This is a genomic window from Palleniella muris (assembly GCF_004792655.1).
GTDB classification, from domain to species: domain Bacteria; phylum Bacteroidota; class Bacteroidia; order Bacteroidales; family Bacteroidaceae; genus Prevotella; species Prevotella muris_A.
On the sequence record NZ_SRZC01000008.1, the window covers coordinates 57,672 to 115,342 of the forward strand.

Sequence of the window (57,671 nt, forward strand, 5' to 3'; positions counted from 1 at the left end):
GGAGGCGGTCAGGATGAGCCTTGTACAGTTTGCTGACAGCAACATATATCTGGAAGCACTCATTTATCTCATCTTCGCCCTCACGGGGACTGCAGATGATACGCACGGCAAGTATGTCATATATCTCGTCAAACGTGACATGCTTGTTGCGCATCTTGTTCCAAATGGAGTACGGACTTTTGACTCTTGCCTTAATCTCATACTGCATTCCCATTTTGTCAAGAGCAGCACGTATCGGTGAGGTGAACTCATCAAAGAGCATGTCACGCTGTTCCTGCGTGGATTTGAGTTTCCTGCAGATGTTCTCATACTCTTCCGGATGCTCATAGCGGAAACTCAGGTCTTCAAGTTCCGTCTTTATCTTGTTAAGACCCAGGCGATTCGCCAACGGAGCATAGATGTACAGCGTCTCACCGGCAATCTTATATTGCTTGTTTGCAGGCTGAGATGCAAGTGTTCGCATATTGTGAAGACGGTCACATATTTTTATAAGTATGACACGGATGTCATCACTCATGGTCAACAGCAGCTTCTTGAAGTTCTCTGCCTGTGCAGATGCTTTGTCACCGAATATGCCACCGGAAATCTTTGTCAGTCCGTTGACAATCGTGGCTATCTTCGAACCGAAAATGCTTTCAATATCATCAATGGTGTAATCCGTGTCCTCCACAACATCATGCAGCAATGCAGCACAGATACTTGTAGAGCCGAGCCCCATTTCCTTACAGGCAATATAAGCCACAGCAAGTGGATGCATGATGTACGGCTCGCCCGATAGACGACGTACACCACGATGCGCCTGGCGTGCGAAATTGAACGCCTGCGTTATGATGTCCACTTTCTGACGATGGGATGATTGCATATAGCAGTCCAGTAATTTACGGAAAGCTGCATCAACCATGCTCTCGTCATCCGTTCTCTTGAGAATATCTTCTGCCATAGACTGTATTGTACTATATGAAATTCAGATTTCCAAAGATGATTCAATCAGACACGTCACCTCACCCTAAGTTTCTTGCCGGCACGGATATTAGTTCCGGAGATGCGGTTCAGTTTCTTCAGTTTGGCTACAGTAGTGTTGTTTTTGCGAGCTATTTCGGACAATGTCTGACCGCTCTTTATTGTCACACTTTTTGCTCCACGTCCTCTTCTGCTCCGTTTGCTGCCCCGCCCTTTAGAACGTTTGTATGAAACAGACTCTCGGCGTGTGGACATCACCACATCGGCAACCTCCACTTCCGTACGCTTTTGCAGCAACTCATCAGCGCGGTAAGCATAAATGGAATCCTCCCTGTCTATAAACATGTTGACGTACGACAATGGGAGGCGGATAGGTGACGGTTCCGCAGAGCCCGGGACAATGTTATGCCTGTACTGAGGATTTATGGCACAAAGTTCATCCATGTCTATATCCAAGACTTTGGCAACCTGCTCCAAATGAACATCACGAGTGACCATTACCGTGTCCGTCTTGACCGGCAATGTTGTCACCATTGGACAGATATTGTGCTCGCAATAATAATTCATGATATAGTTTGCGGCAATGAACGCCGGAACATATCCTCTTGTCTCTTTGGGGAGATAAGGATAAATCTTCCAATAGTCCTTCACCCCACCGGCACGATGAATTGCCCTGTTGATAGACTCCGGTCCGGCATTGTAAGCAGCAATCACGAGATTCCAGTCTCCGAAAATACGATAAAGGTCACGCAAGTAATGTGCTGCGGCATAGGAAGCCTTCTCCGGGTCACGGCGTTCGTCAACCAAGGTGTTCACTTTCAGACCATACTGCTTTCCTGTTGTAAGCATGAACTGCCAAAGTCCGGTAGCTCCGACACGGGAGACTGCCCTTGGATTCAATGCAGACTCTATGACAGGAAGATACTTCAACTCCAATGGCATACCATACGTCTCCAATGCCTGCTCAAATATCGGCATATAGAAATTATTGGCACCGAGCATAAGACTTACGGAACGGCGCAATTTTGTGGCATAACGCTCTATGAATTTCTGCACGACCTCATTATACGGCATTTCCATAAGGGTCGGCAATCTGCGTAGACGCTCACGGTAAACATCCGGTTCAAAATACGGATTAACATCACGCATGTTGCAATCTTCATCCTGTTTCAGATAAGTCTGAACGTGATAAGAATTCAAAAGTGAGTCAAGGTCCTGCATCATCGCTTCAGGAACCTCTATCTTCTCTTCGTCACCATTATCGTCCGTAACAACTACATCATTGTCCTCATCTTCAACGTAAACAACCTGTGCCGTGGCTGTCCCCCAGACGCCACCTGCCAACAAAGCTGCCACTGTAATGTATTTCTTTATATTCATAGTCATTTTTAAAAGTTCAACTTGCAACGCACTCCCACACCATTATTCTGCAGGCTGTTGCGCGACGCCACCATTTTCTGTCCCCTTCCGTCAATAAATGCAGGGGATACCTTCATCGTCAAATCATCACTTATGTCAAACTCGGAGAGAGAGGCATCAACATACGCGTCGACAATGGACAACGCATACACACCTATCATGCAGAATATGCTCAAGTCACGCCACCTGCGGAACTTATCCCTTCGGGACTTGAATACAGGTTTGTATCTCTCAACAATCTGTTCCTGAGTCATTTCCGTGTTTCCAAGATGTATGAACTTCATGTAACTGTCCGTAGCCGGGTCACCGTCAATCATATCACGGTAAGCCCTGTCGTAATCGGAATACATCTGTCCATTCCATCGCAAAGCATAAGCACAGCCTACAAATCCTCCATAGACGATCGGGAGCTTCCAGTATTTACGGTTATAAATCTGACCTCCTCCGGGAATAACAATAGCCATCCACATCGCCTTTTTCACATTCGGCTTCCATGTGTTCCAATCCTTTGCCTGCTTTTCAGCCTTTGCTTCCACCGCCTTCTCGTCGTTTGAAGAAGGCAACAGTATGCTTTCCATATCCTTGCCAACAACAGAATCCTGCACTATCTCCATTTTCTTGAAGGTAGTGTCAGCAACTTCCTGTGCAGCCACATCAGCATTGGCAACAATCAGCACAAGCAATATGTTCAGTATAAATTTAATACTTTCCTCAGAATTTATCAAAACAACATTTCACTCTATACATTAATATTAATAGAGTATTCTTATCTCGTCAGAACACAAAGGTTTTGCTTCATGCTCACTGCCCATCAATTCAACGTGTCCAGAATCCTCAGCAGTTCCTCTTCATTGGCAAAAGGGATTGTTATTTTTCCTTTTCCGTTATTGCCACAAGAAAGCTGGACCTTCTGACCTATTCTTTCTGCAAGATGTCTGCGGACAGCCTCAAGAGGTTCTGGCAAAGCTGAAGTTCCCTTCACTTTCTTCTTGCCAAGCTCCACATCCTCCCCATTCTTCAACTGCTGTACAAGTTCCTCCACCTTGCGCACTGAGAGACTGTTCTTTATTATATCCTTGAACAGTTTTATCTGCATCTTCGGGTCATCAAGCGAAAGCAATGCACGCGCGTGTCCCATATCAATATCCCTCTTCTGCAATGCCATCTGCACCTGTGCCGGAAGTTTCAGCAATCGCAGGAAATTTGCGACTGTCGTACGCTTCTTTCCCACACGCTCGGCAAGTCTTTCCTGGGTCATGCCCGTATTATCAATGAGATGCTGGTAGCCCAACGCTATTTCAATGGCATTGAGGTCCTCACGCTGGATATTCTCCACGAGAGCCATCTCCATGACATTCTCGTCATTGATGGTGCGGATATATGCCGGCAATGATGACAACCCTGCCAGTTGGGAAGCACGCCATCGGCGTTCACCGGCGATTATCTGGTAACGGTTTTCGGACAGCTGCCTGAGGGTTATTGGCTGGACTATGCCTATCTCTCGGATGCTGCCGGCAAGCTCCATAAGTGCCTCTTGGTCAAAGTCACGGCGTGGCTGGTCAGGATTCCGTTCAATCTGTGTGATAGGAATCTCATTAATCATTGACGAGCCGCCTGTCTGCACATCATTAGTGGAAATCAATGCTCCCAATCCTTTTCCCGGAGCGGATATATCATCAAGTCCACGTCCAAGCGTGGTGAATTTCTTTCTTACTGCCATTTGTTATTTCTTGTTGATAATCTCCTTAGCAAGAGCTATATGGTTTTTAGCTCCATTAGAGTCCGCATCGTAAAGGATGACAGGGATTCCATGGCTTGGAGCCTCGGATAGTTTCACATTTCTCTGGATTACAGTCTTGAACACGAGTTCCTGGAAATGGCGTTTCACCTCGTCATATATCTGGTTTGCCAATCTCAGGCGGCTGTCATACATCGTCAGCAGGAAGCCCTCTATCTCCAAAGCCGGGTTCAGTCGTGTCTTTATAATCTTTATTGTGTTCAGCAGTTTTGTAATACCCTCCAGCGCAAAGTATTCACACTGCACAGGAATGACGACTGAGTTGGCTGCCGTCAGACAGTTGACCGTGATAAGACCGAGCGATGGTGAACAGTCTATCAGGATATAGTCATATTCGTTTGCCACCGGTGCAAGCATTGTCTTTATTATCATCTCACGCTTGTCAACGTTAAGCATCTCCACCTCTGCACCTACAAGATTGATATGGCTTGGCACAATATCCAGTCCCTCAATGTCTGTCGTGTATATCGCCTCGCGGATGTCCGCATGGTTGATTATGCACTCGTATATGGAGCATTCCACATCCTGGATGTCAACACCAAGACCACTGGACGCATTCGCCTGTGGGTCAGCATCAATGACAAGTACAGACTTCTCCAGTGTTGCCAATGAGGCAGCAAGGTTAATCGTAGTCGTAGTCTTACCCACACCACCTTTCTGATTAGCGATAGCTATTATCTTTGCCATAATATGAAATATTATCTTTTTTCATTGTCCCCGGCTCAAAGTGCCGGATATTTGGGTACAAAGTTAATGATTTTATTTGAGAAATTAGCATATTAGCCCAAAAATTAGTAATTTTGCATGGTTATTTAAGTTACATTGATAGTTACAAGCACCATGCGACGCATGCACCATTGCTTTGCTACACTTGCCGGACCGCATGGAAAATGCTTTTAAAAAGAAACGAAAAGATTATGGAAAAACCACTTATTTTAATATCCAACGACGACGGATACCGTGCAAAAGGAATACGCGAACTCGCAAAAATAGCGATGCAGTTCGGAGAAGTTCTCGTCTGTGCCCCTGAGGGTGCACAGTCAGGAAAGTCAAGGGCGTTCACAATGAACGACATCACTCTCCACAAAGCCAACAGCATTGAGGCTGGCTACCCTGAGGACGTTGATGTATGGTTCTGCACCGGCACGCCTGTGGACTGCGTGAAAATGGCGTACGGAACATTATGCAAACGCAAGCCGAAACTTATCCTCGGAGGCATAAACCATGGTGACAACGCATCTACAAACGCACATTACAGCGGAACGATAGGCGTGGCTTTCGAAGGCTGCATGAAAGGGATTCCGTCCATAGCGTTTTCTCTCTGTGACTTCGAGCCTGACGCCAACTTCGAGCCAATGCGCCCTGTAGTGGAGAAAGTCATCAAGAAGGTGTTTGCCGAAGGTCTGCCACACTTCACCTGCCTGAATGTAAACGTGCCCAAGACTGCTTCATACGAAGAGCTGAAAGGCATCCGCGCATGCCGTATGGCTGACGGCTACTGGCGCAATGAGGTGTCTCCTCAGGACAGAACCGACAGGCAAGGGAACCAGATGTACCTGCTTGAGGGATACTATAAGAGCAACGAGCCTGACGCAGAGGACACTGATGCGTGGGCAATACGCAACGGATATGCTGCCGTAACTCCTTGCACCATAGATATTACGGATTACAGTCTTCTCAAATCACTTGAACTCTAACCAACAGAAAACCGGCAGAAAATGAAATACTATCTTATCGTCGGAGAGGCTTCCGGTGACCTTCATGCAGCGCATCTAATGACAGCCTTGAAGCGTCATGACCCGGAAGCGGAATTCCGCTTCATAGGAGGAGACAACATGCGCACCACCGGCGGCACCATGCTGCGCCACTACAAGGAAATCGCATACATGGGATTCATACCGGTGCTTATGCACTTGCGCACGATTTTCAGCAGTATGGCACTGTGCAAAAAGGACATTCTTGCATGGCAGCCCGACGTTGTCATACCTGTTGACTATGCCGGATTCAACCTCAATATATGCAAATGGCTCAGGAAAATCAAGGCTGAGAAGAAACCGAAAGTGTTCTACTACATCGCCCCGAAGATATGGGCGTGGAAGGAATACCGCATAAAGAAGTTCAAGAGGGATGTCGACGAAATGTTCTGCATCCTGCCTTTTGAGGTGGATTTCTTCCAGGGAAAGCACAACTACCCTGTACATTATGTGGGTAATCCGACAGCCGACGAGGTAAGAAAGTTCAAGAGTAAATACACCGAGACAAAGGAGGAGTTCTGCAAAAAGCATCAACTTGTCCCGCAGAAACCTATCGTCGCATTGCTCCCCGGCAGCAGGAAACAGGAAATAAAAGACAATCTCAGTACAATGCTCGAAGTCGCTGACATACTACCGGGCTGCCAATATGTTGTAGCCAAAGCCCCTTCTGTGGAAATCAACGACATAGATGTGCCCATGGTGGATAATGCAACCTACGAACTGCTATCCCACTCTGACGCCGCATTGGTGACAAGCGGAACAGCAACATTGGAGACGGCTCTGTTCGATGTGCCGCAAGTGGTATGCTACAAGACTCCCGTTCCGAAAATAACACGATGGGCTTTCGACCATATCATACAATGCAAATTCATCTCGCTGGTGAATCTCATTGCCGACAAAGAGATTGTTCCGGAACTTTTTGCCGACAGATTTTCCGCCGAAAGCATCAGTTCCTGCCTAGTGGGCATTCTTCCCGGCGGAAAAAAGCGCAAGCAAATGCTGGACGAATATAAAGATGTGCATGCACGACTCGGCAACGAGTCCGCACCGGAGAATGCGGCAAAGATAATGATGGCATTGCTGAAATAATTTTATTCATCAAAACAGCCACAACGGGCCGTTTCCTTTGCCTATGCTGAGTAAGCGGCCTTGTTTTATACCCTTATCAATCAGCTCTTTTGCTCCGCAGGCAGCATCCTGCAGGTTCTTTCCTTCTGCCAGCAAAGCTGCCACAGCGCTTGACAATGTGCAACCTGTGCCATGAAGGTTTGTAGTGGCTATGCGTGGTGATATGTATTCACAAACGCTTCCGTCAACACAATACAAGTGGTCTGTCATCATCTCTCCCATGGCATGCCCTCCCTTTATCAGGAACGATGTCCCGTAACGCTCCACCAACATACGTCCGACATTACCGGCATCCGCCATAGTAACACCCGCCAGTCGTTCTGATTCCGGAATATTTGGAGTGACAAGTGTACAAAGCGGAAACAACCCACGCTTTATAGCATCTATACACTCATCGCTCATCAGCTGCGTGCCACTGGTGGAAAGCATCACCGGGTCACATACTATTGGTACACTAAGGTGGCTAAGGGTTTCAATAATGACATGTGCAGACTGCGCATCCGGTATCATCCCGATCTTCACAGCAGCCACTTCCACATCACTCAGCACAGAATCAAGCTGTGCCTGCAACATATCTGCAGGTACAGTCATCACCCCCTGCACTCCCACTGTGTTCTGGGCTGTCAGTGCAGTGATAACCGTAACAGCATAATGCCCCAAAGACGTGACAGTCTTAAGGTCTTGCTGAATGCCGGCACCGGCACATGTGTCGCTGCCGGCTATGGTAAGTACAGTCTTCATAACTCATTAATTTTCACCTCCACGCATCGCCTAATATCATTGCACCTCCAAAACCAAGAGCCTTTAGTGCCGGCAAGGCAGCGAAAGTCACACCACCGAGTGCATACACTTTGCTGTCTATGATACCGTCGGCTACAGCACGACAAATATCGTCATGTGTAAAGGCTGAGCAATAACCTTGCTTTGAAATGGAATCGAATATTGGCGAAAGGGACAGATAATCGTGCTCATCCTTATAACGCACAACCTCATCCAACGAATGACAACTACGGCTCACACTACCTTTCCACCCAACAGGCGGCTGCGGATTACGGCGGTTCAAGTGTACTCCGTAAAGCAAATAACGCTGAGCAAGAGTGAAATGGTCATGCACCACCAATCTGTTACGCCATTCCGCAGGCACACTGCGCACCAACCGCTCCAACTCATCATATTCTGCCCCGGGCTTGCGGATATGCACCAAGGTGACACCATTGCGCAAAAACATTACTATCCGCTCGGCTTCCGCATCAATGAATGTCGGCATTGTTATCACTATTGTCGTGAACATCGATAGTTATTGCTTTACAAACAAATCAAAAGAAGCGTCCCAATCCTTCCACACAGGCTCACGCCCCAACTGCTTCAAGCGCAGGTTTATCTCTTTGGCTGTGCGGTTGTCAGAGACAGTGAACTGCTCAAGTGCCTGCGGATAGGTATAGTATCCGCCGGGATTAACCTTTGACTCCGCTGACATTGTCGTTACTCCAAGTGTGCACATATTGTCACGAATGAACTGAGGCTCGCGTGTGGAATATGATATGTCCACATCATGGTCAAATATGCGCATGGCAAACGTAACCTGCGCCAACTCCCTGTCAGTCACGAAGCAGTTAGGACGGAAGCCTTCATTCTGTGCAGGACGCATACGCGGGAAATTCACAGAGTACTTTGTCCTCCAATAATGCTTCTGCAGATAACGCAGGTGATAAGCCATCATTACCACATCCGTGCGCCACTCCTTCTCCAGACCTAACAATGCTCCCATGCCTATGGAATGTACTCCTGCCTGTCCCATACGGTCAAAGCCGTTGACACGCCACTCAAAGTCAGACTTCATTCCTGCCGGATGATACAGTTTATAGTTCTCCCTATGGTATGTCTCCTGAAAACATATCACGCCATTAAGACCATGTTTGGTCAGCTTGCGATAATCCTCCACGCCCAACGGCATCACCTCAATCTTTATGTTAGCGAAATACTTCTTTGCCAAATCAATAGCCTTCGCCAAGTACGGCACTCCGGCTTTCGCCGGATTCTCACCTGTCACAAGCAGGATATTCTCAAATGGCGCAAGTTTCTTTATCGCCTTATACTCATTCTCAATTTGCTCCGGTGTCAGTATGGTGCGCGCCATGGGATTGGAACGGTGAAAACCGCAATAGACGCAGGAGTTGGAACAGGAGTTTGTGATATACAGCGGTATGAACATCGACATGGTCTTGCCGAAACGCTCCTCCGTGTATTTGCGCGACAGCCGCGCCATCTGCTCCAGATACGGCTCCGCTGCCGGAGATACAAGAGCCATGAAGTCATTAACATCGCAATGCTCCTTTGCCAAAGCGCGCCTGACATCAATGTCGGTCATCCGGGATATGCGCTCTGTTGTGTCATCCCAACTTATCTTTAGTAATTCTTCTGAAAACATATTTTTCTTTATTATTCAAACATTAAATCGATAACATTTTGGTTGTCAAATATTTACCACAAAGCTCCACATCGTTCGCAGGTCTATGCTCCACAAGCGGTCTATGAGCGGCTCGCCATAACTGCATATCAGTTGCACAACCTGCGCAGCCTGCACACTTCCCACCACCGCCGGCGTAACGCCCACTATCTCTTTTCCAGAGTGCGGCATTGCCTGTATAGCACCCTCATCAGGGTACAAGGTGCGGTATGTGGCATGTCCCTTGCACAACACACTGACCTGACCTTCAAAAGCACAGACTGCCCCATAAACCATTGGCTTACATTGTGCATGGCACGTGTCACTGATAACATAACGTACAGCGAAATTATCCGTACAATCAACAACAATATCATAACAGCCTATCAGCCGTGCCGCATTGCACGATGTGAGCCTTTCGTTGTATGCATTGACAATGATACCACTGTTTAATGCCGACAAGCGTTCCTTGGCACATAGTGCCTTCGCACGCCCAACCATGCCTTCATCATACAACACCTGCCGCTGCAGATTGCTCACACTCACCACGTCATCATCAACAATGCCTATCGTGCCAACTCCTGCACCGGCAAGATATGCGGCAACCGGTGAGCCCAAGCCACCGGCGCCAACAATCATGACACGTGCCTCTGCCAAACGGCGTTGCCCTTCAATACCTATCTCAGGCAGTATGAGCTGCCTTGCATACCTTGATTCCATCAATCTAAAGTTTCCTAAGGTCGTGAGTCAGCTTGGCGGCACAGAAGTTCGGACCGCACATGGTGCAGTACTCCCCATCTGTATGCCCTGCCTCCTCAAAATACTGTAACGCACGCTCCGGGTCAAGAGACAAATGAAACTGGTCTCTCCAGCGGAACTCAAACCGAGCCTTCGACAATGCGTTGTCCCTTACCTGCGCTCCCGGATGTCCTTTCGCCAAGTCAGCAGCATGTGCGGCAATCCTGTATGCCACCACACCCACACGCACATCCTCCCTGTCAGGCAGGGCAAGATGCTCTTTCGGCGTGACATAGCACAGCATAGCAGTACCCATCCATGCTATCTGCGCTCCGCCTATGGCACTGGTGATGTGGTCATACCCTGGAGCTATGTCGGTTACAATAGGTCCAAGTGTGTAGAATGGTGCTTCGTGACAGTGGTCAAGCTGACGCTCCATGTTCTCCTGTATCTTCTGCATCGGCACATGACCAGGTCCCTCGATGAATGCCTGCACATTCTTGTCCCAAGCACGCAACACGAGTTCGCCCATCGTGTCAAGCTCCGCAAACTGTGCCGCATCGTTAGCGTCGGCAATACATCCGGGACGCAATCCGTCACCAAGCGACAGGGCAACATCATATTGCGCCACAATGTCGCATATATCGTCAAAATGCTCATACAAGAACGACTCCCTATCGTGTATCAAGCACCATTTGCTCATGATAGAGCCGCCACGGCTCACTATTCCGCACAGGCGTGTGTCGGCAAGATGCACATTCTGTCGGCGTATTCCGGCGTGTATGGTGAAATAGTCCACACCCTGCTCACACTGCTCTATCAGCGTATCCTTGTATACTTCCCATGTCAGGTCTTCCACACGGCCGTTCACTTTCTCCAATGCCTGATATATTGGCACAGTACCTACCGGCACAGGACAGTTGCGCACTATCCATTCTCTTGTCTCATGGATGTTCTCACCCGTTGACAGATCCATCAGCGTGTCACCGCCCCATTTGCATGACCACACAGCCTTGTCCACCTCCTCTTCAATAGATGATGTGGTGGCGGAATTGCCGATATTGGTGTTAATCTTCACAAGGAAGTTGCGGCCTATAATCATAGGTTCAGCCTCCGGATGGTTGATGTTTGCAGGCAATACGGCACGTCCGCGGGCTATCTCGTCACGCACGAACTCCGGCGTGATATATGTCTTTATGCCAAGCTCCTCGCAGTTCATATTCTCACGTATTGCCACATACTCCATCTCCGGGGTTATTATCCCCGCCTTGGCGTATGCCATCTGTGTTATGGTCCTGCCCTTTACGGCACGGCGTGGCAAACGTATGTGCTCAAAACGCAGGCTGTCAAGCGAATGGTCGGCAAGTCTCTGCTTGCCATACTCACTCGTCACCTGTGGCAGTTCCTCCGTATCGCCACGCTCCACTATCCATTGTTCACGCACCCTTGGCAATCCCTTCTTCAAATCCACCTCTATGCTTGGGTCAGAGAACGGTCCACCGGTGTCATAGATATAGACCGGTGCATTCGGCACTGTATGAGGTATACCATGCTTGTCCTTTGTTACTGTAGGCGTGAGATTCACCTTGATCATCCCTACCTTTACCGAGGGGAACATCTTTCCTGTCATGTACGCCTTCTCCCTTTTGGCGTACGCTTTATTATCGTTAGGCATAAGTCTGTGTTTGTTTTTCAATGTTATTTAGTCAAGAAACGCTGTCAGCGGCGAACTTGCCTCTGCCGAGTTGCTGACGGCTCCCAGTCCGGCTTCGTATGCGCGGCGACCGGCAACCACTGCCTCCTTGAACGCCACAGCCATCTGCACAGGGTCACCTGCCACAGCAATGGCAGTGTTCACCAGACAGCAGTCCGCGCCCATCTCCATAGCCTCGGCAGCATGGCTTGGCGCACCGATACCGGCATCGACAACCACCGGCACAGTTGCCTGCTCGATGATAATCTGTAGGAAATCCTTCATGCGCAGTCCTTTGTTGGTGCCTATAGGCGCAGCCAACGGCATGACCGTTGCCGCACCGGCCTCCTCCAGATGCTTGCACAATGTAGGGTCTGCCTGGCAATAAGGCAACACGACAAACCCCAGTTTCACCAACTGCTCCGTAGCTTTCAGTGTCTCCACAGAGTCCGGCAACAGATAACGCGGGTCAGGGTGTATCTCCAGTTTCAGCCAGTTGGTGCCGAAAGTCTCACGCGCCATTTGCGCCGCAAAGACTGCCTCTTCTGCATTGCGTACTCCGGAGGTGTTAGGCAGCAGCTGTATGTTTCTGTTCTGCGTGATGTGGGTCAGTAGGTCGTCATGGCTGTCCTCCAGTTCCACACGCTTCATGGCTACCGTAACCATTTCTGTCTCACTTACCTTGATAGCCTCAGCCATCAAGCTGTTGTTGTTGAACTTTCCTGTCCCAAGGAAAAGGCGGGAATCAAACTCTCTTCCCGCAATGACTAATTTGCCCATTATTGTATATGTCTATATATGAAAAAAATTACAAGCAACCATTAACTTGTCAGTTCTACAAGCCTCCTCATCTCCGCCACAGGGTCATTGGCACGCAACACCGTGCCACTCAGTGCCACACCGCTGACACCTGTCTGCATGATGTCCGGTATGTCCTCTGCCGTTATGCCGCCTATCGCCACAACCGGCAGCTTTATGCCATCGGCAGCCATGACCTGCATTATGCCCCGGTAGCCGTCAAGCCCCAAAACAGGCGCAAGCCCTTTCTTTGTGGTAGTAAAGCGGAAAGGACCGCAGCCAATATAGTCAGCGCCGGCAGCATGATGTTGCCGAACATCGGCAATGGTATTGGCTGTGCCACCTATAATAAAACCGTCGCCCAACAGATGCCTTGCTTTCGCTATCGGCATATCTTTCAACCCAAGGTGCACACCGTCAGCGCGCAACTCCTTTACCAGCTCCACACGGTCATCGATGATAAACGTAGCTCCTGCCTCACGGCACATACGTTGCGCAGCTATTGCAACAGGGCGCAGTTCATCATCACCAGCCCCTTTCATGCGCAACTGCACCCACCGGCATCCTCCCTCAAGAGCCATGCGTATGGAGTCAAGATAAGAGTATTCCTCTGTATAATGCGAAATAAACTGTAACATAGTCTTTCTCTCCTTATCCTCCACAAACGGCTTTAATGATTATAACGCTGTCTCCATCCCTCAGGCTTGTCGCAGCCCAGGCATCACGCTGCACCATCTGTCCACCCAATGCCATTGCCACGCCACGTTCCGGCAGTCCAAGTTCCTTTGCCAGTTCTCGCAGGTCAGACGCAAAAGTCTCAGTAGTCTTGTTGTTGATTTTGATATTCATAATCCTTTTGTTTTTATCGTCCCGGAGAGGATTATGCCATACAACGCAAACCCGGACAACGGCTGAAAATATGCCGTCACCCGGGTTTACTCATATATAAAATGATACGATGATATCATTCTCATTTCCTACGGCAGCATTATCTGCATCAGGTCAATGGGTATAATCTCAGCCTCAGCCCCTGCCTTTATACTTAAAGGTATCGGAACAAAAGCACCCCGAGTCTTTGTTATTCGCCTGCAAAGATACTGTTTTTCCTGCAAACAACCAAATATTTTATATGGAAAATTATTTCCACATAAAATATTGCCATACAAATGGCGAAGCAAAAGGTAACACTTGACCACGTGAAAGGTAACACTTGACACAGTAAAAGGTAACACTTTGCGACACAAAGTGTTACCTTTCATAACACCACTGAGAATCAATAAGATACAAAATATTACCTATCCCGCAACATCCACTGCATTATTGCCAAGTCACTCTTTACTTCTCCTTGGAAAAGATATTTGTCCTGCAAAGCCTTTAGTGTGTCATACAGCCCAATGGCTTTATCCCTGTCGTGGTCTATGTACAATGCCACTCCACACATAAGCCTCAATTTCGATGACATCACATTGCTGTATTGCTTTATGTATTTCCTAAGTTGTGCGTCAAGCAATGCCGTCGCCCGTTCATATCGCCCTGTCACCATGGCACAGAAAGCGAGTTCGCAGGCTGTCTCATTGACATACAACGGAATGATGTCTGCCTTATGGGAATAGATTTCAGCAAATTCATCATAAGCCCTCTCCCACTCCATCATGTCCACAAGACGTGAAGCATGCATCAGCGGAATGGAGACTTCCAAAGGGTTCTTATAGTCGATGTCCGTAGACCGGTCAAACAGTTCGTCAGGCATATCCTTAGGACGCACCCCATTCTGAATGAAGGCATTGGAACGAAGTGAACTGACCAACGCTCTCTTACTCAAAGGATTATTGCGCAGATAGAGCATATTGTAGCCATCATTGCCAATGCCGCCCAGCTTCATCGGCACTCCATTGAGCAGAATCAGGAATATGTCTGTCAGGCAGAAAACAAATACAGCCTCAAACATGAACGCGTTAAGATTGAGCCACAGCAGAGGCAAGGCGGCAGGAAGCAACAGAAGATTCGCCAGAACTCCTCCTGCATTGTACCACATTGTAGGCACTTGTTCCAACGGCACGTCAGGTGGTGTCAGCAGACACTGGCCGCCTGTGCCTGCTATGGAGAAGCGTTTGACATGCAACTTTCCGTCAATGCGTATGAAAGTCATGTTGAATATACGGAATGAGACGAACTTGTATCCGGAAAGAAGTCCACAGACAAGATGTCCGGCTTCGTGCACAAGAATAAGAACCGGCAGCGATACGGCAAAAGCTGCCACTCCCACCAAGAATGAAAGCGCAGCTTCCGCAATGTCTGTGGAGCGGAATTTTGCAAACATTTCTACAAACGAAATGTCTGTAAACAATACTACCAGTATGGTCGATGCAAGCACTCCTATTGCCATACCGGCAAACAGACTAAGAAGAAGTTTGAGAGCTGTTTTCATTACCATTATAGAAGAAGAGTTGGTGAACAATAAAAAAAGAGTACCCTCCTTAGTTTTATAAGGAAGATACTCCGGAATTTATCAGTTTTTGCAAACAATTGATTTTCATATATTCAAATACTCCATACGGTACTGTAAATGCATGCACAATGTCCTTGGCAGGCATCGACAGCATCAGTCCTCTGCATCTGTGGACTTAGGAGGGGTGATGGAGTTTCCATTAAGGATGTCCTTCACACGCATAATCTGCAGGATTGAAGCATACGCCCCCTCAGTGAAAGGACCGCTGATATAGGCGACACGGTCGTCACGCAGCAGGTTATTGCTCTCAAGAAGAGACCTTATCGCAGAAACAAAATGCTGCTTCGGATCATAATCTGCAGGAACGGAGACGGCATGAATGCCGTAACTGAGTGCCAGTTCACGATGCACATGAGCATTGTAGCAGACAGCAATCACCGGTATGGAACCACGATAGCTTGAGAGTTTGCGTGCAGTAGAGCCGCTCTTGCAGTCAGTGATGATAGCGCGGACACCGAGTTTCTCTATAGCATCGATGGCACAGTTTGACAGATAGTCCGCAGTATCAATCATTTCCTGCATCTCTACCTTGCCGACATCAGAACTGTGGATGTCATGTTCCACACGGTCGGCAATCTGCGCCATGGTCTTCACTGCTTCCACCGGATACTTTCCGCTTGCTGTCTCACCGGAAAGCATCAGCGCATCCGTACGGTTGTAGATGGCATTGGCAATGTCCGTGACCTCGGCACGTGTAGGGCGAGGGTTGTTAATCATTGTATGGAGCATCTGTGTCGCAACGATTACAGGAGTCTTTGCCACGACACATTTCTTTATAATCTGACGCTGGATGGACGGAATCATCTCCAGAGGCACCTCTATGCCAAGGTCGCCACGGGCAATCATGATGCCGTATGAAGCATTGATAATCTCATCGATGTTGTCCACACCCTCCTGATTCTCTATCTTGGAGATAATCTTTATATCCGAGTTGTGGGCGTCAAGTATGTCCTGGACAGCCTTGACGTCCGCAACACTGCGTACAAAAGAATGTGCTATGAAATCAATGCCTTCTTCGATTGCAAGAAGGATGTTGCTCTTGTCCTTGTCGGTAATTGCCGGCAAGTCGATGTGCTCGCCCGGCACATTGACACTCTTGTTAGCTCCCAAAGTACCGTCATTCATCACCTGCACATATATATTGCCGCCATCGATGGAGACAACCTTCATGTCAAGCTCACCGTCATCAAAGAGGATTTCATCACCTATTTTCACATCCTTCGCTATGTCAGGATAGGAAAGGCATATCACGTCATGGGTAGTCTTTTCTCCTGGACGACCTGTGATTGTCACTTCCTCGCCGGTAGTGTATGTTATCGGTTCGTCCACATAAGTGGAGCGCACTTCCGGTCCCTTGGTGTCAATCAAGATTCCAAGGTCAGGGGAAACAGTCCTTGTATTTCTGATAATCTCACGCAGACCGTCAGGAGTAGCATGGGCAGTGTTCATTCTTATAACGTTCACTCCGGCATCATAAAGTGCACGGATGAACTCCACCGAACAGCGGCGGTCACTTACCGACGCAACAATCTTTGTCTGTTTCATAGAATATTTGGAATTTGTTATCTTTCTGTTCCTAAATTATGAGTTTGTAAGCCATGGGGCTTTTGCAAAATTACAAATAATATTCCATACAGCAAAGAAAAGTGAAAAAAACTTAGATTTTATTTCAGAAAAAATTACTAACTTTGCCTAAAATTTCAATTCTATAACATTCGTTTTTTTAGATGTCTATTTGGTTTTTCTTTAAATTAGCAGGCTCGCTCGCCCTTCTCATGTACGGCATGAAATCCATGAGCGAGAGTCTCCAGAAAATGGCAGGCTCACAGCTTCGCCATGTCTTGCAAGCCATGACAGCAAACAGATTTGCAGGCATGCTTACCGGCGCATTCGTCACCGCATCCGTGCAGTCCTCCACCGCAACGACAGTGATGACAGTTTCCTTTGTCAACGCCGGGCTCATCACGCTTGCACAAGCAATATCTATCATAATGGGTGCCAACATAGGCACGACGCTCACGGCATGGGTTATGTCTGCCGGATTCTCTTTCAATATCACAGACTTTGTCTGGCCGGCATTTTTCCTGGCTATTATTTTGATATACAGCAAAAAGCGCAAGTCCATAGGAGACTTTCTCTTTGGAATCAGTTTCCTCCTTCTCGGACTTGGCACCCTGAAAGAGACAGGAGCAGAGATGCACTTGGAGAACATACCTGCGGTTATGCATTTCTTTGAAGCTTTTGACGACAACTACCTGTCGTACTTCCTGTTCCTTCTCATAGGCGGCATACTGACAGTGTGCGTACAGTCGTCAGCAGCAGTAATGGCTATAACAATGACCCTGTGCTCAACAGGAGTGCTACCCATATACTTGGGAATAGCACTTGTAATGGGAGAAAACATCGGCACAACCGTGACTTCCAATGTCGCTGCCATAACAGCCAACATCCAGGCACGGCGTGCAGCGTTCGCCCACATGTTCTTCAATGTTTTCGGCGTGATATGGGTTCTGTGCATATTCCGAACCTTCGTCAATGCCATTTGCAATCTTGTCGGATACCCTACCGAAGGAGCAACAATTGCCGATGCCGGCAAACTGCCGTTTGTGCTTGCAGCTTTCCATACGATGTTCAATGTCATTAATACTCTTGTGCTTATATGGTTCATTCCACAAATCGAGAAACTCGTATGCCGTGTGATAACGAAATCAAAAGGTGAAGAAGAGGATGACTTCAAACTCAACTTTATCAGCACAGGCCTGATGCAGACTCCTGAACTTTCAGTCCTTGAGGCAGAAAAGGAGATACGCTCATTTGCAAAGAGAATCCAAAAGATGTTTTCGTTTGTCAGAGAACTGCTTGACGAAAAGGATGTGACAGAGTTTGCAAAGAAATTCAGCCGCATTGAGAAATATGAGTCTATCTCCGACCGGATAGAACTGGAGATTGCAGAGTATCTTAATAATGTATCTTCCGAACGCCTCTCTGACTACACCAAAGCAAAGGTAAGGGCTATGCTGAGGGAAATATCGGAAATAGAGTCCATAGGCGACTCATGCTACAACGTTGCAAGAACGATAAACCGCAAACAGCAGTCCAAAGAAGTGTTTACCGAAGAGCAGCATTCCCATATATGCCAGATGATGATGCTCGCCGACAGTTCGCTGACTGAGATGAACAACATGCTCAAAGAGCACCGCGATACAAACGCCTTCAACAAAGTCATGAATATCGAGACAGAAATCAACAATTTCCGAAACCAACTCAAGAACCAGAACATCAATGACATCAACGAGCACAAATATGCTTACGGCATAGGAACCATATATATGGACATAATCACCGAATGCGAAAAGCTTGGCGACTATGTCGTGAACGTCGCGGAAGCAAGACTTGGAATAAGGGTGAAATAATCAGGCTTATAAAGGAATAACATTGCTAAATATCAGTTAAAATCAACTCTTTAGCAAAAAAATCCTAATTTTTGATTATCTTTCTACTGACAAGGCAAATCTTTCAACAAATTTTTATAATTTTGCAGTTCGAAAACAACAAAATAAATAACACTTAATAAAAAAATGACAAAAGCAGATATCATTAACGAGATTGTCGACAGGACTGGCATTGCCCGCTGCGATGCTGCTGCTGCAGTAGAGGCATTTATGGAAGTTGTCAAAGATAATATGGTCAAAAACAACGAGAATGTATACCTCCGCGGATTCGGCAGTTTTATTGTAAAGAAACGCGCAGAGAAGACAGGCCGCAATATTTCAAAGAACACAACAATCATAATTCCTGAGCACAACATACCGGCATTCAAACCTGCAAAGAGCTTCCTGCAGATGATGAAGGGCGAAGAGGTTACCGCACAGGATTAAAATCAAACGGACAAGTAAAAGACAAACAAAATATTAACCACCTAAAATCAAATCATTATGCCAAACGGTAAGAAAAAGAAGGGCCACAAGATGGCAACTCACAAGCGTAAGAAGAGACTCCGTAAGAACAGACATAAGAGCAAGTAAGTTTTTTACGGCTAAATTTAAGGGCGTGTTTTCCACATGCCCTTTCTCTTTATTTAAAAAACAAAGGTAAAAAGTATGACAAGCGAATTAGTAATTGATGTAAAAGCGGAGGAAATATCCATCGCATTGCTGGAAGACAAGAATCTCGTGGAGTATCAGACAGAGACAACATCACAGTCGTTCTCCGTGGGAAACATCTACCTTGCAAAAGTCAAGAAACTGATGCCCGGACTCAACGCCTCCTTTATCAATGTTGGCTATGAGCGTGAAGCTTTCCTACACTACCTTGACCTCGGACCGCAATTCGCAAGCTACGAGAAGTATCTCAAACAGGTGAGAAGCGACCACCGGAAACTCTATCCTTTTGAAAAAGCCATGCACCTGCCTGACCTGAAAAAGGACGGCAGCATAGCATCCACACTCACAAAAGAGCAAGAGGTGCTGGTGCAGATTGTCAAAGAACCAATCTCCACAAAAGGACCGCGCCTGACATGCGACCTCTCATTCGCCGGACGTTACTTGGTGCTCATGCCATTCCACGATAAGGTTTCCGTTTCCTCGAAAATAAAAAGCGGAGAGGAGCGTTCACGCCTGAAGCAAATCATCCATAGCGTCAAACCACGCAATTTCGGAGTGATAATCCGCACTGTAGCGGAAGGATGTGACGGAGCAGAACTTCAAAACGAACTGCAGATTCTCATCAAACGCTGGGAAGATGTCATCAATAAGGCACAGACTGCCACACCATTGCCACAACTTGTCTATGAAGAGACAAGCCGTGCCATTGCACTTCTTCGTGACATGTTCAACCCGACATATTCTGCAATATATGTCAATGACAAGGCTATATTTGATGAGGTCAAGGACTATGTCACCCTCATAGCTCCGGAGAAAGCCGGCATAGTAAAACTCTACGAAGGCAAAGTGCCTATCTTTGACAATTTCAACATCACAAAACAGTTGAAATCAGGATTTGGCAAAACCGTCAACTATAAACACGGTGCCTATCTCATCATAGAGCATACGGAAGCGATGCATGTGGTCGATGTCAACAGTGGCAACCGCACAAAAGCAGAGAACGGACAGGAACAGAACGCACTTGATGTCAACCTTGGTGCTGCAGACGAACTTGCACGGCAGTTACGTCTGCGGGATATGGGAGGAATAATCATCGTGGACTTCATCGACATGCATCTTGCAGAAGATCGCCAGCTTCTCTACGAGCGGATGTGCAAGAACATGCAGCAGGACAGAGCAAGGCATAATATCCTGCCTCTGTCAAAATTCGGACTGATGCAGATTACACGCCAGCGTGTCCGTCCGGCTATGGACATCCATGTTGAAGAAATCTGTCCCACATGCTTTGGCAAAGGAAAAATAAAGTCAAGCATCCTTTTCACCGACCAATTGGAGCGGAAAATAGAATACCTCACAAAGAAAGTAGGAGAGAAACACATAACGTTACATGTCCACCCATACGTGGAAGCGTACATAACAAAAGGACTGTGGAGCATACAGCGCCGATGGCAGTTGAAATATGGCTTTGGAATAAACGTTGTTGCATCGCAGAAACTTGCTTTCCTTCAATATGAGTTCTATGACAAGAACAACCAGTTCATAGACATGAAGGAAGAACACGACAATTAAACAAAGAAAAGCTGAAGCAGACTGTATAAGTCGCAAATTGGCAAATACAAACAAACGTGCCATTGTGAATATAACCGGCACAACCATAAAATAACAAAGAGGATATTCCATTACAAGGACAAAGCCTGACAAAAGCACTGAGCGTTCTATATAAAATAGAGGCGGCTTGCAGAATTGCAAGCCGCCTCTATTTATATTCCATAATATTTTTTTATCAGAAGAAAAGGTAACGGTTATCCTTAACTTCAGCATTCTGATAGAGTTCCTGCATGAAATTGCCGGCATACTGCATCATCTTCTGCTTCAGTGTTGCCATTGTTGCCTTCTCGTCGTACTTTACAGGACGGTTGGACTTCTTCACAACCTGGAAGAGGTAAACGCCGCCATTTCCCTTAACAGGATTCTTTGAGAACGCACCTGCCTTTACAGATGCGACAGCACCTGAGAGAGCAGGCTCTGCTGCACCTGTAGCCTGAACAAACACAGGAGCCGCGAATGTCACCTGATTAACAGAAGCAACCTGACCGCCCTTTGCCTTTGCAGCAGCAACAGACTTGACATCCTTCACCTTTGCCATAAGAATCTCTGCCTGCTTGTCACGGAGAGCCTCAGCCTTGACAAATGACTTCACACGCTCATCATCCAAAGTACGGTACCCCTCTTTGTTGACCTTTGTAAGAACCATAACAAGGAGAGTGTTATTGTCACCACACTCATAGAGAGGAGACACTGCACCTTCTTCTGCTTCAAACAACCATTTCATGGCATCGCGTGTAGCACGTATTCCTGCAATATTATGCTGTGCTGTAGTGACATCATTGAGAGGCATCACCTGATAGCCGTTCTTTTTGGCATTCTTCTCCAACTGCTCAGCATTCTGAGTTTCGCTCACGAACTGGCTGAACTTGTTGTAAGCCTGTGAATAAGTGTCCTTAGAGAAATTATTGTCACGCTTCACAACAGCAGCAACATACTTTGTTGTAGGAGCCTTGCGGTCAAGCACCTGAACAATGATGTTTCCTGAAGTCAGCTGCACGTTTGCTGTCTGGCCAACACCAAGATTCATGACAGTCTGGAGGTAAGTCTTTGAATCCTTGTCCATTGATGGAGAAGACTCGTACATAGCACCTGTAAGCCATGTCTTCTCGCCTGTCTGTCCGTATTTCTTGGCAAGAGCCTCGAAATCAGCACCACCGTTCACAGCATTGTATACAGAGTCAGCCTTTACACGAGCTGCTTCAGCTGTCTCAGCACCAACCTGAATGACACGGAACTGTATTGAGTCCGGCATCTCCTGCTTTGAAATCAGCTTCACTACATTATATGTATTGTCCAGCTTGTTCTCAACAGGACCATAAACCTGCCCTGCGCTCATAGAGTCCAGACGCGCTGCGATATCACGTGGGAAAGCTCTTCCTGACTGTGGCAGACCAAGGTATGAAACCTGTGATGCACTCTTGCGCACCACCTCTGTAGGGTCAGCAGCTGTTGCGAGTTGTGACGCGAAGCCCTGCATCTCCTTGATAGTAGCCTGACGGTCGGCAGTGCTTGCAGAAACCTGCACACTGACATACTTAACGTCACGGCTTTCAACTGTCTGACGGAACATGTCCTTCATTTCCTCATACTTTGCCTTAAGGTCTGCATCAGAAACCTTTGCCTCAGACTCCTTCACAGATGTATAAGGGAATGCAGCAAGCTGTATGTTTGCCTCCTCATTCTCATCCTTGAAAGCCATCTTTGCCTCCATAGGGTTAGACATGATACAGTTGGCAAGAAGCACCTGGTACTTTCCTGCAAGAATCTGCTGGCGGAGAGTCTTCTCGATGAAAGTCCAATACTTATAGACTGTAGCATACTGCTCTGCCTGCTGAGGGTTTGTTGACTGCATCTGCTTGTAGTCAGCGAGGAACTTCTTCAGCGCATTAGCATCAAAGCGTCCTGTCTGCTGGTTGACGAAAGGTGTCTGTGCCAACATAGGGTTTGTTCCCTCCTTCAGGACATTCTGAAGTTCTTGGTCTGTCACTGTAAGACCGAGTTTAGAAGCCTCATTCTCAACAATGCTTGTCTGGACATAAGTGTTCCACACCATATCCTTAACCTGATTCAGTTCTTCCTCGGAGAGGTTCTCGCGACCTTGGGTCATCTTAATAACCTCCTGATACTCATCGACGAGAGCCTGAAACTCCTGAACACTGACTTTCTTTCCAAGCACCTCACCGACCTGCTGACGAGAATCGTTACGCAGAGCGTCAGTAGAGCGTACCAATTCCTCTGCTATAAAAGCAAAGAGAGCGAGACCCACTACGCCAATAAGGACAGGTCCCCAGCTACGGATTTTACCAATTGCTGCCATTTCTTTTTTAGTTATTGTTTTTATTATTATTTATTTTCCAATTAATATCTCTATGGCATAATACCACATTTAGCGCACAAAATTACAAAAAATATCGCAAACACGCAAATTTTCAGTATAAAACTTGCCCAAAACGCACTATAACAAAGACAATGGAAAGACAAAAGCCATGAACCGCAACAGCAATTCATGACTTCTATATATATCCACTGACCGAACAATCAGCTACTTTGAGAAACGGATACCGATAAGCATGCCGTTAAAATTCTTCATAAGTGAAGAGACGGCTGCAAGTTCTTTTGTACCAGCAGTTCCTGCAACATTCTGCAAAAAGTCCTTCAACTTTGTGGCATCACCGACTACCACAAGCGAACCATTCTCCAACTGAGGAGTAAGGCTGCAAGGTTTTGTACGCCCCTTGAATGTCAGGTGCACATCGTTACCGGAGATAGTGTATGTACCCGTAATCTTCTTATTCTTGAAGTTCACACAGAAAGCCTTGTCACTATTGAACGTTATTGACATCTTGTCCTTGGTCATTCCCACCTTTGAGAAATATGTCTGCAACTTATCTTCTATCTTGGTACTTGCAGCCGCCCCGCCAAGACTCGCTATGGTATTGTCGCTTTTAAGCACCACCGCCGGACGCTGATAAGTCCACGTTCCCTGTATCTGCTTGGATGTCGGAACAAGTTTTGTCGACAGAACCTCTGTCACCTTACCAAGCAACTCACTCAACTGCGCACTTGCACTCGCATTGAAACAAAGCAGCATCACTGCCACCGCAACCATTCTGATAGTATTCTTTCCCATGGTTTTCTTTACTGATTTTATCGTATGTTACATATTGTTTTCCTTCTCAAGCAGAGCCATCAACTTCCCCGTCCAGTCCTCACCGTTGACCGGGCATAAAGTCCGGAAGCCCAAAGAGGCTGCCATTTCAACATTCTTCGCACCATCATCCACGAAAAGAGCTTCACTCGGAGATATTCCCTCATGTTCAAGGACATGCCGGAAATACCTCTCACTCGGCTTCATGGCACCTATTTCATAACTCTTATAGCATGCATCAAAATAATCACTGACAGGCTTTCCCTCAGGACATTCGTCATCCAAGCCACGGCTGAACTCACTGCTGCATGCCCATGCCATCATGAACGGGTTGGTGTTGGACACCATCACAAGCCTGTACCCCATATTGCGGAGCTTTCTGAGAATGTCTATGTTACGCTTCGGCAAATCGCTTTTGTAGCCCGTCCAAGCCCACTTGCATTCCTCCCAAGTGACCTCCTTGCCACACATTGCCGACATTTCTGCAACAAATCCGTCCGCCGAGAGCTTGCCGTCCTCCACGTCACCGAACATCCCAGCCTGTGTGTAAGCGTCAAGACGCTTCTCCACATCAGGCACTCCCAATGCACCGAAACGGCGCATCGCTTCCTTTTGGTCAAGAGTGATTATCACTCCTCCAAAGTCAAACAAAATAGTCTTTATCATTGTTCTTTATCCAATTTCGGCACAAAGGTACAATATTTTCCTTAAAACAGCAAAATTCGATGGGAATTGTTTGCAAACATCACCCATATTTGTTAATATTATTTAAGAAAGAGGCATTCTGTATTCAATTATTTCTCCATTCCGTTTTTTCTTCGTACCTTTGCACCCGCAAATGACAAATCGCAGGCATCAAGCCACATCAAACGGTGCGTTGGATGAACGGTTTAGTCTCTGGTCTGCAAAACCAGCCAAGGCGGTTCGACTCCGCCACGCACCTCGAAAGACTGTCTGATACATTCAGACAGTCTTTTTCTATATATTATTCACTCCCAACTGCCAACCATGCCACACCGCCTCACACTCCGCAAAAAAGTTCACCGTAAGAGTCTGGCACACAACATGTTATCTTTCACACAACAAAAAGTAACACTTTGGCATACAAAAGGTAACACTTTAGGACATGAAAGGTAACCGTTTGCCTTGCAAAGTGTTACCTTTGGTTTTGTCGCTTGTAATGGCAAGAATCAGACCTGATATTTCCCTTGTCGCAAAACCAAATATTTATGGTTCGCAAACTTTTATAACCATATTTCTTGGCTGATACGTTTTTTTTGTGTAACTTTGCCACTAATAACTAAATCAAAACATACCACATTATTTTATTATTACAATGAAAAGAACATTTTCCTTTTTCATACTTGTTTTCTTTGTCTGTACCGGAATTTTTGCCCAAAACAACCGCAGCAGGAAGACCAATCTGCTGCGCTCGACAGATAACGCATTCTTCATGACCAATGAGGCTGAACGCATTGGAAACCAAGTCGTGGCATACCAACGTGTGACCGGCGGATGGCCGAAAAACATCGACATGTGCCGACAACTGAGCAAAGAGGAACTTGCTGAAGTCATAAAGCAGAAAAGCCGCCGCAACGATTCCACCACCGACAACAATGCGACGACGACACAATTCCTCTTCCTTGCCCGACTCTATAAGGCTACAGGAGGCAAAGAATGGAAAGAGGCGTGCAAAAAGGCGGTGGACTATCTCATCAGCGGACAATACGAAAACGGAGGCTGGCCGCAGTTCTGGCCTGAGATGCGTGACTATCAGGTGCACATAACATATAACGACAATGCCATGGTGAACACGCTTTCACTGTTCCAAGACATCATCAACGGAAAAGAGCCTTTTGACAGTGACCTGTTTGACACGGCAACAAAGGAACGGCTGCAGAAATCGTTTGATAAGGGCATCGAGTGCATCCTCAACACTCAGATTGTTGTGAAAGGAAAGCCTACGGTATGGTGTCAGCAGCACGACCTCAATACACTGAAACCTGCTCCTGCACGCGCTTATGAGTTGCCTTCGTTCTGTTCGCAGGAGAGTTGTGAGATTGTGCGCCTGCTCATGACGCTGCCTAACCCTGACAAGCGCGTACGCAAAGCCGTCCACAGTGCTATGGCGTGGTTCGACAAATACAAACTGACGGGCTTGCGTGTGACAAGGACTGGCGAAAAAGGCAGCACCGACAGGGACACAAAGCTCGTCAAAGACGCCGGCGGAAGCCCTTTGTGGGCACGATTCTACGACCTTGAACGCTGCGAACCTTTCGTATGCGACCGTGACGGCATACCACGCCGCAGCTTGGAAGAGATAGGCAGGGAGCGACGCGGCGGCTACAGCTGGTTCAACAGTAACCCCGCCCTACTCTATCCTCTGTACGAGCAATGGGCGGACAAATACGACAGGCGCAACAAAGGGCGCATCTCACTTTTTACAAAAGGGGCGAACGAGAACGGCACGATAGACATGTCGCGCAAGCCTTCGCCTGACAAACGGAAGTTCAACGTCATTGTAAAACCGGGTGAAAGCATACAGCAAGCGATAGAGAAAGCTCCTTTGGACGGAGCGCAACCGTTCAAAATCCTGCTTCTCAAAGGCACTTACAACCAGAAAGTGATTATCGACCGCCCGAACATTGTCCTTGTCGGAGAGGACAGGGACAGCACAATCATCGTCCTTGCTGAAGGGGCGAAGAGCATGCCAAAAGGCGAATTCCGTGGCAAACCGATAGGACGCGGCGTGATTTCTATCACGGAGGACGGCAACGACTGTGTTATCAGCGGACTGACGGTCTATAACAATTATGGCACAACCGTGGAGAACACCACCTCGCATCAGTTTGCCATTTATGGTCGTGGGACACGCACAATTGTGGTAAACTGCAACGTATGGGCGGACGGCAATGACGCTCTTGCGCTTTGGGCGAAAGAAGGAAAAGGCATGTACTACCATGCCGACCTTAATCTCCGTTGCCCGGGGGTAGACTTTCTTTGCCCTCGTGGCTGGTGTTATGCCACCAGATGCAGGTTCTACGGTGACGGACGTGCCATAATATGGCATGACGGACGCGGTGATAAGACAAAGAAACTTGTCATAAAAGATTCATCATTCGACGCCAAACGACCAACTATCCTCGGACGTTGGCATCACGACTCGCAGTTCTTCCTCGTCAACTGCCACATGTCGGAGAACATTCTTGACACAAACATCACTTATGCTTACAGCGACAAAGTGCTTGACCCGTGTCCTTGGGGACAGCGCACCTATTATTTCGGATGCACTCGCGACGGCGGTGACAGTGGCTGGCTGAGGAACAATCTGCAGGAATCGGAGGAGAAACCGGAGTTCTATGCCATAACCGCATTATGGACTTTCGACAACAAATGGAATCCGGAAAAGCGTCTGCGCGAGCTTTGGGATGTCGTGCAATATAGCATTTTGAAATAAAAATATAATCACCAACAATAATGAACACACACATTTTTTCCATGAAAAACATACTGACAGCCATTTTCGGTTTGATGATTCTCACCGGCAACGCCTACGCACAGAAAAGTTCTCTGCCAAAAGTGAAGAAATGCCTCTATGACTTTGTAGTACCTGACAATGGCGATTTCAAAGCAGCAATAACAGCAGCCAACAACAGAAAAGACACTGCCAAGCGTTTCAGAATATTTGTAAGGCAGGGGAATTATGTAATCCCTGCCTCAACAACGGCTACAATAACGGGCATGGACAACAAGGAGTATCCTGACCCGCGCACAGACCTTACTGCAAGCAATGTGTCTGTCATCGGGGAAAACATGGAGACTACATCTGTCAAAAACACGTGTCCGGAAGTGACCATCGACGGAAAATGGGGACCGGCATGTCCCATTGAAGGATTACGAAAGGCATACACGCTGCATAATTGCGGTACGGACAACTATTTCCAAGACATAAAGTTCATAAACGGAATGAAAGACCGTACCGGGCGAGGCGAGGCTTATGAAGAAAGTGGCGACCGCACTGTATGCAAGAATGTCGGGTTGTGGGGCTATCAGGACACTTACTGTTCCAACCGCGATTCGGCACGCTATTATTTCGAGGGCGGAGTGATACGCGGCCGTACTGACTACGTATGTGGCAAGGGAGACATACTGTTTAACGGTGTGGAATTCAGGCAATGTGAGAAAGGTGGATACATCACGGCACCTTCACGTTCAGTGAAATACGGCTATTTGATGTACAACTGCTCCGTGACCGGTGAGACTCCGGATATTGACGGAACTTACACACTCGGACGACCATGGGGAAAAGGGACGCCAATCAACTTGTGGATAAACACGAAGTTCCATGTCCGCCCTTCAGCTATTGGGTGGGCAGAGATGTCAGGCGGTTGGCCTGCAAGGTTTGCAGAATATGGTTCGCACGACAATCAAGGGGCGACAACAGACCTCAGTGAGCGCAAAACAATATGGAAGCATAAGGACGGTGATGCTCATGACAACAATCCGCGACTGTCTGCCGAAGAGGTTGCGGCTATAAAGCCTGAGACTGCATTGCTTGGAAAAGATAATTGGAGACCTATGGAGATTGCTGCCGACGCTCCAATGGCAAATAATGTGAGAATCAAGAAAGGATGGATTCTGTGGGAAAACAATGATAACACACTTTGCTGGGCTGTCTGCAAGAACGGCATAGTATGGCGTTTCACCACTACTCCGAAAGTCAAGATTGACGACGACGGCAGCACCTATTCTGTCAGAGCTGCCAATGAGCGTGGAGGATTGGGACGTGAGGTTAAGGCTTTGAAACAGAATTGAATCCATTATCGATAATCATCATGATTAAAAGAATTATTCTTGGTGCAAGCATAGCTGTTGCTTTCGCAGGCGTAGCACAAGCACAACAGTTGCCGGCATTCCCCGGAGCGGAAGGTTTTGGGCGATATACCACAGGAGGACGCGGAGGAGTGGTTTACCATGTGACCACATTGGACGACAACGAGACAGAAGGAACACTGCGCCATGCTTTAATGCAGGAGGGCAAAAGGACCATAGTCTTTGATGTTGCCGGCACAATATTCTTGAAAAAGCCGTTACGGGTGGTGAACAGTGACCTTACCATTGCCGGGCAGACAGCTCCCGGAGAGGGCATTTGCATTGCAGGCAACCAGTTCACACTAAAAGGCGACAACACCATTATGAGATATGTGCGCGTGAGGGTTGGCAACGAGCAAGGCGGCAGTCCTGACGGTATCGGTGGCACGGACTTTCACCGTATGATTATCGACCATTGTTCTGTAAGCTGGAGTGTGGACGAATGTTGCAGCGTCTATGGTGGCGAAGATTTCACCGTGCAGTGGTGCATTTTCTCCGAACCGCTAAGGTTTGGCGGTCATCAGAAAGGAGGAAGCCACGGCTATGGGGCTATCTTCGGTGGCGCACGCGCTTCTTATCACCATAACCTTTTGGCACATGGAGAAAGCAGAATGCCACGACTTGGACCAAGACCAGGCACACAGACGCGCGAACATGTTGACGTGAGAAACAACGTAATCTATAATTGGGCGGGCGCAGGCTGCTACGGCTTTGAGGGTATGGCTGTCAATATGGTGAACAATTATTACAAGCCGGGACCTGCAACTCCCAAGAACAATCGTGTCGGATATAGGATTGCAGCACCGGGAATACGCACCACACGATATGTTACAGGGAAGGACGGAAGACCAAACGCTTGGAAACCAATGGAGCATGTTTGGGGACGGTTCTACATTAACGGCAATGTCATGGAGGGCAACGACGAAGTGACTCGTGACAACTGGACTCGTGGTGTGCTTGAACAGATAGACCCAAGGACAAACGATGGTTTGTTCAATGACTCAATTGCAAAGGCTATACAACTAAGTGAGCCGATAGATTACGGCACGATAACCACACATTCCGCTAATGAGGCGTTTCACAGAGTGCTGGAAGAAGCAGGATGCTCCAATGTGCGTGATATCATTGACCGGCGCATAATCCAAGAGACACTCACCGGAACTGCCACTTTCCATGGCAGCATGTCTGGCGACAGCCGTTCTTTCCCGGGATTCATTGACTCACAAAACGATGTGATTCCTGCCGGAGAGACTTCGCCATGGCCGGAACTAAAGGCTACAAAAAAGCAGATAGCAGACCTTAAGGACACCGACGGTGACGGCATTCCTGACAAATGGGAAAAAGCCCATGGACTTAATGCCAAGGACAAAACTGACGGCAACCTCTGCACATTGAGCAAAGAAGGTTATACGAATCTTGAGGTGTATCTTAATTCTCTTGTGGAAATTAAAGTTCCAAAATAAATTCAAAAAGACAATTTATGCGAAATAATTTATCCATCCTTATCCTCTCACTCTTCTTCTGTGCCGAAACCATGGCACAGCAATTCTCCCCTACTACTACAATCTGGACAAACAGAACGATAGAAAGCATACTCGCCCAGGTCGGGAAATACAAGACCGCAAAGGACGTAAACCCTAACGCACCAAAGACAGAAAAGACCAACATACAAGTGCCTTATGGCAATGAGGGACGGGATTTTCTGACTGAATGGGCTTACTCTGAATTTGTCTGGACCAACTTCTATCCCATAGGAAACGGACGCATGGCTGCCATGGTTGCCGGCGGAATCGACAATGAGGTCATACAAATCAATGAGGATACAAGCTGGGACGGCTCGCCTTATGGCACACTGAAGGACGAGAACGGTAACACATTGACCTCAATGGCTGAGGTTTACAAGGCAAAACGCATCACAACCGTTGACCCTACAAGTGGAAGTGTGAAAGGCAATAGCAAATACTACAAGGACATAGCTGCGCAAGCACTGAAGATTGACAATGCTCATACAAAAGAAGCTGTGCAATACCGTTATGACCTTGAGAGCATGGTCGAAGCAAAATTCCTTGGAAACCCTAAACGCCAAAGAGCATATAAATCGTTTGTGGAGCTGTACCTTGACTTCGGGCATAACAGCGCAAACGCCAAAAACTATACAAAAAGTCTTGACCTTACAACGGGCATCGTCACTGTAGAATATGACATCAACGGAACCCACCACAAGCGTGAGACATTTGCAAGTTATCCTGACCAAGCTATAGTGATACGCATTTCCACCGACAAAAAGCAGGATTTCAATGCCACACTGCACAGCTATCATGCCACAGACGCAAAGTATTTCACTTATAACAAGATAAGTGACAACGAGATAAGTCTGCGTGCCCACATCACTGACGGCAACAAAGACGGCAGCATCGGGTGCATTAACGCTGTCTGTTTCGAGGCACGTCTGATGCTTCGTGGAGACGGAAAGTTCCATGTTTCAGCAGACAAGAAATCCATAAAAGTGAAAGGTGCAAAAGACACTGAGGTTTATGTCGTTGGCGCAACGAACTATGTGGACTACCTGACTCTTGACAATGAGAAACCGACACGTGACTGTCACCGCTATATTGCTAACCTAAAGTCCAAGACTTATGGCAAAATCATGCAACGGCATAATGCTGATTTCACCCGGATGTTCAATCGCTCCAACCTTGAAATAGCGAACGTTGACGCAACAGACTACAGCAGTGTGCCGACACAACTGCGTGTAAGAAAGGATGCAGAGGGCATGTCCGGATTCTTGTTTGGTGGCGGTTCAAAACTTTATGCCAATCCTAAAGTGAACACTACTTACACTGACGGTGACAACCAGCTTGCAGTGCTTGAGTTCAATTATGGCAAATATCTCATCATTTCCGGTTCACGACCGGGAAGAAAAGCCACAAACACCGATGACATTGACATAGCGGAAAGCCAGCCACTGAACCTGACAGGCAAATGGAATGCGGCAATGTCGGCAGGATGGAATGGCAAATATACTATCAATATCAACACAGAAATGAACTATTGGGCTGCACAACCACTGAACATTGGTGAGTGTGAACGCCCTCTGACAGACACTTTCCACGAGCTTGCAAAGAGCGGAAGCATAACAGCCGACTACCAATACGGCATAGGCAACAGCGCAACTTACAAGCCGGGAGCACCATGGGTGATGCACCATAACTTTGACCTTTGGCGCGGCACCCAACCTATTGATAATGCTACGGCAGGACTATGGCCCACCGGTGGTGCATGGCTTCTTGACCATGCTTGGCAGTATTATCTGTACAACAATGACAAGGAGTATCTCCGTGAACTGTATCCGTACATGGCAGGAGCGGCACGCTTCTTCACTGACTTCTTGATTGTTGACCCTCAGACCGGCTATCTCATCACTGCCGCATCATGCTCTCCCGAACAAGGAGGTGTGCAGCCCGGTCCTGCTATGGACACACAGCTGATACGCAACCTGTATGACATGGTGCGGAAAGCTGCCAACATCCTTGGAAAAGAAAAGGAAGATGCACAGCTTCTTGCAAAAATAGAGGAACAGATGCCTACTACATATTTTGCAGACGAGAAGGGTCGCTTGGCACCTAACCTCATTGACAACCATGGGTTGGTACAGGAGTGGGTGCGCGGAGATGTTGGATTTGACTTCTCAAAGAAGAACAATCCTGAGGAAGGAAAATACAAACACATCCATAACAAGTACACCGGTAAGGACATAAGCATCAATGAGCATTTTGCGAGCAACAACAGTATGCACCGCCATTGCTCACACTTATGGGAGATTTATCCCGGCACTCATCTCTCTGCTTTCAGCACAAATCCTGCTGAACAAGCTTTGTTCAAGGCTTTCCGCAAATCAGTTGATGCGCGCGGTGCAGGCACCGGACATGGCTGGGGAGTAGCATGGCGAATCAGTCTTAACGCCAGGGCACTTAACGGGGAGCAATCTTCAAAGATGTTGGAGCAGCTTTTCCAAACACGCACATCGCCAAACCTGTTTGACCAGCACCCTAATTTCCAGATTGACGGAAACTATGGAGCTACGGCAGGTGTATTGGAAATGCTCATACAAAGCCACGACGGTGCTGTCACACTGTTGCCGGCAATTCCACAAAGGTGGGCAAACGGCTCATTCAAAGGCTTCGTCACTCGTGAGGGAGCAGTGATTGACCTCGTATGGCGGAATGGAAAACCAACAGAATTGACTATCCATGCCCAAAAGACTCAACCTTTGCGCATACGGGTAATAGGAAGAGAAGAACAAACAGTAGATATGGAAAAAGGCAAGACATATAACCTGAAATTATAAGTAATAGCAATCCTCGTGCCACTCTCTCATGGCATGGGGATTACTGCTATCACAAGTGTCTTGAATTAGCGAAACAACCATCACACACTCGCATTGAATGAAAAAAAACAAAAACTAATCGACCACACATGGTGGAAGGATTCGTGCTGCTGTCAGCAAAGAGCTTGAGCCTAAGTTTGAGGCGGTGCAGAAGGAGATGCTCGCAAAGCAGGGCGAATACATCAAGGCAAACCCTAACTCTAACGGCTCTGTCGCACTGTTGGCGAGAATGCCGGTCGAGGAGTTTGCCACTTACGACAAGATTATCTCGGCAGCAGTGAAGGGCGGCATGCTCGCTCCTGTCTACAACAGCGTGAAAGCGGCTTACGAAAAGGAGCAAGAACGACAGGCCAATGCCTCAAAACTCCAGCCGGGAATGATGGCTCCGGACTTTACACTGCCAACAATCGATGGCGGAAATCTCTCCCTCTCCTCACTGCGCGGCAAATATGTCATCATCGACTTCTGGGGCGCATGGTGCGTATGGTGCATAAAGGGTATGCCGGAGATGAAGAAATACTACGAGAAGTACAAGGACAAGCTCGAAATCCTTGGCGTGGACTGCCGTGACAAAGTTGAGAAATGGAAGGCTGCCGTGGAGAAACACCAGCTCACATGGAAGCATGTCCGCAACAGTGAGGGCAGCGAGGACATCACCGGAAAGTACGCCATCCAAGGCTACCCTACCAAGGTTCTCATTGACCCACAGGGCAAAATCGTGAAATATATCGTCGGTGAAGACCCTGCATTCTACACTGTCCTTGACGAGACATTAGGCAAATAAGTCTCTCCACAATAGGGAATAAAAGCATTTTCTATCAGAAAAACGACTCTCCTGAAAGCAGTTTGCATGGCTTTTGGCAGAGTCGTTTCTTATTTTGTCTGTCCTTCACACAATCCTCTCCCCCATCCTGCTGCAATCGTCATTAAGTGTTTCATCTGTTAAGTTTTAGGAAATATTTTGACAAACAGAAACCTTGAGTTTTCTTATTATCTTCCTTCAAAAACACAGAAAAAAGGCTTTGAAACGTGAAAAATCATTGTTTTCACCATTATTTTTGTCAGATTTGACTGCAAAATGCCACTTTTCAGTTGCAAAAGGTAACGATTGATTTGCCAAATCAATACCTTTTGTACCACAAATCAATACCATTCACACCATAAAGTGATACCATTTACAGTTGTCAGGAATACCATTGACAAAGCCACGCCTATATATTACTGATTATCAATGCATTATACAACCACACAAATACAGCCAATATTTTCAATTTTGCCCACAAATTTATTTTCAAGCGAAATATAATGTTAGAAAAGGGATGAGTTTTCTAATCCGCCAAAAGTTGGAGGCAAGGTAAAAAAACTTCTATAACAAATTCAATGTTATGTGACAAAAAGAAATAAAAAATCGGCTTTTATTTTGTATTTTGCTTATTTAATCGTAACTTTGTAGGCACAAGCAATAAAAATAAAAACAACTATGCAAACAGCAACTGTGTTTACCCCCATACAACTGCAACTGTTGCAGATGTTTTCCCACAAGACCAACGAAACAGAACTTCGTGAGGTTCAATCATTGCTTTCCGAATATTTCGCAAAGAAAGTTGAGGATGCAATCGATGACTTGTGGGAGAAAGGTCAGTGGGATAATGAACAGAATGAGAATGTTTTGAAAGAACATCTCCGCACACCGTACATCCATGGATAGAATTGTACTTGATACAAATTGCCTGCTTGCGTCGTTGTCACGCAAAGGTAATTTCTTCAATGTGTGGCGAGGACTCATTGAGGGCAAGTTTGCATTGTGTTACTCCAATGACATTTTATTGGAATACGAGGAGATTATCAGCATGAAAACCAATGCTGAAATTGCAACTCATGTGATACAAGCGATAGTGAACTCGCCATATACAATTAAGATTGACCCGAGGGATAATTACGGCGGATGTAGATGACAACAAATTTGTTGACTGCGCCATCGCTGCTAACGCACGATTCATTGTTAGCGAAGACGCGCATTTCAATGCTGTAAGAAGAATCGATTTCCCAGCATTGGTTGTGCTACGGCTTGCAGAATTTGCGAGACTACTTTGATTAAAAGAGATTTCTAATTCTTGGAAAAGAGCATTTCGGCTAGATTTTACAAGAGTAAGAATTAATATTAAACAAAATTTCCCTGTCTGTCACGAATGACTGACTGAGAAATCTTATGTGATTACAATGTAACATCTACGTTAGAAAGCACAGTAGCTGTTGCCACAGCCCTAACGGTAACCGCTGGCTTCAGCCATGCGGTAGGGAATAGTCCATACATAAAGTGTGGCAACGCCACACTCCTTTATGCGCCATATCCTTTAGGTAAATGACTTGTTGAGGTTCAGGTTCGTGCCGTTTGTGTGCTCTGCATAAAGGAGTGTGGTTCCACCACACAGCGTTTGAGGCGATTTGCAACCCTTACGGCTAAAGCCGGAGGTTACCGTTAAGGCTGTGGCTCCGCTACACTTTGCATGGAAATATTGACAATAAGGTATCAGTGGTTTCGCAATTCAATCTTGTTTGGCAATATTTCATATCTCCAAAATATTTTCTGAAATATTCATTACGCATCAGTTTATAACACAAAAACAAGTCCCACACCACCAAAAGGATGATGCAGGACTTGTTATATTTGTCTAACAGTAAGCCCGTTAGCTTTTTATTCGTACATTACGCAGCAGCAAAAATCCACTCATAGAAGCAACTGCAAACACCGAAGAGCGCAACGCCCAATGTGCAGAGAGCGAGGGCAAGGCGTGTGTTGCAGTCAGACTTGAATGTAGGGAGCGGTTCGGAATCGTTGTTGATGTACATTGCCTTCACTATCAGGAGATAGTAGTACAGTGAGATTACTGTGTTAATCAATGCTATGAACACAACGACATAAGCTGCAACAGAACCTTGCTGACATGCTGCCATGAAGACAAAGAACTTGCTGAACATTCCGGCAAACGGTGGGATACCGGCAAGACTGAACAATGCCAGTGTCATGAGGAACGCGAGCTTAGGGTTTGTCTTATACAGTCCGTCGTAAGATGACATTGCTGTCGTGCCGTTGTTATTCTCCTCAACTGCGCTGATAACGGTGAACACCGCCATGTTGGCAACAACATAGATGAGAACATAGTATGACAGTGCTGTCACACCGTAAGCAGCGATAGCAGGATTGCCTACTCCCACGACAGCAAGCATGATGTAGCCTGCCTGTGAGATGGAACTGAACGCCATGAATCGCTTAAGGTCGCTCTGACGGATTGCCATAAGGTTGCCGACTGTGATACTGGCAACGATAAGGATGTACATGAGCATCTCCCACTCTGCCGCCATCGGCTGGAACACCTTCATGAGGAGCGTGCAGAGTGTGAACGCTGCTGCTCCCTTAGAGATGACACTGAGGTAGCCTGTCACTGTTGTAGGTGCGCCCTGATATGTGTCCGCTGTCCAGAAATGGAAAGGCACAAGGGAAATCTTGAAGCCAAGTCCTGCAACAAAGAACACAAGTCCGATGATTGTCAGTGTTGAGAAGCCATTGTTAAGGGCTGCTGTGAAATCATCGAAATAGAGTGCGCCGGTAGAACCGTAGAGGAATGAGATGCCGTAGAGCATCACACCACTTGAGAACGTTGCAGTAAGGATGAACTTTGCTGCAGCCTCTGCACTGTGGTGACGGTACTTGTCAAGAGCGACAAGGCATGCCATAGGCACAGATGCCATTTCAAGTCCGAGGAAGAACATGAGGAAATGACCTGCGGACATCATCATGTTCATACCGAGGAGTGTGGAGACAACGAGCATATAGAACTCACCTTCCTTGAACGCAGTGTCAGGACGGCTCATCCAGTTACGGCTCTGAATGACAACAATCAGTGTGCCGGCAGCAAGAATTACCTTCATGACGTTGGCTGCGGTTGTTGCAACGTACATTCCACCGAACGCCTCTGCCGGTTCTCCACAGAAGAAGGTGACGACAGTCTGCACAAGAAGCATCACGCACATCAGCGGATTGAACCACTTGCGCTCTGCTGTCTTGGAAGAAGCGAAATCGGCGATGAAGGCTATTATCAGAATAGCAACAAGTGTTGCTTCCGGAACCATATATAGAAATTGTGAATAATTCATATACTTTCAGTTTTTTAGCCAATAATATTACTTAAAACAGCTGCTACGCCACCGTCAATCACGTTGCTTGCCCAAAGTGGGAAGCTACCGAGAGCCGCAACGCAGAAAATGAGGCAACATACTGTGAAGCGCTCGTCCCATGTTGCATCAGTAAGTTTTTCGTATTCAGGCTTTTTCACCTTCTCGAAGAGGATAAAGCCAACGGTACGAAGGATGTAAACGGCTGTCACAACGATTGATGTACAAGCGATGATAGTGCAGCAACGGTGGAATGTGTCGTTATTCTCGAACGAACCGACGAAGATTGTCATCTCAGCGATGAAACCTGAAAAGCCCGGAAGACCAAGGTTTGCAAGACCTGCTATCACATAGCCTACTGAGAGGAATGGCATAATTTTCATCAAACCGCCCAACTGACGGATGTCACGTGTGTGTGTACGACCGTAAATCATACCGATAAGGGCGAAGAAGAGTGCTGTCATCAAACCGTGGGAAAGCATCTGGAGAATAGCACCTGTGCAAGCAGTCTTGGTCATCATGAGGAGAGCGAAGAGCACAAGTCCGCAGTGGCTGACAGAAGAGTAAGCGTTGATGAACTTCAAGTCGGTCTGGACACATGCAGAGAATGCTCCGTAGACAACAGAGATTGTTGTAAGTATAAGGAACACCCATGCCAACTGCTGTGCTGCTTCAGGAAGAAGGAACATAGCAATGCGGAAACAGCCATAGCCACCGAGCTTCATAAGCACTCCGGCGTGAAGCATGGACACAGATGTAGGGGCGCAACCGTGACCAATTGGTGACCATGTGTGGAATGGGAACAGTGCGCCGAGCACACCGAAACCGATGAACACAAATGGGAACAGAACCTTCTGGACGGCAACAGGGATAGCATGTGCGCCGCCTGTCTGATGAGCGATTTCGAGAAGATTCATTGTCTGTGCACCGCTGAAGAAATAGATTCCTACAAGCCCGATGATGATAAGGGCAGAACCACCCATAAGCATCAAGGTCAGTTTCATTGCGGCATACTCTTTCCTTCCTGAACCCCAGAAACCAATGAGGAGGTACATAGGGATGAGGGCAACCTCATAGAACATGAACATCGTAAAGAGGTCAATGCTGATGAAGAAGCCGTACACACCTGTTGAGAGGAGTGTGAACCACATGAAGAACTCTTTTGTCAGAGGCTGCAGCTTCCATGAAGCGAATGTGCCGGTAAAGACAATGATACTTGACAGCAGAAGCATGACAACGCTGATACCGTCAACACCTACCGCATAAGAGATATGGAGCGGTGCGAACCATACTGTGCTGAATGTGTACAGCATCTCTGCCTCGTTGCCGGCGGCACGCTGAGAGATGAAATCAATAGTCAGCCACGCACTCAGGGCGAGGAGACAGGATGAGCCTGCCACCATCACGCCACGCACCTGTTCGATGTTGCGTGCCAGCCAAAGACCGAACAACATCAGGACGGGGATTACTACGAATAATGTTAATATACTCATTTTTCTTATTCCTTAATTTTAGATTGCCAACAATATTAACGACAACGCAACAGCACCCGTGAGGAACCATACTGCATAGGTGCGCACGTCACCATTCTGCCATGAGCGTATGCTCTCACCACTCTCGTTTGTGCTCCATGCTGTGAAGTCAATAAATCCGTTGATGATTTTCTCATCAATCCATGCCACCGGCTTGGAGACAAAGCGGAAGAGAATCTTGTGTGTGACGAACATATAAACCTCGTCCATATAGAAACGCTTGTATGCAGCACGATGCAGACGTGGGAACATCTTGTACATCTTCTCTGCGATTGGCTGTTTCTCACCTTTATATATATATGTGGCAAGCCCGATGCTCAGAAGTGCTATGACTGTTGAGGTAATGGCAATCTGAGTGTCAAGATGAATTTCATAGACCTTACCTGACGCGCTCACGAATGAACCGAAATTCACAGCCCATCCGCAAGTAATTGTGATGAGTGTAAGGAATATCAGAGGGAATGTCATTGTCCAAGGTGCCTCATGAGGAGTGTGCGCTGCATGGAGCTCCTTGTTCTCTGTTCCCCAGAAAATGCCGTAGTAGAGACGGAACATGTAGAATGCTGTCATTGCGGCAACACCTGTCATTATCCAACCTACAACCGGGCTGTACTGGAAGCAAGCAGTGATAATCTCGTCCTTGGAGAAGAATCCTGAGAACGGAGGAATGCCGGCGATTGCAAGACATGAGAGAAGGAACGTGATGTGAGTAATCGGCATGTACTTGCGCAGACCGCCCATTGCTGACATCTCGTTAGAGTGCACGGCATGGATGATGCATCCTGCCCCAAGGAATAGGCATGCCTTGAACATGGCATGTGTGAACAAGTGGAACATTGACGCCATGTAGCCAAGCTGGGCATGGTTGTCAAGAACGACTCCTGCCTCGTGGCTTGGGAGGCAAACGCCGAGTGACACCATCATGAAGGCTATCTGAGAGATTGTTGAGAACGCAAGCACACGCTTGATGTCGCTCTGTGCACAGGCAATGGCTGCAGCATAGAATGCTGTGAACACACCAACGTACACAACGATGGACATCTGGTCAGGGGCATACTGAATCCAAAGTGGGAACAGACGAGCAATCTGGAACACACCGGCAACAACCATCGTAGCAGCGTGGATAAGCGCACTGACAGGAGTCGGGCCTTCCATAGCGTCCGGAAGCCAAATGTGCAATGGGAACATTGCTGACTTGCCGGCACCGCCGATGAACATAAGCACGAGGGCTGTCGGGATTATCAGGCCACCGGCTGCAACGGCGCGTGAGACATCCCCCTGAAGGAATGGAGCCGCACACTCTGCCATCTGAATCTCCGTACCTGTGAAGTTGAAGCTGAATGAACCTACATAGTAACCATAGATAAGGATACCAATGAGGAAGAACATATCAGCGAAACGTGTGACAATGAATGCTTTCTTTGATGCGTGGACTGCTGCATGCAACGGATAGTAGAATCCGATAAGCAGATAAGAGCTGACGCCCACCAACTCCCAGAACATGTACATCTGGAAGATGTTTGTAGCGACGACAAGTCCGAGCATGGACATTGTAAACAGTGAGAGGAAAGCGTAGTAACGCTCAAAGCCTTTCTCACCGTGCATATATCCGAAAGAATAGATGTGCACCATAAGGCTCACGGTAGAGATGACGATGAGCATCATTGCCGAGATTGGATCAAGCAAGAAGCCAAGGTCAAAACTCAATGAGCCGAGTGGCAGCCAAGTGAAATTGAACGGCACGATGGTAGGCAGTGTGCCGTCAGCAAGACGTTCGGTAGTGAAATAAGTTATTGCCGTATAGTAGGACAATACAGTCACTGCACCGAGCGACAAGGTGCCGATAAGACCGGCAGCCTTATGCGACATCTTCATGCCGGCGAGTCCCAGTACAAGGAATGAGAGCAGCGGCAGAAGAAGAATCAAAAATACATAACTATATTCCATTGTGATTTTCCTTTCCTGTTTATTTCTTTAATTCCTTTATACTGTCCACCTGGTCACTGTTACAGTTACGGTAAACATTAATGATAATAGCCACAGCCACAGCAGTTTCAGCAGCACTCATACCGATAGAGAACAGTGTGAAGAAGAATCCGTCAAGCTGTTCAGGGAAGAGAATGCGGTTGAAAGCGGCAAAGTTGAGGTCAACGGAATTGAGAATCAGCTCTACCGAAATAAGCATGGCTATCAGGTTGCGACGGCTGATGAAGCCGAACACGCCTATGAAAAACAATAGTGCACTGAGCACGAAGAAAAATTCTACGGGTACCATAGCTTATTCCTTTCTTGAGATTAGTATTCCACCGATGATGCATGCCAGAAGGAATACGGAAATGAACTCGAACGGGAGGACATAACCATACTTGTCAGCGCCGACGAGCGCCTTGCCTATGACATCCATGCCGACTTCCTTGTCAGCCACCTGTGCGAAATTGTTAACAAAATGATTCTTCATGAAGACACCTACCACTGTGGCAAAACCTGCGAGAGTCACAAGAGAGCCCAGCACTACACGACTGCCTTTGGCATGCTCGACAAGCCCCTGAAGGGTGCGCTTGCTTACAAGCTGTATGGCAAAGATGTAAATCATCGTGACACCACCGGCATAGACAGAAATCTGCGCGGCACCAAGATAGGTGTAGTCCAGCAGGAAGTAAAGTCCTGCCACACCGAAGAGCACGAACAACAGGAATGTTGCGGCTCTCATTATTCGCTTCGTTGTAACACATATAATGGCTGAGCCAAGTATCACAACAGCGAGTATTGCAAACATTATTAAATTAGCCATTGTTATTTTTTCTTAGTGTTCCATGTTCCGATTTCTATCGGGTTGCCACCGTCAGTGATGTTTGGCAGGGCAGCCTCAAATTTCTCCTTATCCAGATGATGCACAAGGGCGTCACGGCTGAATGTGGAGTTCTCGAAATCATTAACAAACTTGATAGCGTCATGGGGACATGCGTTAACGCACAACTCGCAGAACATACATTCTCCAAGGTCGTAACGATAGTCTTCAAGCACACGCTTTTTCTTGCCATCCTCAGTCTCTATCTGTTTCTGAGTAATCTTGATTGTACCATTAGGACATGCCATCTCACACAACTTGCAAGCGATACATTTGTTGTTGCCATTCTCGTCAAGCGGCATGATGAGGCGTCCGCGGTGACGCGCAGAAACATGAAGTGTTGTCTTGCGGTTCTCCGGATACTGCTCTGTGACCTTCGGTGTGAAATATTCCTTCAATGTCACGCCAAAGCCTGTGCACAGAGACTTCACTCCGTCAACAATACCGCCGAAATATGATTTTTCTTGTTCCATATCTTTATTCTTTATTTAGAAGTGAAGTCCGAACGCTACCACCAATGTCATCAGCACAAGGTTGAGGAGTGACAGTGGCATGAGATACTTCCACTCGAGTTTCAGAATCTGGTCGATACGCAGACGTGGGAATGTCCAGCGAATCCAAAGCAGAATCCATATAATGAAGAATGCTTTGCCGAGAAACCATACAATGCCCGGGATATAGTCCATCACAGCATTGAAACCGTCCAACCCTGCAACATGCAAAGGCATCCAGCCGCCGAGGAACACTGTCGCTGCAACACCGGCACAGATGAACATGTTAAGGTACTCTGCCAGATAGAAGAAGCCGAAGCCCATACCGGAATACTCTGTATGATAGCCGGCAGTCAACTCACTCTCTGCTTCAGGAAGGTCGAAAGGACCACGGTTAGCCTCTGCATTACCTGCAACGATGAATGTCAGGAAAGCGATAATCGCAGGGATGTGTCCCTTGAAAATCAGCCAGCCGTCAGCCTGCGCCTCAATGATGCCGGAGAACTGCATCGTGCCTGTCAGCACAACGGCGGAAATCAGACAAAGACAGAGTGACATCTCGTAAGAAATCATCTGCACGGCACCACGGAGAGCGGAGACAACAGAGTATTTGTTGTTTGAGCCCCATCCTGCAAGGAAGATGCCGATGATGCCCAAACTTGAGATGGCTGTCATAAGGAAGATACCCACATTGAAATCCAACACGTGCGCACCCTTGTTCCATGGCATGAAAGCGAAAGCGCCGACACTGCCGACAAGAGTGAGGAACGGTGCGATGATGTAAAGGAGCTTATCTGCCTTGTCAACAAAGAAAATTTCCTTTGTGAGCATCTTCAACACGTCACAAATAACCTGGAACACTCCCCAAGGACCGACACGCATAGGACCGAGACGGCACTGGAAGTAGGCACACACCTTACGCTCCATGAAAATGAGTATAATCGCCAGAATGGCGTATGCTGCAAGGATGAACACTCCCACGAGCACGCACTCAATAAGTATTGACAGGAAATCACCGAGACCAAGTGTGTCACGCAACAGACTGTCAAACCATGTTGTTACTATACTAAAGTCAAACATATTATTCTTTATTATCTGTCAATATCCGGTATCACATAATCCAATGTCGCGCCAATAGCGATGAGGTCACCAATCTTCTCGCCACGGCAGATTTCGTCCATTGCGCTTACGAGTGGCAATCCCATAGGACGGAACTTCAGACGCAGAGGATTCTTGCCGCCATCACTGCGCAGGTAAACACCAATCTCGCCACGTGAGCCTTCGCATGAAGTGTACCAAGAGCCTTCCGGAACCTTGATAATCGGCTTCTGCTTGATGTAGAAATCTCCCGCAGGGATGTTGTCGATAAGCTGCTCGATGATGCGGACACTCTGCTTCATCTCTTCCATACGCACGAGGTAGCGGTCCATACAGTCGCCCTTTGAGAGAACAACTTGGTCGAAGTCCACCTGTCCGTACATGTCGTAAGGATGATTCTTGCGCACGTCGTTAGCCCAGCCTGCCGCACGTCCTGTACCACCTGTACATCCATAAGAGATAGCATCTTCACAGTTCAGCACGCCTACCCCATTGAAACGGTTGCGGAGAATGATGTTGCCTGTGAACACATCCTCGTATTCCTTGAACATTGGCTTGATGTAGGTGCAGAGGTTCTTTACATTCTTCACGAAGTTCGGATCGATGTCCGCCTGGCATCCGCCGATACGGTAATAATTCTGTATAAGGCGTCCGCCGGTTGTCTCCTCCATACAGTTGAGCACCTGCTCACGGTCGCGCATACCATATATAAAAGGTGTAAGACCGCCAAGGTCCTGTGCGCAGCAGCTGTAAAACAGGAGATGAGAGTCAAGACGCTGCAACTCATCCATGATTGTACGGATGTACTTGATGCGGTCAGTCAGCTCCACTCCCATTGCCTCTTCGACAACAGAGCAAAGAGCGTGACGGTTCATCATCGCAGAGAGATAGTCCAGACGGTCTGTAAGAGCCAATGTCTGTGGGTAAGTGTAGCTCTCGCACATCTTCTCTATTCCGCGGTGGATATATCCGCAATGAGGGTAAATCTTACGAATCTCCTCACCGTTCAGAATTGTCTGCAGACGGAGCACACCGTGGGTTGCAGGGTGCTGAGGACCGATGTTGATGACATAGTCGTCATCGGTGAACAGCTTGTGCTGTGTCTCTGTCAGCTTTCCGTGCTTGTCAAGAGTATACTCTACGGTGTAGTCCGGCTCCGGGTCATCCTCCAGTGTATAACGGTTGTTCTCAGGACTCATGTCGTAATCCTTGCGGAATGGGTAACCTTGGAAATCGGAGCGCAGATAGAGACGGCGCATGTCCTTATTGCCAAGGAACTTGATGCCGTAGAAGTCATACACCTCACGCTCAAGAATCTCCGCACCTTTCCACAGGTTGCTCACCGTAGGGATGCAAGCATTGTCACGGTCGCTGTTGACAGCCTTCACACTGATACGCTCGTGCGTGTCGGTGTTCTCAAGAATGTAGACAGAGCCAAGCCCTTCTTCACCGAAGTCCTCACCAACAATCGTCACGAGGAAATCAAAATGCTTGTCATTCTTAAGTTTCGCCATTTCTGAGGCGAAATCTTTCAATTCAAACTGTTTGTTTTCTAATTTCATAAATTTCCTCCGATTATTGGTTGTTTTCAGCCTTAGCCAATGCTTCCTCAGCCTCCTTCAGCTTAGCCTCGTCGACATTGCCTGTAACCACTATAGGTTTCTTCTCCTTATGGTTTGCCCCGCCAAAGAATTTCTCAACCTTGACCTTACGTTGCAGCTGCATCATGCCATAAAGGATAGCCTCCGGACGTGGAGGGCAGCCAGGCACGAACACATCGACAGGGACAATCTCCTCGATGCCGTTTACCACGTGGTAGCTTGACTTGAACGGTCCGCCGGAAATGGCGCAGCCGCCGACAGCCACAACATACTTAGGCTCAGCCATCTGGTCATACAGACGCTTCATGACGGGAGCCATCTTGTGTGTGATTGTTCCAGCACACATGATGAGGTCTGCCTGACGCGGAGAGTTACGGGTCACCTCGAAACCGAAGCGTGCAAAGTCGTAACGCGCACATCCCACAGCCATGAACTCAATGCCGCAGCAGCTTGTGGCAAACGTCAGTGACCAGAGTGAATTGCTTCGTCCCCAGTTGATTGCCTCGTCGAGGGAACCGACAACCACATTCACACCACCCTCATGAAGCTCCTTGACAATCTCCTCAAGGGTCTCATTGTCCTTGAAATCCGAATACGGAATACTTTTGATAACAGGCTTCTTTACTTCCATTCCAATGCTCCTTTCCGCCAAGCATAAGCAAGGCCAAATACAAGTACTAAGAGGAAAAATCCGATGCTGACAATAGCAAGCGGACCAAAGTCCTTCACCATCACTGCCCATGGATAGAGGAAAAGCGTCTCCACATCGAACATGAGGAACAGAATGGCAAACAGATAGTAGCCGACGCCAACAGGTATCCAAGAAGAACCGTGAGTAGGGATACCACACTCAAACGGCTCGCCTTTGACCTTGTTGTACGTACGGGGACCAATCAACTTGGCAATGACATAAGCTGCCACAACCAAGAAAACAGCCGTTACCAGAACGGTAATAAACAAAGTGAAATACATATATTTTTTGAATAATTATTAAGTTACCAGCAAGAAAGCCTTCAAACAGGGTACAAAGTTAATAAAAAAAATGCTAAATATTAAATAATATTTATCTTTTTATTCTAATATGTGGCAAAAATTGACAAACCACATACATTTTACGCATCTATCCGGCAGAAAACTGCATTTGTCCACCATACAAGAACCATATCCAAACAAACAAAAAGAGACAACCAACAAAACTTGGTTATCTCTTTGTACACTCTTAGGGGCTCGAACCCTAGACCCACTGATTAAGAGTCAGTTGCTCTACCAACTGAGCTAAGAGTGCAGGTGCTTTTTTATCACGAGATGATGTATTTCTCAAAAGCAAGTGCAAAGGTACTGACTTTTTCTGAAACCACCAAACTTTTCTTTATCTTTTTTGAAAATTTTATTATCATAACCACAAAATCCGCCCACACTGACATAAAAGCAAAAAAGACAGCTACAAACCTGTAACTGTCTTCTTGTACACTCTTAGGGGCTCGAACCCTAGACCCACTGATTAAGAGTCAGTTGCTCTACCAACTGAGCTAAGAGTGCAGATGCTTTTTAATTGCGAGATGATGTATTTCTCAAAAGCGGGTGCAAAGGTACTGACTTTTACTGAAACTACCAAACATTTCCATACTTTTTTTTCATTTCATGTGAAAAGTATGATTATTCTTGTTTTATATCAACCTTTTATACTTTGCATATTTCAAAAGCAGCTGTTTTGTGCCACAGTTCAGGAACTCCACCGTTGCCTTCGCATTCTCACCTCTTCCTTCTATTTTCAGCACAGTGCCTATACCAAAGCGTTCATGTTCTATGCGCACTCCCGCAGCAAGCTCACTTGCAGAAGATGCTGAAGCTGTGGAAACATTCGATACCGACAAAGATGAAGCACTACCGTCCATTGCTTTCTGCACTCCGTAGGCAGTGTCTGCCCGCCCGATTCTCGTCATGCGGCGACCGGAGAAAGTTGAAGCACGCTGCATTTCCTGCTCAAACTCCGGTGTGAAGGTTTCAGCAGGAGCTTCTTTCTGCCTGCCAAAGACAGCTTTCGGTTTCGAGTCTGCCTTGAACTGCGAAGCCACAGGACGCGAATTCTGATAGCCGCGTCTTCCGGTCATCCATTCCGGACGGTCTGAACCAGAAGCGTCTCTCTGTCTGTCCCATGGCATCCTGCCTTTGGAAGTCCACGGAGTGGCACTGCCATCATGCTGAAAATTATGGATTTCAACAAACTTCGAGTCTATTTCATTCAGGAAACGCGACGGCGTACCGAACTCCAGCTTGCCATAACGGTAACGGTTCTGTGCCGAGGTCAGTATGCAATGCTTCTCCGCACGAGTGATTGCAACATAGAAAAGACGACGTTCCTCTTCTATGGCACGCTGTGATTCCGTGCATTTTGCAGAAGGGAAAATGTTCTCTTCCATACCGACAATGAACACTGTCGGGAACTCCAGCCCTTTGGCAGAATGGATGGTCATCAATGTAACCTTGTCATCCTGCATAGCTGAATCACCGGAAGCATTCTCACCATCATCACTTTCAAGGTCTGACTGCAAAGATATTTCCTGAAGGAATTCCGTTATTCCGACATGCTCTTCCCCACTCTCCTCACGGCGGTCATCCACAAACTCACGCATAGAGTCTATGAGTTCCTGCAGATTCTCCTGGCGCGAGATGTCATCAGGCTCCGCACCGGAGTAGATGTCCTTCGAGATTCCCGACTCCACGACAATACGCTTTCCCAAGGAATAAGCATCTTCCTCTGCCACCGCTTCTGCAAAACCGCCTATCAGTTCTGCAAAAGCCATGAGTTTGGATGCCGTCCCTTTGTTGACATCAAGATTGTACATCACAGGAGCTTTCACTATCTCCCACGGAGCGACTCTCAGTTCTCCGGACAGCGACATCACCTTGTCAATGGTCGTCTTGCCTATGCCACGCGCAGGATAATTGATGACTCGGCGCAATGCTTCCTCATCGTGCACATTGACCGTAAGGCGCAGATATGCCACAACATCCTTTATTTCCTTGCGCTGATAGAACGACAGACCTCCGTAAATGCGGTACGGTATGTTGTCCTTTCGGAACTGTTCCTCAAACGTTCGTGACTGGGCATTCGTACGGTAAAGTATTGCGAAATCAGCATAATGTGCTCCCTCACCGCGCATGAGCCGCCGAATGTCCTTCGCGACAATCACAGCCTCCTCACGGTCGGAATAGCAGTACTTCAGCTGCAGGCTTTCTCCTTTATCATTATTGGAATAGACATTCTTCCTTATCTGGCGCCGGTTATGCTCGATAAGGCTGTTCGCTGCCTGAACAATCCTTTGCGTAGAACGGTAGTTCTGTTCCAGTTTGAACAGGCGTGCACCGGATTCCGATGACGAACCGGCAGCGTCCGCCACACCATCCTGCCGCTCACCGAACTTCTGCCGGAAATCAAGAATATTGTCAATGTCCGCCCCACGAAACCCATATATCGACTGTGCATCATCACCAACGACACATATCTGCCGGTGGTCACGGACTATCTGCAACACAATCTTCTGCTGCACAGCATTCGTGTCCTGATACTCATCGACAAGAACATACCGGAACCTGTCAGCGTATTTGGCACGCACAGCCTCGTTTTTCTCAAAAAGAAGATATGTATAAAGCAAAAGGTCATCGAAATCCATTGCATTAGCCTGACGCAGACGGTTCTGGTACTCTTCGTATATCCGTGGCATGCGCGGCATTCCGGACTCTTTGTCACGGACGGCATGGCTGCTGTTTGAAGCATAATCCACAGGCAATTCGATGTTATTCTTTGCCATTGAAATACGGCTATGCACTGTGGCAGGCTTGTAAATCTTCTCATCAAGCCCTAATTCCTTTACTATGGCGTTGAGCAAAGAACGTGAGTCGCCCTCGTCATAGATGGTAAAAGAGGAAGTGTAGCCGATACTCCCCGCCTCGGCACGCAATATTCTTGAAAATACAGAGTGGAACGTGCCCATGTGGAGGTACCGTGCCGCATCCCCACCGACAAGCTGTCCGATGCGCTGCTTCATTTCGTTTGCAGCCTTGTTGGTGAATGTCAGTGCAAGGATTTCCCATGGCATATAGCCATTTTCAATAAGGTACGCAATCTTATAGGTAAGCACACGGGTCTTGCCGGAACCCGCTCCTGCAATGACAAGTGACGGTCCGGCACAATATTCCACAGCCTCTCGCTGCGAGGCGTTCAGTTCTTCAAGGTTCATAAATCAATGAGGGGGACTCTGAAGTTTATTAGAGTTAGAGTTATTCGATTTATCCGAATGATTCGATTTCATCAACCGAACACCTTTATTTCTGATATTTATACACACCACCGGCTACAGTGGATGTGTTGATAGCTTCCCCTTCTTTTGGGAATGAAGGGATAAAGCGCATCTCACGCTGTATGCGCTGCTGTCGCTGGCGCATATAATAGCTTGGATTCAGTGAGGAGTATTTTCTCGGATTAGGCAGGGTCGCCGCTATCAGGGCACAGTCCGCGCGTGTCAGGTCTATACTTGTTTTTCCTTCGAAATGGTACTTCGCCACAGCATCCGCACCATATATGCCCGGTCCCATCTCTATGGAATTGAGGTAGACTTCCATGATACGCTGCTTGGACCAGAACATTTCTATCAGGAAAGTGAAATAGCTCTCCAATCCCTTGCGCACCCAACTCCTGCCGGGCCATAGGAAAACATTCTTCGCCGTCTGCTGGGATATGGTCGACGCGCCATGCACCGTACCGCCTCTGCTGTTGTGCATCACCGCCTTCTGTATGGCATTGAAGTCAAAACCGTGATGCAGGAGGAAACGCTGGTCCTCACTCGCCATGACGGCAACAGGCAGATGCTTGGAGATTTTATCCATACTCACCCAATGGTGGTGCATGGCTATGGTCTTTCCGTCCTTCACCTGCTCGACTGTCCGGATAATCATCAGCGGAGTGATGTAGACCGGCACATACTTGAACAGCAGGACAGCAAGAATCGTTGACGCAAAGAAGATTGCAACCACTGCGGCCACAATCTTCTTCAAAAGTCCGAATGTCAAAGTGTTAAGCAAACTCATTTATGCTATATCACTTGAGTGTGCCGGCATTAGCAGCATCCACCATGGCCTGGGAAGCATACAGATAGACCTCCACACGGCGGCTTGCAGCAGCGTTCTCGGAACCGTCGCTGTTGCGGATAAGATACTGTGGGTCCTCGCCAAAGCCCTTCACTGTCTTTATCTGTGCAGGAGCGACACGGCAGGTGTTCATGAGATAGTTTGACACAGCATAGGCACGGTTGTTGCTGAGGTCAAGGTTAAGCTGGTCGGAACCGTCGGAAGATGCGTAACCGTAGATAGCCACGTCACAGTCTGTGTAGACGTTCAGCACACTGTTTGCGAACTTGCTCAAAGCATTCTGTGCAGCCGGCTGAAGCGCAGACTTGCCTGTGTTGAAAAGGATACCGTTGTCAAAAGAGACCTTTACAGCCTGCAGACCGTTAGCATCCGTAACGCTCTCGACAGTAGCATTCTCAACCTGTGCAGCAGCAGCCTTCGCCTTGTCCATTTTCTTGCCGATGAGGTAGCCCGCACCGGTACCTACCGCACCGCCAATGGCTGAACCGATGAGTGCACTCTTGCCGCTCTTGCCTGCAAGACCGCCGATGAGTGCGCCAAGAGCAGCACCGCCGCCACCACCTGCCAGCATACCTGTCTGCTGACTTGAACCACAACCTGCCAACACAAGTGCTGCAAGAGCAACACATATTGTCTTAATACCTTTCATAGCCTTTGCTTTTTGTTTAATGAATCAATCTATAAAAATATTGGGTGCAAATTTCGTGAAAAATATTGAGATATGCAAGCATTTTTGCGTTAATTAACGCTGAGCGGCATTTACACCGCTATTCCGTGGATAATAATTCGAGTTTTCTCCCGAAAGGCTGTCCTTTTGCCCAAGAATCCGAAAGGTGGCACGCATTTGGTGAGTGTACAGCCATGTAGAAATGCAAGCATGGCGAGTGGCATAATGACAGGTAACCTTTCACATCATAAAAGATTACGGTTGACCCGGTGAAATGTTACCTTTTGCAGACCAAAGGATAACCTTTCACCGGGTCAACCGTTCTTTAATGTTTATTAAGTTTTTATTTTGCTGAAAACAAGCGGATGCCTGACATTTTGCTGCATATCGCACCGTTTTGCTTACAGGGATGTCTTCCGTCAGAACTCAGCTACCGTTATGCCTGTCCCACCGAACCTGATATCCTCGTCACGGTAGCGTATTACGTTTGGCACAGAGCCAAGATACTGGCGGATGAGCTGTCGGAGGATGCCGTTTCCCTTGCCATGCAAGATGCGCACCTGCTGAACTCCGACAAGGATTGCGTCGTCAATGAAATACTGCACTGCCGTGAGTGCCTCATCACCTCTCATGCCACGCACATCCAGTTCATGGTTGAAATTGCGCGTGTGGTCATCCATTGTCGCACGAGTGGCATGGGACACCTTTGCCGTCTCTGCGGCAAGGGCGGCCGCTGCGGCAGAAAGACCGCCGCGAAGCATGTTCTCATCCGTGACATTCTGTGAAGCAACCTCCTGGCGGGCATGCTCCAGACGGTCAGACTTAACCTTTGAGCGCATTCCTCCGGAGAATGTCACGGTTGCCATTTTGCCCTGAATCGCCTCAACTGTGCCGACAGTCTTTGTGCCACGGATGCGTACACTGTCGCCCACCTCCACAGGTTTCGAGGCATCGATACGCTGAGCAGCCTCACGCAACACCTCTGCTGCCTTTTTCTCTGCAGCATTGATGGCACCTTCCGCCTTGTTCCGCTTGCGCTCCTCACGACGTCGCTGGCGCTGCTGGATCTGCTCTATCTTCTTTTGGATCGCATCATCCTTCGCCTTGAGGTCTATCTCGTCAACCTCTTGCTCAAAGGTGCGCAATTCCTCACGTATGCGCTTTGTCTCCTCTTTCTCTGCCTGCGCCTCGCGTATTTCCTTTATGGCAAGTTCCACACGGCGGTTGCTCTCCTGAATGATTTCCTTCGCCTCAGCCTTTGCCTTCGCAATAATATCATGCCGTTCCTTGTTCAGCCGTTCTATCTCCTCACGATACCGGAGGACGGTCTTCTCCATATCCTTCTCGTGTTGGTGGATGGTCTGACGCTTTCCCTCCCAATAGCGCTTGTCACGGACAATATCCTGCAAGTACTTGTCGCTCTGGATATAATCCTGACCGACTATCTCCGTGGCAGCCTTTATGACAGACTCCGGCAGACCAATCTTCCTTGCAATCTCTATCGCGAATGACGAGCCCGGCCTGCCTATGGCAAGCTGGAACAAGGCACGCATCTCATGGCGGTCATAGAGCATTGCACCGTTGGCAACGCCATCATGACGGTCGGCAAACTCTTTCAGATTCTGATAATGCGTTGTCACTATGCCCCACACCTTGTTATTGCATAGCTGTTCAAGGACACTTTCCGCTATAGCTCCGCCTATCTGTGGCTCCGTTCCGGTGCCGAACTCATCGATGAGTATCATTGTGCCGGCATCTGCATTGCGGAGCATCTGCTTCATGTTCATAAGGTGGCTGGAATATGTCGACAAATCATCAGAAATGCTCTGCTCATCGCCGATGTCCATCATTATGCTTTTGAACACTCCGGTGCGCGACCTCTCACCGACAGGAATGGACAAGCCGCACTGCAACATGTATTGCAGCAATCCGGCTGTCTTCAGGCAGACAGACTTTCCTCCGGCATTCGGACCGGAAATGATAAGCATCCGCTTCTCTTCCGTCAGCGTTATGTCAAGCGGCACAATGCGTTTTGCAGGAGAAGTGTCCTCCGGAACGCGCTCACGCTCATGCTTCTCTATGGAAAGCTGCAGCAGAGGATGACGCGCCTGAATCCAATCGACCACAGGAGACTGCTCCACCTCCGGCTCAAAAGCCTTCAAAGTCTCGGCAAGCAAAGACTTTGCACGTATGAAGTCAACATAAGCAAGAAGGCGGTACGACTCCCCTATCATACGGATATGGGGACGTATCTGTGATGCTATGCCTTTCAATATACGGACTATCTCACGGCGTTCCTCTGCCTCCAACTCGCGGATCTTGTTGTTTGCCTCCACGACCTCTGTCGGTTCGATGAAGACAGTCCTGCCGGAAGCGGACTCATCGTGCACGATGCCCGAGATTTTGCGCTTCATGGCAGGCACGACAGGGATAACCAACCTGCCGTCACGCAACGCCGGGGTGACATCACGCTCTATGAGTCCTTCGCGCTTGGCATTATTGAGAATACCGTTAAGTGTCCTTGAGATTGAGCCTTCCATGCTTCTCAACTCATAACGTATACGTCCCAGTTCACGCGTGGCATTGTCACGCAGATGACCGGAATTGTCAAGCAGCTGCCCTATACGTCCTGTTATATTAGGGAATATGCAGATACCTTCCGTCAGTTTCTGCAAGGCAGGATAGCGGTAACAGAACTCTCCGTCAGCCGTTTCGTCAGCATCACGTGAGAGGAATGTAATAATCTTGTGAATGGTTGTGAGCGAACGCTGCAGATTCCACAGTTCCTCTTCCTCAAGATGCGTACCTTCAAGGCGGAGGCGTGCTATCGCCTCACGCATGTCAAAGAAATAGTCAAGAGGGAAATCGTCAGTTTCCTCCTTCAGACGGCGGAACTCCCTGACCTGCTGAAGCCATGCCTGAATCTCCGAAGCGTCAGTGGAGAAGAGCATGTCGTCAACCATCTTGCGTCCCAGACCGCACATGCAACGGTTGGCGAGCATTACGCGAATCTCGTCAAACCCTATCTTATGTTCAAAATTTTCCGGATATATCATCTCAAATCTATGATTTCTGCTTTAGGGTAGTCCTTGGAATTGAAACTGAACTCCTTGTCGGAAATGGCTTTCTTGCTGAAATTTGAGATTTGTATCGTTATCCACTGTCCCTTCTGAAGCATGCGCACCTGTGTCGGCACATACTTGCTGTTCACTGTTATATACATCTCAGATATTGCCTGTTTTCCTGTCGCAACCATGTGGACAAGGCGTGTGTTCCCCTGAATCTTCTGTGAAAGCTTGTAGCCTTTCTTGTAAAGGGAGATGAAGGAATAAGGGTTCATCATCTGCTGCTTGCTGACTGACGGGTTGGCAACATTCACTTCGTTTGTCGAAGCCATGTATGTCCACTGCGTCTTGCCGTTGTACCACATTGTTGCATTCGGTGTGCGCGCACGGAATTTCGTGCCTTTTATGGCGATTGAGCCTGTCTGTCTGCCAATTTTCCCTCCCGAAATGGTGAAGGAAGCACTTGCTCCGCTCTTATTACCCACGACAGCAGCCACCTTGTCGAGTGTCTTCCTTGCATCCTCAGCATTGCCGGCAAAAGCATGCAAGGCAACGAAAACGAGACTGAATAAAAGTAATATCTTTTTCATTTGTTTGTATCTCTTTTGTGATTTTGAATGGTCTTTATGTAATTTTCAATACTTATGTGCATCATTGGCGTAGTTGTGCGATAAGAGTGTCCAGTGAGTTCTCATCTGTCACAAGCACCTCACGTGGCTTCGAGCCCTGTGCCGCGCCAACGATTCCAAGGCGTTCAATCTGATCCATCAGTCGTCCTGCGCGGTTGTAGCCGATAGAGAACTTGCGCTGGATGGCAGATGTCGAACCTTGGTTACTCATCACTATAAAGCGCGCCACCTCTTCAAACAATGGGTCAAGGTCGGCAAGACTGCTGTCACCGACTCCTCCTGCCCCTGTCTCATCTGTAGCCGGTTCAGGCAATTCCATAGGATGAAGAGGACCGGGCTGTGAGGCTATGTAGTTGGCAATGTCCTCAACCTCCGGTGTGTCGACAAAGGCACACTGCACACGGGTCGGCTCCTGACCGTTGAGGAAGAGCATGTCGCCACGTCCCACAAGCTGGTTTGCACCCGGACGGTCAAGGATTGTGCGCGAGTCAACTATCGCTCCGACACGGAAAGCGATACGTCCCGGGAAGTTCGCCTTGATGTTACCCGTGATGATTGATGTCGTCGGACGCTGTGTCGCGATAATCATGTGTATGCCGACAGCACGCGCAAGCTGTGCAATACGCGCTATCGGAAGCTCCACTTCCTTGCCTGCCGTCATGATAAGGTCGCCGAACTCATCGATGATTACCACTATGTACGGCATGTACTCGTGTCCCTTCTCCGGGTTGAGCTTGTGGGAGAGGAACTTCTGGTTGTACTCCTTGATGTTGCGCGCGCCGGCAGCCTTCAGCAAGTCATAGCGTGTGTCCATGAGCGTACACAATGATTTCAATGTGCGGACAACCTTTGTCACATCGGTGATGATCGGATCTTCGTCCTCATCCACCGACGCCATGAAATGCTCGGCAATAGGACCGTAGACAGAAAACTCCACCTTCTTCGGGTCGACAAGCACGATTTTCAACTCGTTAGGGTGCTTTTTGTAGAGTAGTGAAGTAATGATTGCGTTCAAGCCGACAGACTTTCCCTGACCTGTCGCACCTGCAACAAGAAGGTGAGGCTGCTTGGCAAGGTCCACCATGAACACCTCGTTGGTGATTGTCTTGCCGAGAGCAATCGGCAGTTCCATGGTCGATTCCTGGAATTTCTTGGAGTTAAGTATGGACTCCATGGACACTATCGCCGGCTTGGCGTTAGGAACCTCGATACCGATAGTGCCTTTTCCGGGAATCGGAGCGATGATACGGATACCAAGTGCGGCAAGGGACAGCGCGATATCGTCCTCAAGATTGCGTATCTTTGAGATACGGACGCCCTCTGCCGGAGTAATCTCGTAAAGCGTGATTGTCGGACCTACAGTCGCCTTTATCTCACGAATCTGCACACCGAAAGAGTTGAGAACCTCCACAATGCGCTTCTTGTTGGCAATGAGTTCCTCTTTGTCAATGTACGGTTTGCTGTCGTTGTCATACTTTTTCAACAGGTTCAGCGTCGGGAACTTGTACGCCGTGAACGGCTCACGAGGGTTTATAGGAGTGGAAAGGTCATAGTGCGTAAGGTTCTTGCCACACGCCTTTTCCTCTTTTGCCCCTGTTTCCACCACGAGCTCCACATCCTTGCCCGTTTCAGATTCCGATTTTCCGGAAGTGTTGCCCACAGATTCCGGTTCGGAATCATGGAGAACAATCTCACCGGTCTCCTCGTCCACCATGGTGCGGTTGGCGGTATCCTCTGTGTTGTCAGGCTGGTCGAATGTCGCCACACCCTCATTGAACGATACAGTCTGTGCAGCAGGGTTCTCGTAAGACGCGCTTTCATTGTTCCATGTGTCCTCCGATTCCCCTCCACCTATCTCCGCAGAGAATTTCACCTTGCTTGTAATGTAGCCGATAGGATTCAGAAGATGGCGGACAAAGGCTATTGTCTCGGAAGTGAGGAATGTCAGGAAAGCCACCGCCACAATACCAAGCACGGCGATAAGTCCCGGAGAACCTATCACCCCTTCAAGGAACTGGCGGCTGTTTTCGCCATGGTCTCCACCTGGATAGAACACTTGGTCGGTCATTATCGGTGTGAGGAACTTCGCGAACGTGACAGACATCCACACCATGGTCAGCGCAGTTGAGAAAAACCATTTCCACAGATTCACCTTGTATGCGCCCATAAGCTGCAGACCGCAGAACATGATGAACACAGGGATAAAGAATGCTGCAATACCGAACCAACGCGCAACGAGGATATAACTCATAAGCGCGCCTATCGAGCCGCAGACATTTTGGAAAGAGTGGCTTGAGCTGATAAGTTCCCCGGGGCGAAGCTGTATGACAAGACTCTGGTCATAAGCCCCTGTAAAGAAATAGCTTACCATGGCTATCATCATGTAAATGGCGAGGCTTGAAAATACAAGACCTACGACAAAATCCACCTTTTCGTTATGGACAACGCTGCCTATTCCCATAACGTCAGCGTATGTTTTCTTTACCTTTTTACCTGATTTTGCCGCTTTTTTATTGTTGTTTTTTACAGTGGACATACTTATGTGATTATTTTTCGTAAATGCAAAAGTAATTGAAAAAAATCATAATCCTACTATATTCCTTGATTTTTTTTGTTAATTTTGCAAATGGTAAAGATTGACAGATGAAAAAACATATTACAAACAAGTTCGACAAAAAACTGATGCCAACACTCCCACGTGCGGTGTTCGAAGGGAAAATCGTGGTGGTTCTCAACGAATCGGAGGCAGAAAAGGCTGTTAGCTACCTTTTGTCACAAGACATCCTCGGAATGGATACCGAGACACGCCCTTCATTCGTCAAAGGGCGGCAGCATAAAGTCGCTTTGCTGCAAGTCGCGACACACGACATTTGCTTTCTGTTCCGCCTTAACCTCCTGAAGGACTCCCCCGCCGTGAAAGCGTTCCTTGAGGACAAAACAGTGAAGAAAATAGGGCTTTCATGGCATGATGACATAAGAAGCCTGAGCAACAGAATAAAATTCACTCCGGGAACGTTCATCGAACTTCAGGACGAAGTGAAGTCTGTCGGGATAACAG

At 47.7% G+C, this 57,671-nt stretch carries 48 protein-coding genes and 3 tRNA genes (2 of these 51 cut by a window edge); 15 read left to right on the forward strand and 36 right to left on the reverse strand.

All coding sequences use genetic code 11. The annotated features are described in order from the left end of the window. The 5 genes from E5358_RS06235 to E5358_RS06255 form a co-directional block, all read right to left on the reverse strand. On the reverse strand, positions 1 to 940 hold the start of the coding sequence (locus E5358_RS06235) for a RelA/SpoT family protein (protein WP_135939369.1). The gene continues 1,319 nt to the left of window position 1, outside the view; only the first 940 of its 2,259 coding nucleotides appear in the window; it begins with the start codon at positions 938 to 940; its stop codon lies off the left edge, out of view. Between the two features lie 56 nt (positions 941 to 996). Further along, positions 997 to 2,340: a lytic transglycosylase domain-containing protein gene (locus tag E5358_RS06240; RefSeq protein WP_135939370.1), complete on the reverse strand. Its 1,344-nt coding sequence runs from the start codon at positions 2,338 to 2,340 to the stop codon at positions 997 to 999. Positions 2,341 to 2,348: 8 nt separating this feature from the next. Continuing rightward, on the reverse strand, positions 2,349 to 3,062 hold the full coding sequence (locus tag E5358_RS06245; protein WP_135939371.1) for a DUF5683 domain-containing protein: 714 nt from the start codon (positions 3,060 to 3,062) through the stop codon (positions 2,349 to 2,351). Between the two features lie 128 nt (positions 3,063 to 3,190). Continuing rightward, on the reverse strand, positions 3,191 to 4,099 hold the full coding sequence (locus E5358_RS06250) for a ParB/RepB/Spo0J family partition protein (RefSeq protein ID WP_135939372.1): 909 nt from the start codon (positions 4,097 to 4,099) through the stop codon (positions 3,191 to 3,193). A gap of 3 nt (positions 4,100 to 4,102) precedes the next feature. Next, positions 4,103 to 4,864 (reverse strand): ParA family protein, encoded by a 762-nt coding sequence (locus E5358_RS06255; protein WP_135939373.1) that lies wholly within the window; start codon positions 4,862 to 4,864, stop codon positions 4,103 to 4,105. A 230-nt stretch (positions 4,865 to 5,094) separates the two neighbouring features. On the opposite strand from E5358_RS06255, the gene surE reads away from it, so the two are divergent. Then, positions 5,095 to 5,874 carry a 5'/3'-nucleotidase SurE gene (surE, locus tag E5358_RS06260; protein ID WP_277821187.1) on the forward strand — a complete coding sequence of 260 codons (780 nt, stop codon included), beginning with the start codon at positions 5,095 to 5,097 and terminating at the stop codon, positions 5,872 to 5,874. A 21-nt stretch (positions 5,875 to 5,895) separates the two neighbouring features. Next, entirely contained in the window at positions 5,896 to 7,020 is a 1,125-nt protein-coding gene (gene lpxB, locus E5358_RS06265; protein WP_135939375.1) for a lipid-A-disaccharide synthase, read from the forward strand. A gap of 9 nt (positions 7,021 to 7,029) precedes the next feature. Here the strand turns inward: lpxB and thiD are convergent, their stop codons facing one another. The 10 genes from thiD to pyk all read right to left on the reverse strand — a co-directional run bounded on the left by thiD (position 7,030) and on the right by pyk (position 16,788). After that, positions 7,030 to 7,800, reverse strand: coding sequence for a bifunctional hydroxymethylpyrimidine kinase/phosphomethylpyrimidine kinase (gene thiD / locus E5358_RS06270; protein WP_135939376.1), 771 nt, complete (start codon positions 7,798 to 7,800; stop codon positions 7,030 to 7,032). A gap of 13 nt (positions 7,801 to 7,813) precedes the next feature. After that, a complete protein-coding gene (locus E5358_RS06275; RefSeq protein WP_135939377.1) occupies positions 7,814 to 8,350 on the reverse strand; it encodes a thiamine phosphate synthase in 537 nt (178 codons plus the stop codon). Positions 8,351 to 8,356: 6 nt separating this feature from the next. Continuing rightward, entirely contained in the window at positions 8,357 to 9,487 is a 1,131-nt protein-coding gene (thiH, locus tag E5358_RS06280; protein WP_135939378.1) for a 2-iminoacetate synthase ThiH, read from the reverse strand. A 45-nt stretch (positions 9,488 to 9,532) separates the two neighbouring features. Continuing rightward, positions 9,533 to 10,225, reverse strand: a complete 693-nt coding sequence (locus tag E5358_RS06285; RefSeq protein ID WP_135939379.1) for a HesA/MoeB/ThiF family protein — start codon at positions 10,223 to 10,225, stop codon at positions 9,533 to 9,535. A 4-nt stretch (positions 10,226 to 10,229) separates the two neighbouring features. Continuing rightward, a complete protein-coding gene (thiC, locus tag E5358_RS06290; protein ID WP_135939380.1) occupies positions 10,230 to 11,918 on the reverse strand; it encodes a phosphomethylpyrimidine synthase ThiC in 1,689 nt (562 codons plus the stop codon). A 27-nt stretch (positions 11,919 to 11,945) separates the two neighbouring features. After that, positions 11,946 to 12,716, reverse strand: a complete 771-nt coding sequence (locus E5358_RS06295; RefSeq protein WP_135939381.1) for a thiazole synthase — start codon at positions 12,714 to 12,716, stop codon at positions 11,946 to 11,948. 41 nt (positions 12,717 to 12,757) lie between these two features. After that, entirely contained in the window at positions 12,758 to 13,372 is a 615-nt protein-coding gene (locus tag E5358_RS06300; protein ID WP_135939382.1) for a thiamine phosphate synthase, read from the reverse strand. Between the two features lie 13 nt (positions 13,373 to 13,385). After that, the gene (thiS, locus tag E5358_RS06305) at positions 13,386 to 13,583 is read right to left on the reverse strand and encodes a sulfur carrier protein ThiS (RefSeq protein ID WP_135939383.1); all 198 of its coding nucleotides are present in this window, start codon (positions 13,581 to 13,583) and stop codon (positions 13,386 to 13,388) included. Between the two features lie 442 nt (positions 13,584 to 14,025). Beyond that, complete coding sequence (locus tag E5358_RS06310; protein ID WP_135939384.1) at positions 14,026 to 15,162, reverse strand: hypothetical protein; 1,137 nt, start codon at positions 15,160 to 15,162, stop codon at positions 14,026 to 14,028. 174 nt (positions 15,163 to 15,336) lie between these two features. Continuing rightward, positions 15,337 to 16,788: a pyruvate kinase gene (pyk, locus tag E5358_RS06315; RefSeq protein WP_135939385.1), complete on the reverse strand. Its 1,452-nt coding sequence runs from the start codon at positions 16,786 to 16,788 to the stop codon at positions 15,337 to 15,339. Between the two features lie 182 nt (positions 16,789 to 16,970). Between pyk and E5358_RS06320 the strand changes: the two genes are divergently transcribed. The 3 genes from E5358_RS06320 to E5358_RS06330 all read left to right on the forward strand — a co-directional run bounded on the left by E5358_RS06320 (position 16,971) and on the right by E5358_RS06330 (position 20,915). Further along, positions 16,971 to 18,656, forward strand: a complete 1,686-nt coding sequence (locus E5358_RS06320; RefSeq protein ID WP_135939386.1) for a Na/Pi cotransporter family protein — start codon at positions 16,971 to 16,973, stop codon at positions 18,654 to 18,656. 165 nt (positions 18,657 to 18,821) lie between these two features. Further along, positions 18,822 to 19,121 carry an HU family DNA-binding protein gene (locus E5358_RS06325; protein WP_135939387.1) on the forward strand — a complete coding sequence of 100 codons (300 nt, stop codon included), beginning with the start codon at positions 18,822 to 18,824 and terminating at the stop codon, positions 19,119 to 19,121. Positions 19,122 to 19,343: 222 nt separating this feature from the next. Beyond that, positions 19,344 to 20,915, forward strand: coding sequence for an Rne/Rng family ribonuclease (locus E5358_RS06330; RefSeq protein ID WP_135939388.1), 1,572 nt, complete (start codon positions 19,344 to 19,346; stop codon positions 20,913 to 20,915). Positions 20,916 to 21,129: 214 nt separating this feature from the next. Here E5358_RS06330 and E5358_RS06335 read toward each other — a convergent pair whose 3' ends face one another. The 3 genes from E5358_RS06335 to E5358_RS06345 all read right to left on the reverse strand — a co-directional run bounded on the left by E5358_RS06335 (position 21,130) and on the right by E5358_RS06345 (position 24,768). Beyond that, positions 21,130 to 23,271, reverse strand: a complete 2,142-nt coding sequence (locus tag E5358_RS06335; RefSeq protein WP_135939389.1) for a peptidylprolyl isomerase — start codon at positions 23,269 to 23,271, stop codon at positions 21,130 to 21,132. Positions 23,272 to 23,496: 225 nt separating this feature from the next. Continuing rightward, positions 23,497 to 24,084 (reverse strand): lipocalin-like domain-containing protein, encoded by a 588-nt coding sequence (locus tag E5358_RS06340; protein ID WP_135939390.1) that lies wholly within the window; start codon positions 24,082 to 24,084, stop codon positions 23,497 to 23,499. Positions 24,085 to 24,111: 27 nt separating this feature from the next. Beyond that, entirely contained in the window at positions 24,112 to 24,768 is a 657-nt protein-coding gene (locus tag E5358_RS06345; protein ID WP_135939391.1) for an HAD family hydrolase, read from the reverse strand. A 205-nt stretch (positions 24,769 to 24,973) separates the two neighbouring features. Between E5358_RS06345 and E5358_RS06350 the strand changes: the two genes are divergently transcribed. From E5358_RS06350 to E5358_RS15500, 9 genes are all read left to right on the forward strand, one after another. Continuing rightward, a tRNA-Cys gene (locus E5358_RS06350) sits at positions 24,974 to 25,045 on the forward strand. Between the two features lie 393 nt (positions 25,046 to 25,438). Continuing rightward, positions 25,439 to 27,559 carry a pectate lyase gene (gene pelA, locus E5358_RS06355; protein ID WP_135939392.1) on the forward strand — a complete coding sequence of 707 codons (2,121 nt, stop codon included), beginning with the start codon at positions 25,439 to 25,441 and terminating at the stop codon, positions 27,557 to 27,559. A gap of 41 nt (positions 27,560 to 27,600) precedes the next feature. Further along, on the forward strand, positions 27,601 to 28,917 hold the full coding sequence (locus E5358_RS06360) for a pectinesterase family protein (protein WP_168354598.1): 1,317 nt from the start codon (positions 27,601 to 27,603) through the stop codon (positions 28,915 to 28,917). 20 nt (positions 28,918 to 28,937) lie between these two features. After that, positions 28,938 to 30,437 (forward strand): pectate lyase, encoded by a 1,500-nt coding sequence (locus tag E5358_RS06365; protein ID WP_277821188.1) that lies wholly within the window; start codon positions 28,938 to 28,940, stop codon positions 30,435 to 30,437. 17 nt (positions 30,438 to 30,454) lie between these two features. Beyond that, positions 30,455 to 33,322 carry a glycoside hydrolase family 95 protein gene (locus E5358_RS06370; RefSeq protein ID WP_135939394.1) on the forward strand — a complete coding sequence of 956 codons (2,868 nt, stop codon included), beginning with the start codon at positions 30,455 to 30,457 and terminating at the stop codon, positions 33,320 to 33,322. A 184-nt stretch (positions 33,323 to 33,506) separates the two neighbouring features. Beyond that, positions 33,507 to 34,145: a peroxiredoxin family protein gene (locus tag E5358_RS06375; RefSeq protein WP_277821189.1), complete on the forward strand. Its 639-nt coding sequence runs from the start codon at positions 33,507 to 33,509 to the stop codon at positions 34,143 to 34,145. Positions 34,146 to 34,841: 696 nt separating this feature from the next. After that, positions 34,842 to 35,069: a hypothetical protein gene (locus tag E5358_RS06380; protein WP_135939396.1), complete on the forward strand. Its 228-nt coding sequence runs from the start codon at positions 34,842 to 34,844 to the stop codon at positions 35,067 to 35,069. Further along, positions 35,062 to 35,316 carry a PIN domain-containing protein gene (locus E5358_RS15320; RefSeq protein WP_277821190.1) on the forward strand — a complete coding sequence of 85 codons (255 nt, stop codon included), beginning with the start codon at positions 35,062 to 35,064 and terminating at the stop codon, positions 35,314 to 35,316. Before E5358_RS06380 ends, E5358_RS15320 begins: the two co-directional genes overlap by 8 nt. After that, a complete protein-coding gene (locus E5358_RS15500) occupies positions 35,282 to 35,455 on the forward strand; it encodes a PIN domain-containing protein (RefSeq protein WP_338400493.1) in 174 nt (57 codons plus the stop codon). The genes E5358_RS15320 and E5358_RS15500 overlap by 35 nt, the downstream gene beginning before the upstream one ends. Before the next feature lie 612 nt (positions 35,456 to 36,067). Here the strand turns inward: E5358_RS15500 and E5358_RS06390 are convergent. From E5358_RS06390 to E5358_RS06475, 18 genes are all read right to left on the reverse strand, one after another. Then, a complete protein-coding gene (locus E5358_RS06390) occupies positions 36,068 to 37,516 on the reverse strand; it encodes an NADH-quinone oxidoreductase subunit N (protein WP_135939397.1) in 1,449 nt (482 codons plus the stop codon). 14 nt (positions 37,517 to 37,530) lie between these two features. Continuing rightward, the gene (locus E5358_RS06395; protein WP_135939398.1) at positions 37,531 to 39,027 is read right to left on the reverse strand and encodes a complex I subunit 4 family protein; all 1,497 of its coding nucleotides are present in this window, start codon (positions 39,025 to 39,027) and stop codon (positions 37,531 to 37,533) included. A gap of 18 nt (positions 39,028 to 39,045) precedes the next feature. Next, the gene (nuoL, locus tag E5358_RS06400; RefSeq protein WP_135939399.1) at positions 39,046 to 41,013 is read right to left on the reverse strand and encodes an NADH-quinone oxidoreductase subunit L; all 1,968 of its coding nucleotides are present in this window, start codon (positions 41,011 to 41,013) and stop codon (positions 39,046 to 39,048) included. A 19-nt stretch (positions 41,014 to 41,032) separates the two neighbouring features. Beyond that, the gene (gene nuoK, locus E5358_RS06405) at positions 41,033 to 41,341 is read right to left on the reverse strand and encodes an NADH-quinone oxidoreductase subunit NuoK (RefSeq protein WP_135939400.1); all 309 of its coding nucleotides are present in this window, start codon (positions 41,339 to 41,341) and stop codon (positions 41,033 to 41,035) included. Positions 41,342 to 41,344: 3 nt separating this feature from the next. Continuing rightward, complete coding sequence (locus tag E5358_RS06410) at positions 41,345 to 41,857, reverse strand: NADH-quinone oxidoreductase subunit J family protein (protein ID WP_135939401.1); 513 nt, start codon at positions 41,855 to 41,857, stop codon at positions 41,345 to 41,347. A gap of 2 nt (positions 41,858 to 41,859) precedes the next feature. Beyond that, positions 41,860 to 42,387, reverse strand: a complete 528-nt coding sequence (locus E5358_RS06415) for a NuoI/complex I 23 kDa subunit family protein (RefSeq protein WP_135939402.1) — start codon at positions 42,385 to 42,387, stop codon at positions 41,860 to 41,862. Between the two features lie 15 nt (positions 42,388 to 42,402). After that, positions 42,403 to 43,485: an NADH-quinone oxidoreductase subunit NuoH gene (gene nuoH / locus E5358_RS06420; protein ID WP_135939403.1), complete on the reverse strand. Its 1,083-nt coding sequence runs from the start codon at positions 43,483 to 43,485 to the stop codon at positions 42,403 to 42,405. Between the two features lie 11 nt (positions 43,486 to 43,496). After that, positions 43,497 to 45,065 carry an NADH-quinone oxidoreductase subunit D gene (locus E5358_RS06425; protein ID WP_135939404.1) on the reverse strand — a complete coding sequence of 523 codons (1,569 nt, stop codon included), beginning with the start codon at positions 45,063 to 45,065 and terminating at the stop codon, positions 43,497 to 43,499. Positions 45,066 to 45,078: 13 nt separating this feature from the next. Next, positions 45,079 to 45,735, reverse strand: coding sequence for an NADH-quinone oxidoreductase subunit B (locus E5358_RS06430; RefSeq protein ID WP_135939405.1), 657 nt, complete (start codon positions 45,733 to 45,735; stop codon positions 45,079 to 45,081). After that, on the reverse strand, positions 45,726 to 46,076 hold the full coding sequence (locus E5358_RS06435; RefSeq protein WP_135939406.1) for an NADH-quinone oxidoreductase subunit A: 351 nt from the start codon (positions 46,074 to 46,076) through the stop codon (positions 45,726 to 45,728). The genes E5358_RS06430 and E5358_RS06435 overlap by 10 nt, the downstream gene beginning before the upstream one ends. 240 nt (positions 46,077 to 46,316) lie before the next feature. Continuing rightward, positions 46,317 to 46,389: transfer RNA gene (locus E5358_RS06440), tRNA-Lys, on the reverse strand. Between the two features lie 181 nt (positions 46,390 to 46,570). Then, positions 46,571 to 46,643 (reverse strand) — tRNA-Lys (locus tag E5358_RS06445). Between the two features lie 128 nt (positions 46,644 to 46,771). After that, positions 46,772 to 49,345, reverse strand: a complete 2,574-nt coding sequence (locus tag E5358_RS06450; RefSeq protein ID WP_135939407.1) for an ATP-dependent helicase — start codon at positions 49,343 to 49,345, stop codon at positions 46,772 to 46,774. A gap of 85 nt (positions 49,346 to 49,430) precedes the next feature. Further along, the gene (mtgA, locus tag E5358_RS06455) at positions 49,431 to 50,174 is read right to left on the reverse strand and encodes a monofunctional biosynthetic peptidoglycan transglycosylase (protein ID WP_277821191.1); all 744 of its coding nucleotides are present in this window, start codon (positions 50,172 to 50,174) and stop codon (positions 49,431 to 49,433) included. 28 nt (positions 50,175 to 50,202) lie between these two features. Continuing rightward, positions 50,203 to 50,901 carry an OmpA family protein gene (locus E5358_RS06460; protein ID WP_135939409.1) on the reverse strand — a complete coding sequence of 233 codons (699 nt, stop codon included), beginning with the start codon at positions 50,899 to 50,901 and terminating at the stop codon, positions 50,203 to 50,205. Positions 50,902 to 51,338: 437 nt separating this feature from the next. Continuing rightward, positions 51,339 to 53,975: an endonuclease MutS2 gene (locus E5358_RS06465; RefSeq protein ID WP_135939410.1), complete on the reverse strand. Its 2,637-nt coding sequence runs from the start codon at positions 53,973 to 53,975 to the stop codon at positions 51,339 to 51,341. Further along, positions 53,972 to 54,574, reverse strand: coding sequence for an outer membrane lipoprotein periplasmic chaperone LolA1 (gene lolA1 / locus E5358_RS06470; protein WP_135939411.1), 603 nt, complete (start codon positions 54,572 to 54,574; stop codon positions 53,972 to 53,974). The genes E5358_RS06465 and lolA1 overlap by 4 nt, the downstream gene beginning before the upstream one ends. Positions 54,575 to 54,635: 61 nt before the next feature. Beyond that, positions 54,636 to 57,074 (reverse strand): FtsK/SpoIIIE family DNA translocase, encoded by a 2,439-nt coding sequence (locus tag E5358_RS06475; RefSeq protein WP_277821192.1) that lies wholly within the window; start codon positions 57,072 to 57,074, stop codon positions 54,636 to 54,638. A 182-nt stretch (positions 57,075 to 57,256) separates the two neighbouring features. Between E5358_RS06475 and E5358_RS06480 the strand changes: the two genes are divergently transcribed. Next, positions 57,257 to 57,671, forward strand: partial view of a 3'-5' exonuclease gene (locus tag E5358_RS06480; RefSeq protein WP_135939413.1) — the 5' portion only. 290 nt of this gene lie beyond the right edge of the window; only the first 415 of its 705 coding nucleotides appear in the window; its start codon is at positions 57,257 to 57,259; its stop codon lies off the right edge, out of view.

Excerpts from the sequence above, each read along its gene's own strand:
- E5358_RS06240 (WP_135939370.1), bottom strand. The coding sequence starts at position 2,340 with ATGAATATAAAGAAATACATTACAGTGGCAGCTTTGTTGGCAGGTGGC.
- E5358_RS06250 (WP_135939372.1), bottom strand. The coding sequence starts at position 4,099 with ATGGCAGTAAGAAAGAAATTCACCACGCTTGGACGTGGACTTGATGAT.
- E5358_RS06255 (WP_135939373.1), bottom strand. The coding sequence starts at position 4,864 with ATGGCAAAGATAATAGCTATCGCTAATCAGAAAGGTGGTGTGGGTAAG.
- surE (WP_277821187.1), top strand. The coding sequence starts at position 5,095 with ATGGAAAAACCACTTATTTTAATATCCAACGACGACGGATACCGTGCA.
- lpxB (WP_135939375.1), top strand. The coding sequence starts at position 5,896 with ATGAAATACTATCTTATCGTCGGAGAGGCTTCCGGTGACCTTCATGCA.
- thiD (WP_135939376.1), bottom strand. The coding sequence starts at position 7,800 with ATGAAGACTGTACTTACCATAGCCGGCAGCGACACATGTGCCGGTGCC.
- E5358_RS06275 (WP_135939377.1), bottom strand. The coding sequence starts at position 8,350 with ATGTTCACGACAATAGTGATAACAATGCCGACATTCATTGATGCGGAA.
- thiH (WP_135939378.1), bottom strand. The coding sequence starts at position 9,487 with ATGTTTTCAGAAGAATTACTAAAGATAAGTTGGGATGACACAACAGAG.
- E5358_RS06285 (WP_135939379.1), bottom strand. The coding sequence starts at position 10,225 with ATGGAATCAAGGTATGCAAGGCAGCTCATACTGCCTGAGATAGGTATT.
- thiC (WP_135939380.1), bottom strand. The coding sequence starts at position 11,918 with ATGCCTAACGATAATAAAGCGTACGCCAAAAGGGAGAAGGCGTACATG.
- E5358_RS06295 (WP_135939381.1), bottom strand. The coding sequence starts at position 12,716 with ATGGGCAAATTAGTCATTGCGGGAAGAGAGTTTGATTCCCGCCTTTTC.
- E5358_RS06300 (WP_135939382.1), bottom strand. The coding sequence starts at position 13,372 with ATGTTACAGTTTATTTCGCATTATACAGAGGAATACTCTTATCTTGAC.
- thiS (WP_135939383.1), bottom strand. The coding sequence starts at position 13,583 with ATGAATATCAAAATCAACAACAAGACTACTGAGACTTTTGCGTCTGAC.
- E5358_RS06310 (WP_135939384.1), bottom strand. The coding sequence starts at position 15,162 with ATGAAAACAGCTCTCAAACTTCTTCTTAGTCTGTTTGCCGGTATGGCA.
- pyk (WP_135939385.1), bottom strand. The coding sequence starts at position 16,788 with ATGAAACAGACAAAGATTGTTGCGTCGGTAAGTGACCGCCGCTGTTCG.
- E5358_RS06320 (WP_135939386.1), top strand. The coding sequence starts at position 16,971 with ATGTCTATTTGGTTTTTCTTTAAATTAGCAGGCTCGCTCGCCCTTCTC.
- E5358_RS06325 (WP_135939387.1), top strand. The coding sequence starts at position 18,822 with ATGACAAAAGCAGATATCATTAACGAGATTGTCGACAGGACTGGCATT.
- E5358_RS06330 (WP_135939388.1), top strand. The coding sequence starts at position 19,344 with ATGACAAGCGAATTAGTAATTGATGTAAAAGCGGAGGAAATATCCATC.
- E5358_RS06335 (WP_135939389.1), bottom strand. The coding sequence starts at position 23,271 with ATGGCAGCAATTGGTAAAATCCGTAGCTGGGGACCTGTCCTTATTGGC.
- E5358_RS06340 (WP_135939390.1), bottom strand. The coding sequence starts at position 24,084 with ATGGGAAAGAATACTATCAGAATGGTTGCGGTGGCAGTGATGCTGCTT.
- E5358_RS06345 (WP_135939391.1), bottom strand. The coding sequence starts at position 24,768 with ATGATAAAGACTATTTTGTTTGACTTTGGAGGAGTGATAATCACTCTT.
- pelA (WP_135939392.1), top strand. The coding sequence starts at position 25,439 with ATGAAAAGAACATTTTCCTTTTTCATACTTGTTTTCTTTGTCTGTACC.
- E5358_RS06360 (WP_168354598.1), top strand. The coding sequence starts at position 27,601 with ATGAAAAACATACTGACAGCCATTTTCGGTTTGATGATTCTCACCGGC.
- E5358_RS06365 (WP_277821188.1), top strand. The coding sequence starts at position 28,938 with ATGATTAAAAGAATTATTCTTGGTGCAAGCATAGCTGTTGCTTTCGCA.
- E5358_RS06370 (WP_135939394.1), top strand. The coding sequence starts at position 30,455 with ATGCGAAATAATTTATCCATCCTTATCCTCTCACTCTTCTTCTGTGCC.
- E5358_RS06380 (WP_135939396.1), top strand. The coding sequence starts at position 34,842 with ATGCAAACAGCAACTGTGTTTACCCCCATACAACTGCAACTGTTGCAG.
- E5358_RS15320 (WP_277821190.1), top strand. The coding sequence starts at position 35,062 with ATGGATAGAATTGTACTTGATACAAATTGCCTGCTTGCGTCGTTGTCA.
- E5358_RS06390 (WP_135939397.1), bottom strand. The coding sequence starts at position 37,516 with ATGAATTATTCACAATTTCTATATATGGTTCCGGAAGCAACACTTGTT.
- E5358_RS06395 (WP_135939398.1), bottom strand. The coding sequence starts at position 39,027 with ATGAGTATATTAACATTATTCGTAGTAATCCCCGTCCTGATGTTGTTC.
- nuoL (WP_135939399.1), bottom strand. The coding sequence starts at position 41,013 with ATGGAATATAGTTATGTATTTTTGATTCTTCTTCTGCCGCTGCTCTCA.
- nuoK (WP_135939400.1), bottom strand. The coding sequence starts at position 41,341 with ATGGTACCCGTAGAATTTTTCTTCGTGCTCAGTGCACTATTGTTTTTC.
- E5358_RS06410 (WP_135939401.1), bottom strand. The coding sequence starts at position 41,857 with ATGGCTAATTTAATAATGTTTGCAATACTCGCTGTTGTGATACTTGGC.
- E5358_RS06415 (WP_135939402.1), bottom strand. The coding sequence starts at position 42,387 with ATGGAACAAGAAAAATCATATTTCGGCGGTATTGTTGACGGAGTGAAG.
- nuoH (WP_135939403.1), bottom strand. The coding sequence starts at position 43,485 with ATGTTTGACTTTAGTATAGTAACAACATGGTTTGACAGTCTGTTGCGT.
- E5358_RS06425 (WP_135939404.1), bottom strand. The coding sequence starts at position 45,065 with ATGAAATTAGAAAACAAACAGTTTGAATTGAAAGATTTCGCCTCAGAA.
- E5358_RS06430 (WP_135939405.1), bottom strand. The coding sequence starts at position 45,735 with ATGGAAGTAAAGAAGCCTGTTATCAAAAGTATTCCGTATTCGGATTTC.
- E5358_RS06435 (WP_135939406.1), bottom strand. The coding sequence starts at position 46,076 with ATGTATTTCACTTTGTTTATTACCGTTCTGGTAACGGCTGTTTTCTTG.
- E5358_RS06450 (WP_135939407.1), bottom strand. The coding sequence starts at position 49,345 with ATGAACCTTGAAGAACTGAACGCCTCGCAGCGAGAGGCTGTGGAATAT.
- E5358_RS06460 (WP_135939409.1), bottom strand. The coding sequence starts at position 50,901 with ATGAAAGGTATTAAGACAATATGTGTTGCTCTTGCAGCACTTGTGTTG.
- E5358_RS06465 (WP_135939410.1), bottom strand. The coding sequence starts at position 53,975 with ATGATATATCCGGAAAATTTTGAACATAAGATAGGGTTTGACGAGATT.
- lolA1 (WP_135939411.1), bottom strand. The coding sequence starts at position 54,574 with ATGAAAAAGATATTACTTTTATTCAGTCTCGTTTTCGTTGCCTTGCAT.
- E5358_RS06475 (WP_277821192.1), bottom strand. The coding sequence starts at position 57,074 with ATGGGAATAGGCAGCGTTGTCCATAACGAAAAGGTGGATTTTGTCGTA.